This window comes from Caulobacter sp. GW821-FHT10F06 (genome assembly GCF_058809215.1).
In genome coordinates, this window is sequence record NZ_JBXASK010000002.1 from 55,038 (window position 1) to 109,937 (window position 54,900).

Here is a 54,900-nt window from a genome sequence, read left to right on the forward strand (position 1 = left end):
GTCCCGACCAACTTCAACGCCCCGGCTTCGATCTGTCGGGCGGCGGCGTTGTACGTCTTCCGCACGCTGGTCGATGACGAGATCCCGATGAACGACGGCTGCCTGCGGCCGGTCGAGCTGGTCATTCCCGAGGGCTCGATGCTGCGGCCGCGTTATCCGGCGGCGGTGGTGGCCGGCAATGTCGAGACCAGCCAGGTGGTGGTCGATGCGCTGTATGGCGCTCTTGGCGTCATGGCCGGCGCGCAGGGCACGATGAACAACTTCACCTTCGGCGACGAGCGGCGGCAGTACTACGAGACGATCTGCGGCGGCTCGGGCGCTGGACCGACCTTCGACGGGACCGACGCCGTCCAGACCCACATGACCAACAGCCGTCTGACCGACCCGGAAGTGCTGGAGACCCGCTATCCAGTGTTGGTCGAGGCCTTTTCGATCCGGTGCGGCTCGGGCGGGGCTGGCGCGCATCCGGGCGGCGACGGCGTGGTGCGCAGGATCGGCTTCCGCGAGCCGATGACAGCGACTCTGCTCTCCAACCGCCGCCGCGTGCCGCCGTTCGGGCTGGCCGGCGGCGACGCCGGGGCCTTGGGCCAGGCGCGGGTCGAGCGGGCCGATGGCTCCGTCCAGACGATGGCGGCCACCGACCTCGTCGAAGTCGCGGCCGGCGACAGCATCGTCATCGAGACGCCAGGCGGCGGCGGTTGGGGGAAGCCATGACCAGGCCATCGGTGCTGTTCGTCTGCATGGGCAACATCTGTCGCTCGCCCCTGGCCGAGGGCGCCTTCCGGGCCGAGGCCGAGCGGCTGGGCCTGGACGTCGAGGTCGACAGCGCCGGCACCGGCGGCTGGCACGCGGGCCAGAAGCCCGATCGCCGCGCCATCGCCGCCGCCCGTCGCCAAGGCGTCGACATCAGCGGCCTGCGGGCCCGGCAGGTGACGGTGGGCGATTTCCGCCGCTTCACCCACATCCTGGCCCTGGACCACGACAATCTCAGCGACTTGCAGGACCTGCGCCCGGTCGACGCCACGGCGACCCTAGGGTTGCTGCTCGATCATGTCGAAGGGCGTAGAGGGCAGGGCGTGGCCGATCCCTACTACGGCGACGACGCTGGGTTCGACGTGACGTGGGACGAGGTGGCGGCGGCGGCCAAGGGGTTGGCGCGGGTGTTGGCGGACTCGCCCCCTCGGCGCTGACGCGCTCCTTCCCCATAGGGGGAAGATGAGATCGCAAGCGATCCGTAGGGGGCAAGGGGTCTAGGACGCCTTAGTCGCCCGCTTCTCCAGCAGCAACAACGTCAGCGTCACCAGGAACCCGAACGCCAGCAGCCCGCCGGCCAGTTCATGGGCCTTGCCCCATTCGAGTGACTCCACCAGCCGGTAGATCTCGATCGATAGCACCTGGGTCTCGCCCGGAATGCCGCCGCCCAGCATCATCACCACGCCGAACTCGCCGATGGTGTGGGCGAAGGCCAGCAGGGCCGCGACGGCGTAGCCGGGCAGAGCCAGGGGCAAGGCCACGCGCGTGAAGCTCTCCCAGCGCGACGCGCCCAAGGTGGCGGCGGCCTCCAGCGGCTCGTCGCCGACGCCCACGAAGGCGTTGCGCAGCGGCTGGACGGCGAAGGGTAGGGAGTAGATCAGCGAGCCGATCACCAGCCCCTGGAAGGTGAAGGCCAGGGTTCGGATCCCGAACAGCGCCTGCAGAGGCGCCATCAGCACGCTATGCGGTCCCAGGGCGATCAGCAGGTAGAAGCCCAGCACCGTCGGCGGCAGCACGATCGGCAAGGCCACGACGGCGCCCACCACCGGCCTCCAGCTCGAGCGCCCGCGCGCCAGCCACCAGGCCAGGGGCGTGGCCACGACCAGCAGCAGGGCGGTGGTGATCCCCGCCAGCTTGATCGTCAGCCACGCGACTTCCAGCATGTGTGTCAGCGAACCTCGTAGCCGTAGCGCTTGATGATGGCCTTGGCCTCCTTGCCCTTCAAGAACAGAAGGAAGGCCTTGGCCGCGTCATTGCCGGCGCCGGTCTTCAGCAGCACGGCTTGCTGATCGATGGGCATGTGGTCGGCGGCGGGAACGACCCAGCGCGAACCACCGTGTTCGTTGATCACCTGCGACAGCGCCACGAAGCCGACCTCGGCCGCGCCGGTCTGCACATATTGGAACGCCTGGGTGATCGACGCGCCCTGCACGATCTTGGGCTTCAGCGCATCGTAGAGCTTCAGCTTGGTCAGGGTTTCGACAGCGGCCTGGCCGTAAGGCGCGGCCTTGGGATCGGCGATCGACAGCTTCTCGAACTTGCCCTTGGTCAGCACCGAGCCCTTGCCGTCGACCAGGCCAGGGGTCTTGCTCCACAGGACGAGGCGGCCGGTGGCGTAGGTGAAGCGCGTGTCGGCCACCGCCAAGCCGTCGGTCTCGGCCTTGGTCGGGCGCTCGGCGTCGGCCGACAGGAACACCTCGTACGGCGCGCCATTGGCGATCTGTGTGTAGAACTGGCCCGACGACCCGAAGCTCAAGGTCGCCTTATGGCCGGTCTTGGCCTCGAACTTGGCGGCGATCTCCTTGGCCGGTTCGGTGAAGTTGGCGGCCACCGCCACCTTGGTTTCGGCGGCCAGGGCCGAAGCTCCCAGCATCAGCGACATCGCACCCGCGAAAGCGGCGACGAGCAGAGGGCGACGGTTCAGCATGCGAGGTTCCCAAGGCGCGGCATGGCGAGCGCCGTGCCGTTCGGTTATGTAGTGAGTCTACATAACGAGGTTTTCCATGCCGTTCAGGTCCTTTTTGCTCGTCGCGGCTTGTTTGTCTCCGTTGGCGGCCACGGCTCAGGAGGCTCTGACCGCCGCGACGCCCTGCGCGTCGCAGGACGCCAATCTTCCTGTCGAGCTGACCGGATGGACGTCCAAGGCCTCGCTGACCGCCGCTTCGAACGCGGCGGAGTTGCCGGCAGCGACACTGAAGCTGGGCCAAGCCTATCTCGCGACCCTGCCGGCCACCTCGACGGCGACCTATCTCTCGGCGCTCCAAAAGCCCGGCGAACCGACTCAGCACGGCGGCCTATTCGCGCTTACCGTCCCGACGGCGGGAACCTATGTCGTCGCCCTGGGCGCGGGGGCCTGGATCGATGTGTTGCGTGACGGCGCGCCGGTTCGATCAAGCTCGCACGGCCATGGTCCGGCCTGCTCGACGCTACGTAAGATAGTGGCCTTCGATCTGGAGCCCGGCATGTATGTGGCGCAGATCTCGGGAAGCGCGACGGCGACGCTGTCGATCATGGTCGCCAAGCGGCCCTAGCGGCTGGCGATCCGACGCGGGGACGCTATGAACGGATGATCCGTTCGTGAGGTGTGTCCGATGTCCGAAGGCGATCTCAGCGCCAGCCTGATCCTGCGGCGCGGCGCCTTTGCGCGCGTGGGGCTGGAGCGCATCGCCCTGGTCGAGGCCGTGGGCGAGCTGGGCTCGATCACCGCCGCCGCCAAGCGTCTGGGCCTGTCCTACAAGGGCGCCTGGGACGCGATCCAGGCGCTGAACAACCTGTTCGACGCGCCGCTGATCGCCGCCAGCGCCGGCGGCAAGGCGGGCGGCGCGGCGGTGGTCACCCCGCGCGGCCATGCGGTGATCAAGGCTTTCCGCGAGGTCGAGCGCGAGATCGGCGCGGCTCTGACGCGGCTGGAGGCGGGTTTGGCGAACGCGCCCGACCAGGGTCTGGGCGACCTCTTCTGGAGCTTGGGCCTGCGCACCAGCGCCCGCAACGCCTTGCGGGGCGCGGTGGTCGGGATCGGCGAGGGCGCGGTGACTGTCGAGGTCGTGCTGTCGCTCGGCGACGGTGTCGAGATCGCCTCGGTGATCACCCGCCGCAGCGCCGAGGAGCTGGGCCTGGCGGTCGGCAAGCCGGCCATCGCCCTGATCAAGTCCAGCTTCGTGTCGCTGGCCGTAGACGGAAAGGGCGCGAACCGTCTGGCCGGCGTCATCTCCGACCTTGAAACCGGCGAGACCGCCAGTGAGGTCCGCCTGACCCTGGCGGCCGGCAAGACCTTGGTCGCCACCGTCGCTCGCGAGGCGGCGGCGACCCTGTCGGTCGGCGACGCGGTGACGGCGGTCGTCGAGCCGTCCGACATCATCCTGGCGGTCGAATAGCCCTAGCCGAATACCGCGAGACGTTCGCCGCCTGGCGCCAGCACGACGCCCGTTGGGCGTTCCCCGGCGTCGGTGCGCGGCGTGAGCCCGATCCGCCTCGGCGCGCCGGGCGTCAGATCGAACCAGTCGTCCTGAGCGCGGAAGCCTTCGGTCTCGACGTGGAGCGCGCGGACCAGGCGATCGGTCTCCAGGGTCAGCGTCCAGGCGCCATCGTCGCCCTTCGTCAGGCTGGCCTGGACCTTGGTCGGGCCAGCGGGCCGGGCTCCGGCGGGATAGTGGACGGCCTCGGCGCGCACGTGATCCTCGCCCGCCCTGCGCAGGCGAACCACGGTCGCGTCATGAGCCGGCGGCCCGAAGCGGTAGGCGTAGGTGATGTCGAAGAACGCCCCGATCAGCTCGAAGGCCGACAGGGTCAGAGACGCGCGGGCGGACAGCTCGACCACGCGCCGCGCTGAGACCACGGGCGTGGCGCCGTCGCGCAGGCAGACCAGTTCCAGCTCCAGCGACTGGTCTCGCGGCGTCTCGTTGACCAAGTGGATGGCCAGCCCGTTGCAGCCCTCATCGGTCAGTCCCAGGTGGATCGGCCGAAACGCGCGCTTGAGGGCGTAGAAGGCGGCCTTGGGTTCGCCCAGGCTGTCGATCAGACCCCACCCCGCGCCGGCCCACAGGTCCTGCAACGTCCAGACCAGTGCGCCCTGGCACGATGATCCCGCGCGCCGCCATTCGGCATAGGTCGCCGCCATGACCTCGCCAGTCACCGCCCGGGAAAGGTCGAGATAGAGCGCCGGATCTTCCTGCCGCAGCGCGCCTGGATCGACGCCGTGCAGCAGACCCAGATAGTGGTCGCGGACGTCCTCGAAATCCCAGTCCGCGCCGGCGTCGCGGGGCGTGCGGGCCTTCCACGCCGGATCGCCGACGACCGCGTCGGGCAGGGCGCGGGCCAGGGTCGAATACTGCGGGATATTGGCGAAGGCCAGGCACTCGGCGGCGAACTTCACGTCGGCGCGGCGTGCGTCCTCCAACGGTCGGCGATAGGCCCCGACGCCGAAATAGTGGGTGACGCCGATATCGGTGACGAAGGGCAGAGCGCCGCCGCTAGGCGAATTGGCGACATAGATCGTGTCCGGTCGCCAGCGCTGGACGGCCGCCGGCAGGATCTCGTCGTAGAGCGGGCTGGTCGCCGCGTGAGGCTTCAGTCCCATCATCGTCGCCTGCTGATGCGCCTCGCTGCCGCCGCACAGCACGGCCAACGAAGGCGACAGCTGGACGGCGTCGAGCAGGGCGTCGGCCTCGGCCGCGATCTGGGCGGCGATGTCCGGATCGGCGATCGGATAGTCGAAATTGGCCAGCATGAAATCCTGCCAGACCAGGATGCCGAGCTCGTCGCAGAGCTCGAAAAAGGCCGGGCTCTCATAGGCGCCGGTCCCGCTCATCCGCAGCATGTTCATGCCGGCCTCGCGGGCCAGGTTCAGCCAGGGTGCGTAGGCTTCGCGGGTCGAGGGCAGGTCGACGATGTCAGCGGTGGTCCAGCAGGCGCCGCGGCAGAAGACCGGCTGGCCGTTGATCCTCAGCCCAAAGCCGGCGCCGTCCGGACCGTCGTCGCGTTCGATCCGACGAAAGCCCGTCCGGCCCAGGTCGATCACCGTGTCGCCGACCGACAGGGTGACGGCGTGTAAGGCCGGCTCGCCATGGGTGTGCGGCCACCAGGGCGTGACGTCCGGCAGGTCGAGCACGCCGGTGAACGCGCCGTCTGGACCGGCCGTGAGCGCCGTCGCGCGTCCGGCGCAATGCAGAATGGGCGCGGCGTTGCCGCCCTCGATCCGAACCGAGGCTGACAGCCGGCCGGTTCCGTCGGCGTCGAGGTTGGCCTGAAGACGCGCGTGCGAGACCCGTACCGCTCCGGGGGTCACCTGATGGATCGGCCGCCACGGTCCGACCGCGTCGACGCTCGGCATCCAGCCCGACGCCTGGCCCAGCAACGTCGTGCGCACACCGCGCAGGCCCTGGCGCGGGATCATTCGAGGCCGCCAGCGCGCGCGGGGGAGCTTGCGCTCCAGCGCCGACGTCAGGGCGCGGAAGCAGAGCCACAGGGTCGAGGTCGGCGTCAGCTCGACCGTCATCTCATGGGGCGTGAACATCGACTCCGAGCGCAGGATCAGTCGCCCGTCGAGCCAGACCTCCGTCAGGGTCGCCAGGCCGTCGAACGCCAGGATGTGCGAGCCCTCGCCCGGCAGGTCGCGACGTTGCCAGACGTCCTGGTCGTGCAACGGCCTCAGGTTATCCAGGTCGAAACGACCGGCGTCGCGCAGCGCGCCCGCCGCCGTGCCGGGAACCCGGGCCGGGACCCAGTCGATCAGGCGAGCCGCCTCGGCGGGCGTCGCGTAGGCTCCGGATGGCGACAGGGCCAGGGTCCAGCCATCGAACAGAGCCTGTCGGGTTTCTCCGTCGATCGAGACGATGCGCGCCATCGCCTAGCGCCGGCGATCGAGACGGTCGAACAGGGCGTCGTAGGCCTCGACCGCCGGGGCGATGGCGGCGGGCAGGGCGTCGAAGCGCTTGCGGGCGCAGGCCCGGGCCAGCTGGAACTGCGCGGCCTTGGCGACCTCGGCGATGCGCAGGGACAGGACGCTGCCCTCGCCGGTCGCGCCGTCCAGCCAGGCCAGGTGATCGGCCAGCAGTTCGAAATTGGCCCCCAACTGACGCAACGTGTTGAAGGCGTATTTGTGGAAATAGGCCGGCTCGCGCGCTGCCACCGCTTCGGCCTGTTCAGCGAACACGGCCTGGAAGGCGGCCACCGGATTGTCCCTCGGGCGTTGGGCCAGGCGCTTGACCAGCAGCGGCGCGGCGATGTCGCGCAGGTCGCCGGCCGGACGCGAGCCGAACTTGACGAACTCGGCATAGGGCAGGAACGGCGTGTCGCCATGGGCGTAGCCCGTGAACAGGCCCTCGAAGTCCGCGCCGTCCAGGGCGAAATAGCCGCCGTTGTGAAAGTACTCCAGGCGGCGCGCGTCCAGGTCCAGGCGGTTGACGCCGATCGTCGTCTTGCCGTGCTCCAGCTGGTAGGAGACCGCGCGGGTGTCGGGCAGGAAGAAGCTGTCCACCTCGACCAGGCTCAACCGGCCGCGCGCCACCTGGACCGCGGCGTGGCGTTCGATGGCGTCATAGACCGCCAGCTCCTGCACCGTGACGCCATACAGCGCCTCCAGGTCCTCGACCGGGGCCTTGAAGAAGGTGAAGTGGTCGCCCTCGAAATCCAGCGCGACGGTGAAGCCCAGCATGGCCTCGGGCGGCGCGCCCATGGCGGCGATCACCTCGATCCACAGGTCGACCGAGCAGTTGGTCTGCGGCCACAGCCGGTCGGGATCGTGCAGCCGGTGCGGCGCGTGACGCGCCGGGTTCAGCGCGAGGAAGCAGGCCGGACCGCTCACCCCCACAGGGCCTCGCGGACCGGCGCGGGCCAGGTCGCGACGTCGAGGCCGTGGTGCTTGAACAGGGCCAGCGCTATGCGCTCCAGGCCAAAGCCGACGCAGGCGGTGTGGGCCGTCTGGCCGTCGACCGTGACGATGTCCCAGGTCTGGCCAAAGTGGTCCTGATGATAGTTGAAGCTCAGGCAGGCGGTCGGGTGGGTCTCGCTGGCGATCGGCGTCAGCAGCTCGAACTTCAGCTGCTGCTGGCGCTGGGCGACGGCCATCAGCTTGCCGCCGCGGCCGAAGAACGGGTCGTTGGCGATGTCCAGCTGGTAGGGCAGGGCCAGGCGGTTGATCAGATTCTGGCCGCGCTCCAGCCACTGGCTGCGGAAGGCCAGCACCTGCTCGGCGCTGCCGATGCGGACATATTCGCGCTGGCGGAACATCTGCATGCGGGCCGGATCGGCCGAGGGCTCGTGCCGGAAACAGTACGACTGCAGGTCGGCCAGCACGCCCTCGGGCGGCAAGGGGCCGCGCCCGGCGACGATGGGATACAGCGGGTAGCAGGTGGCCGGGGTCAGGGCGACCTCGGTGCTGGCCAGGCCCGCGCTCCAGTCCTGGCCGCCGTCCAGCGCGCGCAGCAGATCGTTGTGGGCGTGGCTGTCGCCGCAGAAGCTGTGCACCGTGCCGGCCAGCTGCGGGAAGCTCTTCATGTAGCCGCTGCGGGCCAAGTGGGCCTGGTTCATGCCCGGTGGGAAGCGGATCACCTCGGCCTCGCCGCCGACCGCCGTGACCAGGGCCTCGAAGCGGGTGATGACGTCCTCGAACGCGCCGCTCCGGCCGTAGAGCCCCGGCACGCCGGTGTCGATCAGCAGTCCCGCGCCCAACAGCTGGTCGAGGAAGGAGGCCTGGGCGTGCATGCCTGAATCCCGCGCGACGGTCAGGCGGCGGGCGCCGGCGCGAGCTGGCGGACCGCGGCCTGGATGGCGCTGAGGCTGGAGAAGGTCTTGGGGCTGAGCATGGACTCGGGGAACTCGATGTCGAAGGTCTCTTCCAGGGCCAGCATCAGCTGAACCGAGGCGAACGAGCTCATGCCGGCCCGATAGAGGTCGGCGTCCTCGGCCAGGGTGGCGACATCGACCGCCAAGCCGCCATGGTCTGCCACCAGTTCCCGAACTTGCTCGATCATGCCCCGCCTTCTTCGCAACCCGCCATCGTCAGTGTCTCACTGCGCCTGAAGGCGTAAAATTGTACTTTTGCAGTATAGTGATGAAAAACCTAATCGTGTTTTTTTAACAAGGTTAACTGGCGCAAAGCAACGTGACCTGGGGATTTCCCGATATGCGCTTCGTGTCATGACGGTGAAACCTAGGCGCCGGTCATTGTTCCAAAAACTCTAGTCCGACGCGAAAGCCTCTGCATTCGCACGCCTGATACGCTAAGAAACGAGGGTTATTTGAACCAGGTCGAAACGGGGATGGCATGCAGACGTCGGCGCTGACGACGACGCCGAGCCAGGACGAGGCCGCCGCAGGGCGTCCGTTGCCTGAGTCCGTGCGGCTGGCCGCCCAGGCCGCGGCGGACGCCGTCGACGCCGATGGACGGTTCCCGATCGAGGCCTTCGACGCCCTGCGCCAGACCGGCCTGCTGGGGGAGCTGGCGACGAGCAAGCCCTCTCTGCTGCGCGTCGCGGTTCAGTGCGCCAGCCTGGCGGGCGCCTGCGGCAGCGCCGGCATGGTGCTGGCCATGCATCACATCCAGGTCGCCTGCCTGGCGCGCCACGCGTCCGGCGATCCCTGGCAGGCGGCTTTCCTGCGTCGCGTCGCCGAGGGCCGGCTGCTGCTGGCTTCGTCGACCTCGGAGGTCGGCATCGGCGGCAATCTGCGCGCCAGCCATTGCGCCGTGCTGGCCGACGGCGATCGCTTCAGCCTGACCAAGCAGGCCAGCGCCATCTCTTACGGCGCCCACGCCGACGCGGTGCTGGTCACCGCCCGCGCCCACGCCGACGCCGCGCCGGGCGACCAGGTTCTGGTGGTGCTGGAAGGCGACGACTTCACGCTGGAACCCGGCGCGGCCTGGGACGCCATGGGCATGCGCGGCACCGGCAGCGGGGCCTTTACCCTGACCGGCTCGGGCGTCCTGGCGCAGGTCGTCTCGACGCCGTTCGCGCAGATCGCCGGGGCGACCATGGCCCCGATCTCGCACATCCTGTGGGGCGCGGTGTGGACCGGCATCGCCGGCGGCGCCGTGGGCCGGGCCCGCGCCGCCGTGCGCGCGCGCCGCAAGCCAGGATCGAGCGAACTGCCGGCCGGCGCCCTGCCTCTGGCCGAGGCGGTTGAGAAGCTGCAGATGGCCGAGGCCCGGGTGCGCAAGGCCATCGACGACTTCGACTGGAACGATCCCCAGGCGCCGGGCTTCGCGGCCGTGGCCGCCGACAGCGGGCTGAAGACCAGCGTCGCCGAGGTCTGCCTGGAGGTGGTCCAGATCGCCCTGTCGGTCTGCGGCTTCGCCGGCTATGCCCGCCAGGGCCCATTCAGCGTCTCGCGCCATCTGCGCGACCTGCATTCGGCGCCGCTGATGATCGCCAACGACCGGATGCGCGACGGCGCCGCGCGGCTTCTGCTCGCGCAGCAACCGCGCTTGGGCCTGGATCATGATCGATCCGCTGACTGAGCAACGCCCCGACGCGGTCGATACGTTCGGTCCGACGGCGATGTCGCCGCTGGTCTTCGACGGCCTTGCCGGTTGGCTGCATGCGCCGACGTCCGGGACCGCCCGCGCGGTCGGGGTGGTGATCTGCGCGCCGCTGGGCCGCGACGCCCGCTGCGCCCACCTGCCGATGAGGCTCCTGGCCGAGCGCCTGGCCGCCGCCGGCGTTCCGACTGTGCGCTACGATCATCGCGGGACGGGCGACTCCCTGGATCTCGACGACGATGGCGACAGCCTGCCGACCTGGATCGCGGGCGTGCGCGCGGCGATCGCGGCCTTGCGCGCCCAGGCCGATGTCGATCGCGTCGTGCTGATCGGCGTGCGGTTCGGCGCGACCCTGGCGGCGCTGTGCGCGGACATGGCCGACGGCGTGGCGATGCTGGCGCCGGTGGTGCGCGGCGGGTCGTGGTTGCGCGAGCTGAAACTGGCCACGGCGGTGCTGGCCCCCACCACGACCGGCGCCAGCGGACTCGACGCCGACGGCCTGGTCCTCACCGCCGAGACAGCCGCCGGCGTGGCGAAGATCGACCTGCGCGAGACCCGGTTTGGCCAGCGCCCGATGCTGCTGGCGGCCCAGAGCGCGACGGTGACCGCCTTCGGCCAGGCCATGGCCCTGACCGGCGCGCGCATCCTGATCGAGCCGTTTCCGGGCTTCGAGGCGATGTTCGATGACGCCCACAGCAATCGTCCGCCCGAGGTAGTGTTCGACCAGGTGGTCGACTGGGTGCTGGCCGCCTTCGCGCGGTCGGCGGCCCAGAGGATCGCGATCGCGACGCCGGACGCCGAGGGCCTGGCGCTCCATCCGCCCGGCGCGATCGAGCGGCCGGTCGCGTTCGGCGAAGGCCTGCGCGGGGTCTTGTGCGGGCCCTCCGACGGGGCGGCGAGCGGCCGAGCGGTCCTGCTGTGCAACACCGGCGGCGACCCGCGCGCGGGCATCGGCGGCTTCTCGACCGCGACGGCTCGGGCGCTGGCGCGCGAGGGCGTGACGTCGCTGCGGTTCGACTTCGCGGGCCTGGGCGACAGTCCCATGGCCGACGGCCAGCCGCGCAGTCACGTCTATGAGACCCCGCGCCGGGCCGACTTCGACGCGGCGCTGTCGTTGCTGCTCGAGCACGGTGCGCGGGAGATCGTCATCGCCGGGGTCTGCGCCGGCGGCTACCACGCGCTGCATGCCGCGCTGGAAGATCCGCGCGTGACGGGCGTGTTCACGATCAACACCGTGATCCTGGCCTGGCGACCGGGGACCTCACTGGCGGCGGGCGACCGCGACGAGGGGCGCTCCACAAGGGCTTATATGGATAGGCTGGGCGACGCGGCGACCTGGAAGCGGCTGATCGCCGGCGGGGTCGATGTGCGCGCCATCGGCCGCACGCTACTGTTGCGCCTGAAGGCTCGGCTGGCCGCTCGCAAGGCGACGACGCCCGAGGCGGCGGTCAAGGCGCGGCTGGCGGACCTGTCGGCGCGCGGCGGCCGGGTGCGGTTCCTGGTCGGCGCCGAGGACCCGTCTCTGGACATGGTCGAGGCGCATTTCGGTCCGGGCGGCCGGCGGTTCACGGCGCTGCCCGGCATGTCGCTGCGCCTGGAGGCCGGCCTGGACCACGGCCTGGCCCTGGCCGCCAGCCGCGAAAAGGCCCGCCGCCAGCTGCTGGCCTTTGTCGCCGAACTCTAGCGGGCCGGCGCGGCGCGGAAGGCGTCGATCATCGCCTGGGCGGCCAGCTTGGGCTGGAAGGCCGTGTCGAAAGGCAGAGGCCGCACGCCCTGGCCATCGTCGCGCGGGAACATGCCGGACTTCGAGGTGTAGCGGTCCGACAGTCCCCAGGTGGTGACCATCTTCACCGCCGGCTCGTCCAGCACCACATCCAGGAAGCTGCGATAGACATTGGCCACGACCACGTCGCGCCGCGCCGCCGAGCCGGGGACCTTCTGGTCGTCGACGTCCAGCTCGGTGACATAGATTTCCAGCCCCAGGTCGGCGACCTCGGCCAGGAACCGGCGCAGGCCGTCGCCGAACGCGGCGCGGCGCGAGCCGTCCAGGTGGCCTTGCAGGGCCAGGGCGTGGATCGGAACATTGGCGGCCTTCAGGCTGCGCAGCAGGGCCAGCATCGTGCCGCGCTTTTCCACCATCCAGCTCTGGTCGTCATATTCCAGGCCGTAGTCGGCCAGCGCCAGGCGGGCGCGGGGATCGGCGGCGTGGGCCGCATGGAAGGCCACGCCGATATAGCCGGGGCCCAAGGCCTTGAACCAGGGCGACAGGCGCAGGCCGTCGGGGCGACGGTCGTTGCGCTCGACCCCCTCGTTGACGACGTCCCAAGAGCGGATCCTGCCGGCGTAGCGGCCGACGACCTGGCGGATGTGGTCGGTCAGCAGCGCGCGGCCGGTTTGCGGAGTCAGCGCGCCCTGGACCCAGTCGGGCAGGGCCTCGTGCCAGACCAGGCAATGGCCGTGGACCAGTTCGCCCTGGTCGCGGGCGAGGCCCATGAACCGATCGGCGCGGCCGAAGTCGAACGCGTCGCGCGACGGGCGCAGGGCGTTCCACTTCATGACGTTCTCGGGCGTCAGCGAAGCGCACTGGCGGCGCAGCAGGCTCTCGAAACCAGCATCGCGGGCGACGGCTTCCGGCTCGATCGCCACGCCGTAGATCAGGCCCTTTTCGGCGGCCAGGCGGCGCAGGGCGGTTTCGGCGGCCAGGACGGGCGCGGCGGCCAGCGACAGGCCGGTGGCGAGGAGGGCGCGGCGGGAAGGTCCAAGCCGCATGTCGCGGTCCTCTAAAGCCAGGAGTAGATCAGGCGAGGAATATAGAAGGCGCGCTTGTTGAGGATAGCCCCGATCACCTCGCCGCCGGCGGCGTCGATGCGTTCGATCAGGTTGCGGGCGACGGCTGCGCGGGTGGCCTCGGCCTCGACGACGATCAAGGTCATATCGACCAGCGGAGCGACGATCAGACCGGCGGCCGAGCGGGCCATGGCCGGCGTGTCGATCAGCACGATGTCGTAGTCGCGGCGCGCCTCGAGGATCAGCTTCTCCCACTGCGCCTCGGCCACCGCCAGGTCGCGGGCGCCGACGGGCAGGGTGACATGCAGCGAGCCTTCGTTGACCTGCAGGCGGTTCTGGCCGGGCACCTGGCGCAGCACCGCGCCGCTCTGGGCCAGGATGGTGGCGGCGGCGCGATCTTCCGGCGGCTCGATGTCGATCAGCAGCACCCGGCGGGCGCTCTCGCTGGAGGCCAGCAGGGCCAGGTCCAGCATCAGGCTGGAGACGCCTTCCTCGCCATTGGCGGCGACCATCTGCATCACGCGGCCAGGACCCGGAGCGACGCTGCTGAGCAGCCGCAGCAGCAGCTTGCTATCGTCATAGGTCAGGTGCGAGGTGCGCGGCCGGCCCATGGCGCCGCGACGGCGGGTGGGGGCGTCGGGGTCGAGATTGACGGCCAGGATGATGGGCACGTCCAGCTTCTGTTCGACGTCGCGCGGCGTGATCATCACGTCCGAGAAGGCGGCCGAGACCAGGATCACCGCGACGGCGGCGAAGCAGCCGACAGCCAGGCCGCCGATCAGCAGGATCAGCCGGCCGCTCTTGCCCTTGACCGGCGGATCGGCGGCCTGGACGACGCGGACATTGGCTTTCGAGCGCGACAGGATGTCGGCCAGCTGGGTGTCTTCCGAACGCTTGGCGATGTCGGAGAAGGTGGTCTCCAGCATGGTGCGCTTGCGGACCAGCTCGCGATATTCGGGACCGATGCGGACCAGCTCGGTCAGGCGCACGGTGGCGGCCTCGAGGTCGCGGGCGGCCTGGCCGCGCGCCAAGCGCAGGCCGGCGACGTCGCTCTCGGAATCGGCCAGGTCGGTGTCCAGCGCCTGGCGCACGGGATTGACCCCGCGCCGGACGGTGGTGACCTGCTGGGCGGGGGCCGAGCGGATCTGCTCCTGCACCTCGGCGATCTTGCGATCCAGGTCCGCCACCAGAGGATAGCCGTCGACATAGCGCGCGGCGGCCTGCCGGCGCTGGTTCTGCAAGTCCAGCAGGCTGGCCGTCAGGTTCTCGATCTGTTGCGAGCGGCCGCGATCGCTGGACAGCTCCAGCTCGGCCGGCGCAGCCTGGAGACGGCGGGCCAGCACCGAGGCGCGGCCCGTGCGGGTGGCCAGCTGCTGGTCCAGCGACTGCACCTGGCTGGTCAGCGACGCCTGCTGGGTCTGGATGGTGGCGAACTCGGACGGATAGTCGCCAAAGCCGTGGTCGATCGAGAACTTGGACAGCTGGTCCTCGATCTCGGCCAAGCGGGTGTTGAGCTGGTCGCGCTGGCCGTTGACCGACTGCAGGTCCGACTGCTGGAAGATCGAGCGACGGCGTTCGATATAGAGCGCCACGAGCTTGTTGAGGACGTCGGCGGCGACGTGCGGGTCGCGGTTGCGCAGGCTCAGCTCGATGACGTTCGACTGCGGAACGTTCTCGATCGTCAAGTCCTTGCTCAGCTGCTCGGCGGCCTTCTCCAGACCCTGCGGCTGGGCGGCCAAGGCGGGATAGACGCGCGACAGGCCGATCTCCTGGATGGCCTTGGTGCGCAGGTCCTTGGCGGTCAGGATCTCCATTTCCGCGTGGACGATCTGGGCGCGGTCGAAGCTGAGGCCGGGCGTCGCGCCATTGACGTCGGTGCGGAAGACGTAGTCGTCGCCCAGCAGGATCAGCAGCCGCGACTGGGCCACGAAGATCGGCTGGGCCATGAAGATGGCGATGACCGCGATGATCACCGGGACCAGGAAGGCCAGCAGGGCTTCCTGCCGATAGTAGAAGGCCGGGGTCAGCAGTTCGCGAATGGTCAGGGGGGATCGAATACGGCCGACGGGGCCGTCCTGGGCATAGGACCCTTGATCGATCACCGCGGCAGTCATCTGGGTGGGGACACTCGATCGAACGAAACGCCGCCTGCGCATGGGCGGTTAACCATTCGATACGGTCGCAATCTTAATAAAGGCTAACGTTTGGGAGCCTCGAGCCCTTGTCGGGGAAGGGTTTGTGGCCCGAGCCTTGGAATCCTTGGCCTTGGGACCGCCGTGCGCGGAACGATGCTGCTTTTTGACGCGGACGCACCGGGCGTTAACAACGAATTTCTAACCGACGTGGCCGCACCCTGATCTATGAGAACCCGACGCCCCGGCGTCGATGGAGGTCTGCAAGTGTTGTCATGGGCTCGGTTCGCGGCGCTGGCCGCCGTGACGCTGGTCGCCGCGTGCGCTTCCGCGCAGCCGGCGCGCCGGGACTATGGGGCCCCTTCCTACGCACAGCCCGCCTATGACCAGGCCGTCGATCCCGGGGTCGGCTTCGCTCAGTGGTCCGCTGACGACTATCGTTATCGAATCGGTCCGGGCGACGAGCTGGCCGTGCGCTTCCTGTTGAACCCGGACCTCAACGCCTCAGTGCTGGTGGGCCCCGACGGTCGGGGCGTGTTCCCGCTGGTCAGCGGCCAGGGCGTGGCGGGCATGACCGTCGAGCAGGCCAACCTGGCGCTCAGCCGGGCCTATGGCTCGGTGCTGCGCAACCCGCAGGTCGAGACCCTGATCACCACCTATGGCGCGGCGCAGATCTTCGTCGGCGGCGAGGTCAAGGAGGCGGGCGTCAAGCCGATCAAGGGGCAGCTGACCGTGGCCCAGGCCGTGGTGGCGGCGGGCGGCTTCCTGGAGACGGCCAGGACCGGCAAGGTGGTGGTGCTGCGCCAGCGTCCGGGCGATCCGCGCCTGTTGATGCGGACGGTCGACGTGCGCGCGGCGATGAACGGCGGCGACGGCGGCGATTTCGCTGTCCTGCCAGGCGACCTGATCTTCGTGCCGCGCAAGGCGATCGCCGAGGTCAACCTGTTCATCCGCCAGTACATCACCGGCGCCTTGCCCTTCACCTTCAACTACAGCATCAACCGCGGATCCCGTTACTAGGCGGGCGGGGCCACGGCCGGGGGACGGATGTCGCGCTATCTGATCTCCGCCGTCGAGCAGGCGATCTGGTCGGTGCTGAATTTCGGCGTCAACCTGCTGTTGATCCGCTTCGTCGCGCCCGACCAGTACGGCGGGTTCGTGTTCTGGGCCTCGTGCGGCTTCGTGCTCTCCAGTTTCCAGAACGCCCTGACGGTCTGCCACCTCCAGGTGCTGGCCCCCGGCGACGGACGCGCGCCGGACAGGCTGCCGGTCGAGCGGCTGATGCACGCGGTCAACCTGGTGTTCCTGGTCGTGGTGGCCCTGGCCAGCCTGGCCGGAGCCCTGGCCTATCGCCACTCCGGCAGTCCCTACGGCGCGATCGCCGCCTGCCTGTTCGTGCCGGCCTATCTGCTGCAGCAATATGTGCGGGCCCTGACCTTCTCGCGCGGCCGGCCGGCCGCGGCGGCGATCCAGACCGGCGCGGTGTTCGGGCTGGTGGTCTTGGCGCTGGGCGGAGCGATGGTCCTGCGCCTGCCGCTGGACGCCAATCTGATCCTGCTGTGCCTGGGTGGAGCCTATGCGCTGTGCGGCGTCGTCGGCATGGCCTGGGCCGGAGCGGGGCAGGGGCGCCCGGCGGGCCTGCATGAGCTGGCCGGCTACGGCGCCTACGCCAAGCAGTCGGGCTGGATCTTCCTGGGCGTGTCGAGCACCGAGCTGCTGACGCGATTCTACGTCTTCGTGGTGGCCGGCTGGTACGGCGCGGCGATCCTGGCCTCGCTGGCGGCGACCCAGCAGTTGCTGCGGCCGATCCCGCTGCTGGCCTCGTCCTGGGGGATGGTGGCGCGGGCCGATCTGGCCAAGCGGCGCGAGGCCGAGGACTGGCGCGCTTTTGCCGGCACGGTGGTCCTGGCCCTGGTCGGCGGGCTGGTGGTGGCGGTGCTGTGGACCCTGCTGGTTTTCCGCGCCTGGCCCGTGTTCACCACCCATCTCTTCGGCGGCAAGTACGGCGAGGACGGCTGGATGGTGCTGCTGTGGGGCGTCGGCGCGGCGATCGGCTTTGGCCAGGTCGTGGTCAGCGCGGCCTTGCAGGTGCTGAAGATGTTCAAGGCCCTGGCGTTGGCCAACGCCGCCGCGTCGCTGGTCGCGGCCGCGGCGATCCTGCTGATCATGCGCGGCTTCGGCTATGGCGGCGCGATCGTCGGCACAGCGGCCGGTCAGCTGCTGGAGCTGGTCGTCATGGGGTCCATGTTGGCGGCAGCAGTCGCGTCTCGGACTCGGCCAGCGCCCGCAGCGCCCTAGGCGTTGCTGCCCGGGGCTTGGGCGCATAGCGCATGTCGATGTCGATCCCGGCCAGCAGGATCATCACCCCAAACATCGAGTTGGCCGCGAACAGGCTGCTTTCCATCCAGTTGTGGACGAACAGCACCAGCGGGAACACGCCCAGATAGACGCTGTAGGGCAGGGCGGTGTTGTCCTCGCCGGGACGCGCCATCAGGCCCTGGCGGATCAGGGCCATGCCGCGCAGGATCCAGCGTCCCAGCAGGAACAGCGACCCGAGCAGGCCGGCGACGCCGGTGGTGACCAGGAGGTCGATGTAACCATTGTGGGACTCGTTGGTGTAGGAGTCCGGCTGGGCGAACCACAGGTCGGTCTGCAGGCTGGGCTGCACCTTCGGGTCCACGTCCCAGAACGAGGCGAAGCCCACGCCCTTGAAGGGATGATGGGCGAACTCGCCCAGCACGAAAGCCCACACCTCGGTGCGCTGGGTGAAGGTCACGTCGCGCAGCGGGGCCAGGGGATCGGCGCCGATCACCCGGCTCCAGGCCAACCAGCCGAAGCCCATTGCCAGCAGACCCAGCACCCCGACCGCGACCAGGGCCCGCAGCGCGCCGGCCCGCAGGCGCAGGATCATCAGCAGGCCTGGGATCACCAGGATGGCGGCGGCCAGGATGCCCATGCTGGTCTTGGACTTGCTGCCGATCAGCAAGGCCACGCAGCCCAGGAACATCGCGCTCCAGAACAGTCGACCGCTCAGGCGCGGGTGGAACAGGATGTAGGGGCTGATCACCAGGCCCGACAGCAGCATCACCGAGCCCAGGGTGTTCTTGTGGTTGTGGATCGCCGCCAGGCCCAGCACGGTCATCGAGGCGCTCGGCGCGACGATCCACGACACCAGGTCGATGATGATGACGATGGCGCAGGCCGTGGCCAGGGCCGCGTGGATGCGCCGGGCGTCGCGCAGTCCCGCCACCAGGGCCACGCAGATAATCAGGTTGAGCATGTAGAGAAAGAAGCGGCGGTTGGACGCCGCCGGATCGATGGCCCAGCGCGTGGTCGCCGCGAACCAGGCGAACACCAGCAGAAGCGGCCACAACCGCTTGAACAGCTCGACCGTCTCGCCGCGCCGGAACCACAGGATCGGCGCGGCCAGCCCCGCCAGGCCCAGCCAGATCAACCGGTTCAGCGGTGAGACCACGGCGGCGCCGGTCAGGGGGTCCAGCTCGACTTGGTGCTTGTACGGCGACTGGCCGATCATCAGGTACAGCACCATCAGGATCAGCACGAAGGCCGACCACAGGGCGATCAGCCCGTCCTGCTGCCCGGCCTCCGCGCGGCGATCGGCGTCGAGGCCGGCCCGCCACTCGTCCAGGACGCGTCGGCGGGGGGAGAGACTAGGCATTGACGGTCGCGCGCTTGAGGCCCAGCCGGATCGCCAGCACGTCGCGCAGCGCCAGACCCACGGCATAGAAGCCGCGCAGATAGCGCCGCCACAGCCGCTTGGGCTCCTTGGCCAGGCGGTACAGCCAAACGAAGCCGCTGTGCTCCAGCAGGTCCGGGGCGGGATTGGAATCGCCGGTCAGCACCGACAGCGAGCTGCCGATGCACAAGCCCACTCCGGTCGAACGGCCGTCCTGGATCACGCGATGGCAGAACAGCTCCGACTGCGGCGGGCCCATGGCCACGAATACGAAGCGAGCCGGGTGGGCGGCGACGAAGTCGATGGCCACGGCCACGGCGGCGGGATCGCGGATGAAACCCATCGGCGGATTGTGATGGGCGAGGTTGGTGAGGCCGTATTGCTTGCGCAGCTTGTCGATCAGTTCGGGCGCGCCGCCCACCACGGTCAGCGGAGTGTCGGCGACGATGACCTCGTCGAACATCTTGCGGACGACATAGGCTCCCGGGGCGAAGCGTAGGCGCAGGCCCGCCAGCACGGCGGTGCGGCCGATCACCCGGCTGTCGTTGGTGCTGATCCAGCACGCCTCGCTGGCGGCGCGGAACTCCTCGTCGTGGCGACGCAGATAGGCATGCTCGGCGTTGGGCGTGACGAACGTCGTGAACGGCGCGGCGGCCGGGCGCTCGGCCAGGGCCGTCACCGTCTGGTCGACGGTCAGCGGCGTGAACCTCAAGCCGGCGAACCAGATTTGCTGAAAGTCCTGCCCTGATTGGGGTTCCAGCGAACGGAGCATTAAGGGAACCTGTTGCAAGCTAGGGGTCGGCAAGACGACGCACCGCCGCGTCATCCTTAATATTCGCCCAACATCCCTTTACGTCCGGTTCCCGTCGAGAGGCCAGGTTTGAGATTTGCGCACGCCATGAAGCGGGTGATGGACATCGCGATATCCGCGACGCTCCTCGTCGTGCTCGCGCCCCTCCTGGCGCTCATCGCCCTGGCGGTGAAGGCGACCTCGCGTGGGCCGCTCTTCTATGCGTGCCACTGGGTGGGGATGCAGGCGCGGCCGTTCACCGGTTTCAAGTTCCGCACCATGGTCGACAAGGCCGAAGCGATGGAGGCCGGTCTCCAGGATCGCAACGAGATGAGCGGTCCGGCCTTCAAGCTGACCAACGATCCGCGCATTACGCCGCTGGGCAAGGTGCTGCGCAAGTACAGCCTGGACGAGTTACCCCAGCTGTGGAGCGTGCTGATCGGCGATCTCAGCCTGGTCGGCCCCCGGCCGCCGCGCGAGCACGAATACGCTCGCTTCACCGAGTTCCAGAAGCAGAAGCTGGCCGTGAAGCCCGGCATCACCTGCCTGTGGCAGGTCGAGGGCCGCCACCGCATCAGCGACTATGACGACTGGGTCGAGCGCGACCTGGATTACATCCGCCGCTGGTCGCTGTGGCTGGACGTCCAGATCCTGTTCCGCACGGCCTTGGTGGTGCTGAAGGGAACCGGCGCATGAGCCAGGCTCCCGATATCAGCGTCGTGGTGCTTAGCTATGACCGCGTCCACCTGCTGGAGCGCACCCTGGTCGCCTGCCTGCGCGATGACGTCGCCAACGGCGTGCCGTTCGAGATCATCGTCGTCGACAACCATCCCGACCGTCTGGCCCAAGGCCTGGTCGAGCGCCTGGACGCGAGCAGCCCAGTGTCGCTGACCTATCTGAGCGACGCGCGCCGCAACGTCTCGATCGTGCGCAACATCGGCATCCACGCCGCGCGCGGGCGCTATGTGGCCTTTATCGACGACGACGAGGCGCCCGACGCCGACTGGCTGTCGGAGCTGCACGCGTGCCTGGAGCGCACCGACGCCGACGCGGCCTTCGGGCCCAAGCACCCGGTGTTCGAGGCCGGCGTCGCGCCCGACTGGGACCCCGAGGGCTGGCGCTACACCCTGGACTACCAGGAGCCTGCCGACGCGCCGATCCACCTGTTCGGGCGGCTGCGCAAGAAGGGCAAGGGCCTGGGCAGCGGCAACGCCGCCTTCCGCGTGGCCACCTGCTTTGACACCGCCGAGCCGTTCAGCGTCGCGTTCGGCGACGGCAACGGCGAGGACACCCACCTGCTGTTCCGCCTCGCCCTGGCCGGCAAGCGCTTCGTCTGGTGCCCGACCGCCATGGTGCGCGAGTTCATCGAGACCGACCGCACCAAGCCCAGCTACATGGTCACCCGCATGAAGCGCGGCTCGCAGCACTATGCGGCCTCGCGCATCGCCACCAGCGACAGTCCGGGCCTGACCCGCATCAAGGTCACGCTGTTGGGTGTGGCCCAGTTCTGCGTCCATGCCGGCCTCTACCTCGTATCTGGGGAATGGGCGCGGACGGGGCGGTTCAATCATCGGATCGGCATGGCCAAGGGGCTTGGCAAGCTGACCTGGCGCGCCCCGATCGGTTTCATCGACGAGAAGGCGGCATGACCGACCTGTCGATCGTCGTCGCCACATATGACCGTCCGGTCTCGCTGGAGGCGACGCTGGCGTCGTGCCTGGCGCAAACCAACGCTCTGGGCCTGACCATCGAGATCGTCGTGGTCGACAACCATCCCAGCGGCAATGGCCGCGCGGTGGTGGAGCGACTGGCGACCACGACGGCCTGGCCGATGCGGTACGTCACCGACCTGACCCGCAACATGTCGACCCTGCGCAACCGCGGCTTCGCCGAGGCGGCGGGCAAGCTAGTGGCTTTCATCGACGACGACGAGGTCGCCTTGCCCAACTGGCTGGACCAGCTGGTCGGCGCGCTTCGCACGGCCGACGCCGACATCGCCGTCGGGCCGCGCCTGGCGACCTTCCCGAACGGTCCGCCGGCCTATGATCCGACCGGCGCGCAGTTCGCCCGTGACCTTCACCTCCCGGACGGCGCGCTGGTCGACCTGACCGCGCCGTCGGGCAAGCCGCGCTATGGCCTGGGCACCGGCAATTCCCTGTTCGTCGTCGCGCGCTGCTTCTCAAGGGGGCAGGCGGCCATGCGCGAGGAATTTGGCGACGCCGGCGGCGAGGATGCCGAGCTCTTCGTGCGCCTGCACCGCGAGGGTCGCCGCATCGTCTGGGCCGCGCGCGCCTTCGTCACCGAGGCCGTCGCGCCGCACCGCACCGACATCGCCTACCGCCTGCTGCGCACCCGCCGCGAAACCCAGCACTACGTCTCGATCTATCTCGACGCCGCCCCGCGACCCCGCCTGGTCTGGGCCAGCCTGATGGCCAAGGGCGTGCTGCAACTGCTTGTCGGCGCGGCGCTGGCGGCGATCACGGGCGAGTTCTGGTCGCGACGCAGGCTGAAGGGCCGGCTCTTGATGGCGCACGGCGCCGGCAAGCTCAGCTGGAAACAGCCGGTCGGATACATTGTCGAACCCGTTTCGGGTTCTCCCGGCGGAGCAGGCGCCTAGCCTGGCCATCGGCTTGCAACAAACGCCACCGAAGGGTGGGGGCAACCTCGTTTTGGGTCAGATTTGGCCCAAAACGGCTGACTGAAAGCGAAGACCCATGCTGCAACGTCTCGATGTGACACAAGTGCTGACCGCCAATCTGGCCAACCAGATCAAGCTGTTCGCCGACGGCGCCAGCATGGCGGATTTCACACGGCTGCATGCCGAGGGCCAGGTGGCGGGCTTCACCACCAACCCGACTTTGATGCGCCGCGCGCAGATCACCGACTACGAGGCCTTTGCCAAGGAGCTGCTTCAGCACATTCCCGACGCGCCGATCTCGTTCGAGGTGTTCTCCGACGAGTTCGAGGACATGAAGCGTCAGGCCCGCAAGATCGCGCGCTGGGGCGACAACGTCTACGTCAAGATCCCCATCACCAACACTAAGCGCGAGAGCAGCTTGCCGATGGTGCGTGAGCTGGCCGCCGAGGGCGTGAAGCTGAACGTCACGGCGATCCTGACGCTGGAGCAGGTGGCCGGCACGGTCGATGCGCTGGAAGCCGACGTGCCCGCCGTGGTCTCGGTGTTCGCCGGCCGCATCGCGGACACGGGCGTGGACCCGATGCCGATCATGCGCGCCGCCGTGGCCATGGCCGCCCGCAAGCCCAAGGCCGAGGTGCTGTGGGCCAGCGTCCGCGAGGTGCTCAACATCTACCAGGCCGCCGATTGCGGCTGCCACATCATCACCTCCACGCCTGACGTGCTGAAGAAGCTGTCGATGGCCGGCAAGAACCTGGATGACCTCTCGCAGGAGACGGTGGCCATGTTCTACGACGACGCCGTCGCCGCGGGCTTCCAGCTCTAGGCCGCTGTCGTGGCCGCCTCGATCGCTAGAGCGCTGGTGCTGGCGGCCGGCATGGGCAGCCGGATCCGCACGATCGCCGGCGATCTGCCCAAGCCGCTGATGCCGTTCGGCGACGACACCATCCTGGCGCACAACCTGCGCTGGCTGGCGGCCGGCGGCGTGCGCGAGGTCTGGATCAACCTGCATTTCGCCGCCGACGCCATCCGCGAGGCCATCGGCGACGGCTCGGCCTTCGGCCTGACCGTGACCTATGTCTACGAGCCCGCGCTGCTGGGCACCGCCGGGGCCCTGGCCAATATCGCCTCGGTCGTCGATCGGCCGATGCTGGTGGTCTATGGCGACAACATCGTTCGTTGCGACCTGGACGCCCTGGCCGCGCGCCATGCGGCGACCGGCGCGGAAGCGACCCTGGCGCTTTTCGACCAGCAGAGCCATCCGCACACCGGCATCGCCGGCGGCCGGGTCGAGCTCCACGCAGACGGCCGCGTCAGCGCCTTCGTCGAGGGCGCGGCCTCGGCCTCGACCCTGGTCAACGCCGGCGTCTATGTAGTCGAGCCCAGACTGCTGGATCTGATCCCGAGCGGGACGAGCGTGGATTTCGGCCGCGACGTCTTTCCGGCCATGCTCGATAGCGGTCGCGCGCTGCAGGGCTATGTGATCGACGCCGCCGGCTTCTGCCTGGGTCTCGACACGCCCGAGAGCCACGCCGAGGGGCAACGTCTGCTGGCCGAGGGGAGGATCGCGCTGTGAGCGTTCCCGCCGTCTTCCTCGACCGCGACGGCGTGCTCAACCGCATCGTCTGGCGCGACGGCAAGGCCGCCTCGCCGCGCGCCGTCGAGGAACTCGAGATCGAGGACGAGGCGCCCGCCGCCCTGGCCGCGCTGAAGGCCGCCGGCTTCAAGCTGCTGGTCGTCACCAACCAGCCCGACGTCAGCCGTGGCCTCATGACCGCCGAGACCTTGAACGCCATCCATCGCCGCGTGTCAGAGGCCTTGCCGGTCGACGACATCGCCGCCTGCACGCACGACAACGCCGATAACTGCGCCTGCCGCAAGCCCAAGCCGGGCCTGGTTCTGGATCTCGCCGCCCGCCACGGCGTCGACCTGGAGCGATCCTGGCTGATCGGCGACCAGGAACGCGACATCGTCTGCGGCAAGGCCGCCGGCTGCCGGACCGTGCTGTTGGCGCGCTCGTATAATTCAGGTCGGGAATCCGACGCCGATCACGTCGTGGAAACCTTGTCGCAAGCCCTCGCGGTCATGATGCGGCCAACTACGCTCGCCCAGGCCGGATAAGGAACACAGCTCATGTTCGCGGATCATTTCTTCGACGCCGCCGCCCGCGCGATGGCGGCCATCGATCGCAACGCCGTCGAGGCGATGGCGGTGAAGCTGGCGGCGGTGCGCGACGGGGGCGGGCGACTGTTCCTGCTCGGCGTCGGCGGCAGCGCCGGTCACGCCAGCCACGCCACCAACGACTTCCGCAAGATCTGCGGCTTCGAGGCCTATTGCCCGACCGACAACGTCTCGGAACTGACGGCCCGCATCAATGACGAAGGTTGGGAAGGCACTTTTTCGACTTGGCTGGAAAGCAGCCGGCTGAAGCCGGAAGACGGCCTGCTGATCTTCTCGGTCGGCGGCGGCAGCCTGGAGCCGCCGGTCAGCGCCAACCTGGTGCGCGCCATGCAGCTGGCCAAGCAACGCGGCGCGACGGTCACCGGCATCGTGGGCCGCAACGGCGGCTACACCGCTCAGATCGCCGACGCCTGCGTGGTGGTGCCCACGGTCGATCCGCAGCTGATCACGCCCCTGGTCGAAGGCCTGGCGGCGGTGGTCTGGCACCTGCTGGTCTCGCACCCGGCCCTGGCCCAGAGCAAGGGTCACTGGGAGCAGATCGCGCCTGTCGCGGCGACGGCTTGACCCCATGATCTCCACTCGCACCCCGTTGCGCGTCACCCTGGGGGGCGGTGGCACCGACTTGCAGAGCTATTACCAGCACGATGGCGGCTTCATCTTCGCCATGGCGCTGGACAAGTACATCCACATCTCGGCCCATCGGCCGGCGTTCCATGACCATGTGGCGCTGATGGGCCCCGATCCCGAAACGGTCGCCCGCTCGACCGATCTCAAGCACGAGCTGGTCCGCGCCGCGCTGCTCAGCCACGGGATCGAGACGGGCTTCGAAGCCGCCTCGATCGGCGATATCGTCGGCGGCACCGGCCTGGGTTCGTCCAGCTGCTTCCTGGTCGGCTTCCTGCGGGCGCTGCACGCGCTGAAGGGCCACACGCCCGACCGTCAGGCCTTGGCCGAAGAGGCCTGCGATCTCGAGATCAACGTCCTGGCCAAGGGCATCGGCAAGCAGGACCAGTACATGGCCGCGTTCGGCGGCCTGACGACCCTGGACATCGCGCCGGACGGACAGGTGAAGGTCGGCGCCGTCGCCATCGATCCCGAGGTCGAGGCCGCCTTCGTCGCCCACACCCACATCTACTATACCGGCCTGCGCCGCGACGCGGCAGTGATCCTGGACGACCAGAACAGCGCCATGCTGGCCGCCGGCGCGCAGCACGACCAGGTCGCCCAGAGCCTGGGGGCGATCAAGGACCTGGGCTACCGCATCCGCGACGCGTGGGTCGCCGGCGACCTCGAGGGCTGGGGCCTGATGCTGCACGAGCACTGGCTGAGCAAGAAACGCCTGTCGTCCAAGATCAGCTGGCCGCACATCGACCAGCTTTACGACCATGTCCGCGCCAACCATGGCGTGACGGGCGGCAAGGTGATCGGCGCCGGCGGCGGCGGCTTCCTGATGCTGTTCACGCCGGGTCCGGGCGACGCGCTGGAGGCCTACATGGCCTCGCAGAACATGCCGCGCCTGCATTACGGCATCGATCGCGGCGGCGCGCAGGTGCTGCTGGGCGACGAGCGATAGGGCGGGACCATGGGGCTGGGCCGCGCTGTTCATCCATTCGACGTCAGGGCGCGCGCGCCGCTGCGCCTGGGCCTGGCCGGCGGCGGCACTGACCTGTCGCCCTATTGCGACCAGTTCGGCGGCGCGGTGCTGAACGCCACCATCGACCGCTTCGCCTTCGCCCATATCGCCCCCAATCCCGACGGCGCCCTGGTGTTCCGGGCCCGCGACCTGGGCGCCGACGAGGTGTTGATCCCCGGCGCGCCGCTGGCGCTGGACCAGGAGCTGATCCTGCACAAGGCGGTCTACGCCCATGTGGTCGAGACCTATCTGGACGGCCGCGCGCCGGCCCTGACGGTGTCGACGACCATCGACGCGCCGGCGGGTTCCGGCCTAGGCTCGTCCTCGGCCCTGGTCGTGGCCCTGGTCGAGGCCTTCCGCGTGGCGCTGGAGCTGCCGCTGGGCCCCCACGAGGTGGCGCGGCTGGCCTTCGACATCGAACGCGTCAAGCTGGGCCTGGCCGGCGGTCGGCAGGACCAGTACGCCGCCGCGTTCGGCGGGGTGAACTATATCGAGTTCCTGGCCCAGGAAAGGGTGCTGGTCAGCCCGCTGCGGGTGCCGCGCGCCTATCTCAACGAGTTCGAATCCTCGCTGGTGATCTGCTTCACCGGCCAGTCGCGACGCTCGGAAGGCATCATCCAGGAACAGATCGACGGCCTGCGCGGCATGAACGCCGAGACGATCGACAGCATGCATCAGCTGAAGGCCGACGCCGCCTCGATGCGCGAGGCCCTCCTGCGCGGCGACATGCGCGACCTGGCCGACATTCTGATGCGCTCGTGGGCGGCCAAGAAGCGCACCGCCAAGGGCGTGGCCACCGATGTCGTCGACCAACTGTTCGACCTGGCCATCGCCAACGGCGCGTGGGGCGGAAAGGTGTCAGGCGCGGGCGGCGGCGGCTTTCTGATGTTCTGCACCGACCCGGAAAACCGCTACCACCTGATCTCGGCGCTGAACGCCGCCGGCGGCCAGGCCAGCTCTGTGAAGATCACCTTCGACGGAGCCGAGGCCTGGAGCGTGCCGCGATGAGCGGTCACGTGCGGCAGGTCGCGATCCTGATCGGCGGCGCCGGCTCGCGCCTGGGCGCCCTGACCCGCGACGTCCCCAAGCCGATGCTCGACGTCGGTGGCCGGCCCTTCCTGGAGCATCTGCTGGAGAAGGCGAGAGGACACGGTCTCAGCCATGTCCTGTTGCTGGCTGGCCACCGCGCCGACGTCGTCAGCGACTATCTGGTCGCCAGCGGCGTGGCCGAGCGCCTTGGTCTGCACATAGAGCTTTCGGTGGAGCCAGCGCCCCTGGGCACCGGTGGAGCCCTGTCGCATGCTCGTGCGCATCTCGAAGACGCCTTCCTGCTGGTCAATGGCGACACCTGGTTCGACTTCGACTGGCGGGTTCTGGCGGAGGGCTCAGCCCATCTCGCCACCATCGCCTTGCGGTCCATTGAGATCGCCGACCGCTATGAGACCATCGTCCTCGATGGCGACCGCGTCGCGGCCTTCAAGCCCCGCACAGGGGAGCCGACGCCCGGCCTGATCAATGGCGGGGCCTATCAGTTGTCGAAGGCGGTGATCCCCGTTGGCGGGGCCGTGTCGTCGCTGGAGCAGGATTTGCTGCCGGCGCTGTGCGCACGGGGCGACCTGGGCGGCAGGGTGTTCGAGGGGCCGTTCATCGACATCGGCCTGCCAGAAAGCCTGGCGGCGGCCCAGCGCATGTTCCGCGCCTAGGAGCGCGGGGCCGTCGCGACGGGATCGAGAGTCCCGCCGCGACGGCGCGACGGATCAGGCGTCGCCGTCGGCGAGATCGGCGATCAGGCCGTTGATCGGCTCGTCGAACGCGGTGGTGACGTTGTGACCGGTGTCGATGACGCCGACCTTGGCGACATGCGGGGTTTCCACTTCGGGCGGGGTGTCTTCGGACGGCGTGGTCATCGGGCTGCCTTTGAATACGAGGGGCGCCGGGCGACTTTCGCCCCACAGGCCCCGGAGCCGAGGCTGCCATGGCGCCGCTTGGTTGTCAGCCCAACTTCGCCTTGGATGCGCGCCCATGAACGGTCGCCCATGTCGAAGGCCGAGCAACCGATCGCGCGCCGACAATTTGGGCGCTCGGCGCCCCGCCGCGAAAATCCCGTGACGGCATGCTATGGGGAGCCATGACCGAGATCGAAGACCGCCTCGCCGCCGCCGCCTTTCGCCGCCTGGTCGAGCACCTGCGGATGCGGACCGACGCCCAGAACGTCGACCTGATGGGCCTGGCCGGCTTCTGCCGCAACTGTCTGGCCGACTGGGTCGAGGAGGCCTCGGACGGCGCCCTGGATCGAAATCAGGCGCGCGAGGCGATCTACGGCATGCCTCAGTCGGAATGGAAGGCGCGTCACCAACAGGCCGCGACGCCCGAGCAGTTGGCCCGCATGGACGCCAGCGTGGCCCTGAACGCCAAGCTTCGCGCCGAGCGAGGCTAGGACCGCTTTGCGTCAGTGCGTCAGCACGACGCCGGCCGCGACCGCCACGAAGTGCAGGCCCGCGCCGGCGCAGACGAAGCCATGCCAGACGGCGCGGCGATAGGGCAGGCGGGGATTGAGGAACAGCAGGCTGCCGCCGGTATAGACCAGCCCGCCCGCGATCAGCAGGGCGAAGGCCGCGAAAGGCAGGCTGTGGCGCAGCGGCTCCAGCACCAGCAGCGCCACCCATCCGAAGACGACATAAAGCGCCGTCCAGACCCGCTCGGAAATCCTCGGCAGGGCCAGCTTGCCGACGATTCCGGCGGCGGCGAGGGTCCAGACCAGGCTGGTCATGCCGATCGCCCAGGCGCCGTCGAGGCGCTGGGTGGTGAAGGGCGTGTAGGAGCCGGCGATCATCAGGAAGATCCCCGCCTCGTCGAGGCGTCGCAGGGCCGGACGCGCTGCCGAGACGTGGCTCAGATTGTAGACTGCCGAAAACGCCAGCATGCAGATCAGGGCCGCGCCGTAGAGGCCGGCGGCCAGGACCATGCCGGGCCGGCCGGTGATCAGCGCGCGCTCGACCAGCCAGACCGCGCCGACGGCGGCCAGGGCGATGGCGACGAGGTGGATCCATCGATCCGCCGCCCGCTCCCCGGCATTGGGATAGTGATCGACCAGATATTCGTCGGGGATGGCGCGCATGAAGGCATAAGGCCGGCCGTCGGATGTTGTTCCGCGAACCGCCCCGCGAGCGACCGTCTGGACCGAGACGACTAGGCGCTGTTGGCGAGCCGTAGCAACAACTGCTCGACCAGGGCGCGGCGGCCTACGTCGTCGGCGGTCGGCGTGGCCACCACGACTCGGCCGTCGCCGACGGAGAGATCGCCGGCCCATCGGGACAACGCCTTTTCGGCGGCCTTGAGCGCACCGGGCGTCAGGGTCAGGGCCACGCCCTTGGGACCGGCGCGGACCTGACGGACTCCGGCCGCCTTGGCCAGGCTCTGCAGGCGGGCCTGCCCCAGCAGGGCGTCCAGAGCGTCGGGAAGGGCGCCGAAGCGGTCCTCCAGCTCCTCCTCGAAGGCGTCGATTTCGGCCAGCGCCTCGATCCGCGCTAGGCGCGCATAGAGGCCGATGCGAGTGACCGCGTCGGGCACATAGTCCTCGGGGATCGCGCCCGGATCGCCCAGACCGATATCCGGTATCCATTCGCCAGCCTCGACCTCGCCGCGCGCCACCCGCACGGCGCGCTCAAGCAGCCGTTGATAGAGCGCAGCCCCGATCATCCGGATGTGGCCGGCCTGGTCCTCGCCGACCAGGTCGCCGCCGCCTCGCAGGTCCAGGTCCCGGGCGCTGATCGCCAGGCCCGAGCCCAGCCGGTCAAAGGCCTCCAGGGTCGACAACCGCGCCCGGGTGGCGTCGGAGAGGTCGTCCTGCGGATCCGACAGCAGATAGGCGACGCCCTGGGCACGGCCCCGGCCAACGCGCCCGCGCAGCTGGTGCAGCTGCGACAGCCCGAAGCGGTCGGGCCGCCAGACGATCATGGTGTTGGCGCGCGGCACGTCGAGACCGCTCTCGATGATGTTGGTGGCCAGCAGCACGTCGCCCTCGCCGTCGGCGAACCCGACCATCACAGCGTCGGCCTCGTCGGCGGGCAGGCCGCCATGGGCGACGCGCACCGACAGTTCAGGGACGAGCTCGGCCAGCTGGCTTTGCAAGGGCCCGATGTCCTCGATGCGCGGGGCGACGAAGAAGCTCTGGCCGCCGCGCCGCTTCTCCCGCAACAGGGCGGTGCGCAGGCTGGCCGCGTCGAACGGCGCCAGGAAGGTGCGGATCGGCCGCCGGCGCGCGGGCGGGCTGGCGATTACGCTGACGTCCTGGATGCCGACCATGGCCGCCTGCAAGGTGCGCGGGATCGGGGTGGCGGTCAGGGTCAGGAGGTGGCCGTCGGCGGCCAGGTCGCGCAGTTGCGCCTTCAGGGCCGCGCCGAACTTCTGCTCCTCGTCGATGATCATCAGGCCCAGATTGTCGAAGGCGACGTCCTTGCCGCCCAGGGCCTGGGTGCCGATGACGATGCGGATTTCGCCGCTCTCCAGCCCCTGCTTGACGGCTCGCGCCTCGGCCGGCGTCACTAGGCGCGAGAGATGGGCCACGCCCACGCCTGTGCCGGAGAATCGGCGCTTGAAGGTCTCCACATGCTGTCGGGCCAGCACCGTGGTCGGTGCGGCCAGGGCCACCTGCCGGCCGCTCAGCGCCACGGCGGCGGCGGCCCGCAAGGCGACCTCGGTCTTGCCGAAGCCGACATCGCCGCAGACCAGCCGGTCCATCGGCCGGCCCGAGGCCAGGTCGGCAAGCACGGCCTCGATGGCGGCGGACTGGTCTGGCGTCTCCGGGTAGGCGAAGCGCGCGGCGAACCTGGCATAGGCGGCCTTCGGCGCGGTGATCGGCTCGCAGCGCCGGGCCTCGCGAGCCTTGGCCAGGGCGACCAACTGCGCGGCGGCCTCGTCGACATGGCGGCTGACCTCGGCCCGGCGCTTGATCCAGCCGTCGCCCTTCAGGCGGTCCAGCGTGACGGCGGCGGCCTCGGCGCCATAGCGCCAGATGCGGCCGATCTCCTCGATCGGGGCCAGAAGACTGGCGCCGCCGTGATAGTCCAGCTGCAGGGTGTCGCGTGACACGCCGTCGATTTCGATGGTCTTCAGGTCGCGCAGCACGCCGACGCCATGATCCTCGTGCAAGACGACGTCGCCGGGGCGCAGATCGGGTTCGGCGACCAAGTCCTGCAGGCCCGAGGTCGGTCGCGCGGCCATGCGCCCGCCGACCACGTCGCTGGCGGCGATCACCGCCAAGCCCGCGGCGGCGTCGACGAAGCCGGTGTCGAAGTCGATCTGCAGGCTGACGACCTGGCCCAGGTCCGCCGCCATCGCCGTGTCCCAGTCGGCGACCGGATCGGGCTTCAGGTCCAGCCCGCGCGACAGGGCCTTGGCCAGCGGCCGCTGTTCCTGCTTGAGGCCGGTCAGCACGACCCGGCGGTGGGCGTCACGGTGTGTCTGCACCAGATCGCAGAAGGCCCGTCCCGGATTGCGCTGGGCGGCCAGGTTGGGGATCGGCTCCAGGCCTTCCAGGTCCAGCGCCGTGGTCTTCCAATCGGCGAGGGCGGCCTGCAGGTCCTCGCCCAGCAGGTAGAGCGCGGCGGGCGGCGAGGCGACCGGGCCGTCGGCGCCGCCCAGGCTGCGGCGAGCCTCGTAGGCCTCGATGACGTGGTCTTCGACATCGGCCAGGCGGGCCAGCGACTTGGCGTCGGTCGACAGCCGCGCCTTGGGCAAGAGGTCGAACACGCTCTGCAGCGGGCCATAGTGCTCGGCCAGGGCGTGCTCCGCGCCGCCGTTTCTGGACGCTTCCGCCTCGGCCTCCGCCAGGATGAGTTCGCTGGCGGGACCCAGTGACAGGTTGTCGATCTCGCCTTCGGATCTCTGGCTGAGCGGGTCGTAGGTGCGGATCTCGCCGATGGTCTCGTCGCTGACGACGATCCGCACCGGGCGAGCCGCGTCGGCGGGAAAGATGTCGATGACCTCGCCGTGGAAGGCGATCTCGCCGGGCTCGTCTATGCGGTCGTCGAGGACGTAGCCGGCGCGAGCGGCGAAGGCCGCCAGGGCGTCGCGGTCCAGCGCCTGTCCGGGCTCCAACGTCAGGAAGGCTCCGTCCAGCGCCGCGCGCGGCGGCAGCTTCTGCACCAGCGCCTCGGGCGAAGTGACGACGACGTGGCCCGCCGGGTTCTCCGCCAGCCTCTGCAGCACGCGCATGCGCCGGCCCATCACGTCGCGCGATGGCGAGGCGCGGTCGTAGGGCAGGCAGTCCCATGGCGGCAGGACCAGTACGTCCAGGCTCGGCGCCAGGCCCGCCAGGGCGCGGCCGATCTCCTCGGCCCGCCGTTCGCTGGAGGCCACGTGGACCAGGCTGGCCCCGCGCAGGGTCGCCGCCTGGCGGGCCAGGGCGACGGCGGTGGCCGAGGCCGGCGCCTGCGACGCCACGCGTGCGGGTTCCTGTTGCGGCCGCGCGCCGGGCGTCAGGGTCTCGCCGACGGAAGGCGTGTGAGGATCGGCCGGGGCCATGCGCAACTCTGGTCAAAAAAGGGAGGCCCGACGGGATCGCGAGCAGGGCCACAACACCGGGTGATCGAGGAAGTTGCAGCAGTGCGAACGGCGGCGAGGCCAAAATCGCTCCACAGGCGTTTGCTCTCCGTAACGATAGGAGCCGCCATGTCAGACGCCGCCATCTCCCCGACCGCCGACACCTATCCCGAAGGCGCCGATCTGTTGGTCTCCTCCGGCCCGCATGACGCGTCGTTCTGGGATCGCCACCCCGACGTCGAGCGCTATCGGATCGTGGTGCGCACGCAGCAGGACGGCGAGCCGTCCGACGTGCTGGTCTGGCTGAAGGACGGCGTGCGGCTGGACGCCGAGCAAACCTTCGAGGTCGATGCGCCGCCGCCGCCTGAGCGGCCGGCAGACCTGGACTTTACCTTCGACACCGCCCACGACCCGGGCTTCTTCGAGCGCCATCCCGACGTCGTCGCGCGGCAGTGGGACCTGCAACTGAACGACCATGCCGACGGCGCCAGGCGGCGACTGCGCCTGTGGCTCCGACCCCGGGCGGAGGGGCTGGCCTAAAGCCTGGCGCTCATGGCGGCCAGCAGCGCCTGGGCCGCGAGGCGCGACGTCACGGCTTGGTCGCCGATGATCAACAGGCCGTCCCCGGCGCCGTCCGGTTCGATATCGAGGCGGCTCGGGGTCACGGCGACGGGCTTTCCCGCCGCCAGGATCTGGCCGATCATGCCGCCGGCCGGGTTCTCCACACGCGGCGGCCAGACGCCGCCCGACACCCCGATGCAATAGGCGCCGTCGAAGTCCTCGGGCTCGACCTGGTCGATGGCCAGGGTGTCGACCAGGGCGTCGCGCGCGAGCGGGTCGGCCTGGAAGCGGCGCATCAGAGGCGTCGTATCCATGCGTCCGCCGTCGGCGGTGCGCATGCCGGGATCGCCGCCGGACATCGAGGCCAGCACAATCTCGGCGCCCGCATCGCGAAACAGATAGTAGGGCTCAAGAAAGCGCTCGAACCGCAGGATGGGCGGCGGGGCGGACTGCCGGCTGTCGACGTCCGCGATCAAGATCATCAGAATCCGCATCACATTCCCCCCGCCGCATGAAGGCCGTGGGCCTCGTCGACCGTCGCGGCGGACATCGCGCGGGACGAGTTATCGGTTGTGAAAAGGTGTGAAGCCGGCGGTCCGTACCGCTCTTCCGGTCCGGTTTCAGGAGAACGTGGGCGCAGCGCGGCGCAGCTTTCGCCATTGCGCGGGAGACGCGCCGGCGACGCGGCGAAACAGCCTCGACATGTGCGCCTGGTCGCTGAACCCGCAGGTCAGGGCGACGCTGCAGAGGGGCTCCTCGCTGGTCAGCATCACGCGCTGCGCCTGGGCGACGCGCCGGCTCAGGATGTACTGCTGGGGCGTCACGCCGAAGGTGGTCTTGAACGCCCGCGAGAAGTAGGAGGCGCTCAACCGGACCCGGGCGGCGAGGTCGCCGATCCTGATCTGAGAGGTCAGGTTGTCGTCGATGTGGGCGACGGCCTTCTTGCTTTGCCAGGGCGCGAGCCCGGCCTGATCGCTCGACGCGCGCTTGGCGGGCTGTTCGGACCGTTCGCCCTCCAGCAGGGCGACCGCCCGTGACAGCGAGGCCCTGGCGACTTCCCGGTCGCTGTCCAGCGCATCGAAAGCGTCGGCCAGCAGGCGGCTGAGCAGCGCGACGGAGCGGCCGCTCTCGGCCTCGCGGGGGGCGAACGACCGCGACGGTTCGCGAACCCGCAGAACCGAAGCAAACGGATCGGCGCGGTTGGACGTTGTGGCGAGGGCTGCTGTCGTCATGACCTGGCTCCTTGATCGTCGCCCCGCCCGGCGGGCGGCGGCGTGAAGTGGTGAGCGCAGGGTGGGTCTCGGGGACGGTCGTCGCCAGTTATAGGCTGTGAAGAAGTGTAGGCCCGTGTTGCGGCCGCCTTTACACGCCTCGCGGCGCCGCCTGGACGATCGTTTCGCCGCGGGGACTGTTCGCATCGCGACGAACCGCGACATCGCTGTCACCAAGGCGCGGCCAAGGCTGGCTCTGAATCGCACCATCACATAACGTGGATATCGGGCGTTCGCAGTCAGGTTTCCCATGGTCCTCGTTACGCGCGCCGAGGGCCAGCACCGCCTCGCCTTCGGCGCCTTCCAGCTTGTTCCGGCCGAGCGCAAGCTGCTGCGCGCGGGCGCCCCCGTGCCTGTCGGCAGCCGGGGTCTCGACATCCTGATGGCCCTGATCGCCAGACCGGGCGAGGTTCTGAGCAAGGACGAGCTGATCGCCGCCGTCTGGCCCGACACCTTCGTCGAGGAGAGCGCCCTGCGGGTGCACATCTCGACGCTTCGCAAGGCCCTGGGCGACGGCCAGGACGATGTCCGATTGATCGCCAACGTGCCGGGGCGCGGCTACTGCTTCGTCGCGCCGGTCTCGGTCAGCGAGGCGGCTCCGGCGGAGCGCGCGCCGGTCGGTCCCGCGCCGCTGCCGCGTCGCCTTCCGACGCCGGTGACCAAGGTGGTCGGGCGCGATCTGGTCATCCGCGATCTGGCGAACCTGCTGACCCAGCAGCGTCTGCTGACGATCGTCGGCCCGGGCGGCATGGGCAAGACCACGGTGGCGGTCGCGGTCGCCGAACGGGTCGCGGACGCGCAGGACCGCGAGGCGGTCTTCGTCGACCTTGCCTCCCTGGCCGATCCCGCCCTCGCGCCGGGCGCGGCGGCCGCCGCCCTGGGGCTGGCGGTCCGCTCCGCCGATCCCGTGCAGGAGATCGCCAACGCGCTCCAGGGACGCCGCGTGCTGATCGTGCTCGACAGCTGCGAGCACCTGATCGACGCCGCCGCCGTCCTGGCCGAAACCCTGCTGGGTCTCGCGCCGGGCGTGACCATCCTGGCCACCAGCCGCGAGGCGCTGCGCGCGAGCGGAGAATGGGTTCACCGGCTCCAGCCGCTTGACGCCCCGCCCGTGTCGCCCGTGCTGACCGCGGCCGAGGCGCTTCGCTATCCGGCGGTTCAGATGTTCGTCGAGCGGGCCTCCGCCGTGCTGGGCGGCTACCAGTTGGACGATGGCCAGGCGCCCCTGGTGGCCGAGATCTGCCGCCGCCTGGACGGCGTCGCCCTGGCGATCGAGCTGGCCACCGGCCGCCTGGACGCCATGAGCCTTCCGGCGCTGGCCAGCTCCCTGGAGAACTGCTTCCAGGTGCTGACCCGAGGCCGACGCACCGCCTTGCCGCGCCACCAGACCCTTCGCGGCGCGATCGACTGGAGCTATGGCGGCCTCACGCCCGGCGAGCAGTCGACCTTCCTGCGCCTGGGCGCCTTCAACGGGCCGTTCACGCTGCAGGCCGCCCAGGCGATCACCGGCGAAGGCCAGGCCTCGACCGGCGTGGCGGAGGACCATCTGCTCAACCTGGTCGCCAAGTCGCTGGTGGTCGCCGACCTGGAAAGCGGGCAGGCGCAATATCGGCTTCTGGAGACGACGCGGACCTATGCCCAGGAGAAGGCCGAGGCGGCGGGCGAGGGGCCGGCCCTGCGCCGTCGCCACGCGCTCTACTACCGGGACCTGTTCGTGCACGCGGGCGCCGAATGGGAGACGCGGGCGACCAGCGAGTGGCTGACCGATTACGCCGGCCTGCTGGGCAACCTGCGCGCCGCCCTGGACTGGTCGTTCTCCGAGGAGGGCGAAGGGGCCATCGGCGTGGCGCTGACCGTGGCGGCCGTCCCCCTGTGGTTCCACCTGTCCCTGGTCGACGAATGCATCGGTCGGGTGCAGCGCGCCCTGGCGTGCCTGGAAGCCGCGTCGCAGCCGGACCTGCGCGCCCGGATGCGCCTCTACGCCGTGCTCGGTTTCCCGCAGATGCGCGCGATCACCGGCTTTCCCAGCGGCGTGGAAGCCTGGCGCTCCACCCTGGCGATCGCCGAGGAGATCGGCGACACCGACTATCAGGCGCGGGCGCTGTGGGCGCTGTGGATCGACCGCATCAACAATGGCGAAGCCGTCGAGGCGCTGGTGTTCGCCGATCGCTTCGCGGCCCTGGCCCAGGCCCAGCCCGAGGCCGCCGACCGGCTGGTCGCCCAGCGGATCCGCGGTTGGTCGCTGCTGATGCTGGGCGCGCTGGACGAGGCCCACGCCAATATCAGCGACATGTTGCGGCGCTACGCCCCGCCGCCCCAGCGCTCGCACGTGGCGCGCTTCCACTACGACCAGCGCAGCACGGCGCGGATCACCCTGGCGCGATCGTTGTGGCTGAAGGGCCTGGCCGATCAGGCCCTGGAGGACGTCGAGGACAACCTGGCCCAGGTGACGGCCTCGGGCCACACGCTGTCGGTGGCGCACGTGCTGTCGGACGCGGCCTGTTTCCTGGCCCTGTGGCGCGGCGACCTGGACCTGGCCGAGCGTTACGCGGGGATGCTGCGCCTCTACACCGCCGCCCAGGCCCTGGATGTCTGGAACACCTATGGCGACTGCTTCGAAGGCGAGATCCTGCTGCGACGGGGCAAGATCGCGCCGGGCCTCGTCCAGCTGCGCGCGGGGATCGACAAGCTCGAGCAGGCGGGTTTCATCTGCTACCAGACCGCCTTCCTGGGCGTTCTCGCCGACGGCCTGCGTGGCGCCGGCCAGTTGGCCGAGGCCATGGCGACGATCGATGAGGCCCTGGGGCGCTGCGCGCGGACGGGCGAGGCCTGGTGCCTGCCGGAGCTGCTGCGGCTGCGTGGCGAGATCCTGGCCGACCAGGGGCGAGGCGACGAGGCCGAGGAGATTTTCCTGCGCGCGCTGGAGATCGCCGCCGGCCAGGGGGCCCTGGCCTGGGAGCTGCGCGCCGCCATGTCCTTGGCCAGGGCCTGGAGCGGCGGCGATCGCGCGCCAGACGCCAAGGCGCGTCTGGTCTCAGTGCTCGACCGGTTCAGCGAGGGGTTCGGAACCGCCGACTACCGCGCCGGCCAGCGCCTGCTCGTCGGCCTGGCGTGACGTCGCTGCGATCGTCCGCTCGCTGATCGCGGTGACGGCGATGTCGCCGGTGACGTTGGTCACGGTGCGGAAGGCGTCCGGGATCGTGTCGACCGCCATCAGCAACACCAGGGCCTCGAGCGGCGCGCCGATCGCCAGGCAGATGGGGCTGAGGATCGTCACGAAGGTGGCCTGGCTGGGCAGGCCCACGGCCGCGATGCTGACGACGGCCGACATCCCCGCCGCGACGGCCATCTGCATCGGGTCCAGGACGTGCCCGGACAGCCTGGCGACATAGAGCGCGATGGCGCCCGCCGATGCGGCGCTGCCCAGGCGAAACAGCGACACGGCCAGCGGCAGCACCATGTTGGCGACCGGCTCGCGCACGCCCATCACGCGCGCCGCTTCCAGCATGGCCGGCAGGGTCGCGACCGACGATTGGCTGCTGAAGGCGACCGCCTGCGCGGGCGCCGCCGCCCGCGCGAAGCGGCTCAGGTCCATGCCGCTCCACAGCGTGGCCAGCGGATAGAGCACGGCGGTGGTCACGATGCAGAACAGCGACCCGGTCGCCACATAGTGGAACAGCGCGCCCGCCGCGCCCAGGCCGGTCTGGGCGGCCGCCACGAAGGCCAGGGCGAGGACGCCGACGGGCGCGGCCTTCAGCACCCAGTCCACGATCGTCAGCAAGGTCTTAAGGACGGCGTCCAGCCCGTCCAGCAGCCGCGTGCGCGACTCGGCCGCGAGCCGGGTGGCGGCGAAGCCGAAGGCCAGGCTGAACACCACCAGCGGCGCGATGGCGCCGTCGGCGGCCGCGGCGACGGGGTTGACCGGGATCAGGCCGGCGATCCAGTCGGTCGCCGCGGGCGGCATCGGAGCCGTCGCGCCGCCGGCCGCGAGGGCGTCGTGCATCGCGCGGCTGGCCGAGCCCGGGATCGGCGCGATCATCAGGATCAGATGCATCAGCATCACGCCGAAGACGGCCGCGCCGAGCAGCAGGCCGACGAACAGTACGAGGGTTCGGGCGGTCATGCCGCCGGCCGAGGCGGTGTTCAGGGTCTGGCCCACACCGGTGACGATCAGCACGAAGATCATCGGCACGATCGTCATACGCAGGGCCGCCAGCCACAGGCCGCCGGCCGCCTTGGCGATCGCCAGGGAGGTGGCCAGGGCTCCGGGCGACAGGGCCGCCATCGCCGCGCCGGCCGCCAGGCCCATGGCCAGGGCGATCAGGATCCTGATCGTGGAAGACATGGCCGCTCCCCGCTAGGCCGACACGTCGCGTCCCCGGGTTGCCCGATTTGGCGCCGCCCGTCTTGGATTTATTGGTCCTGGCCGCCCCGCGCGCAATGTCTGGCCAGGGCGGGGCAGGGCGCGGCGGATCGAGACAGAGCGGTCATCGGATCGTTCAAGCGCCGACCCCGTCCGTCGGCCGAACCTCGGGCTCAAATCCAGATCCCTTCCGGAGGCGCAACCATGAGCCAGTCCCTGACAATCCACACGCCCGACGGCGACTTCCAGGCCTATGTCGCGCGTCCCGCCGCGGCGGTCGCTCCTGTCGTCGTGGTTCTGCACGAGGTCTTCGGCGTCAACGACGACATGCGCGCGACCTGCGACGAACTCGCGGCCAAGGGCTTCATCGCCATCGCGCCCGACCTCTTCTGGCGTCAGGAGCCCGGCGTGGACCTCAACGCCTGGTCGGAAGAGGAGTGGCAGAAGGGCCTGGCCCTCTACATGGCCCACGACCGCGATCAGAGCGTGAAGGACATCCTGACCGTGGTCGAGACGGCGCGAGCGCTTTACGGCGCTTCGGGCAAGGTCGCCGTGATGGGCTTCTGTCTCGGCGCCCTGATGGCGTTCCTGGTCGCCGCGCGGGGCGAGGTCGACGCCGTCGTCGCATATCACGGCTCGGAGACGGAAAAGTATCTGGCCGAGACCCCGGCGATCGCCGCGCCGCTGATCATGCACCTGGCGGAGGAGGACGAGTTCATCTCCAAGGACGCCCAGGCCCAGATCAAGGCCGCGTTCGCCGGCAAGCCCAAGGCCGAGATCTTCAGCTATCCCGACCGCAGCCACGCCTTCGCGCGCCACACGGGCCTGCACTACCACGCCGCCGACGCCGCCCTGGCCAACGGCCGGACGTGGACCTTCCTGGCGCAAGCCCTGGCCTGAACGTTGTCGGCCTCGGCCTCAAGGTCAGCATGGGCGGCTACAAGAGCTACGTTATGCAGTATCGGCGCGAAGACCGAGCGCCGATCGGGCCTGACTGTCGCGGAGTTGTGCGACCTGTGTGTCACCATCGGTCTGGTGACGAAGAAGCCGACCTCCATCGCAGCGGCGCGGTCGGCCTTCGACAATCACGTCAAGCCGCTTGTCGGAAGGCTGAAGCCGTGACGCGGTCCGACGTCGAGCGATTGCGGCTTGATGTTTCCAGAGGGCGACGGCCAGGAATGCTCGGTAGGGCGATCAGCGCGGACCGTGGGCAAGTAATGTGGTGGTCAGGTGGATGTCACCATTGACGCCGATCCTCGGTCTCCTCCTGGCGCGACCGCGGCAGGGTGATACGAGCTGACCAAGTCGGGCATGGCGTTTGCGACTTCACGCAAGGTGTCGAGAAAGCGCTCGGCCAGGGGGCTCAGTTCGGTGTTCTGGCGGCGACGCACACCGATGCGGCGCGCGCCGGCCTCAGGGGCGCGAATGGCTTGGATCGAGGTGTTCCAGCCCGACAGCGCCAGCATGCTGATCAGGCCGATCGCGTCCGACTGGGCGATCAGCCGCTTGGTGAGCACCGAAGAGTTTGTGGTGATCAGATCGCTGGGAAAGGGCGCGCCAGCGTGCAGGAACGCCGCCTCGACATGCGCGTGGGCCGATCCGCCGACCCGTGGCGCCACCCAGAGATAGTCGGAGGTTTCCGCCAGGCTGACCGTCTGGCGTCCCGCCAACGGATGGTCTGAACCCACGCCCAGGACGAACGGGTCGTCCAGCAAAAGTTCCTCCATTATCCCTTCGGAGTGCTTGGGCTGCTGGACCGCGCCTATCACCAGATCGAGATCCCCGTCGAGCAAGCCCGACTCCAGCGGACCATCCAGTCCCTCCACGACCGTGATCGCCAGCGAGGCGTCCCGGCGCAAGCGGCGCAGGACCTCGGGCATCAGATATTCGACGATGGTCGGCGTCACCCCGACCGTGAGCGGCCCCCACACACCGCGGCGCTTGAGGCTGATTTCGGCCTGGGCGCCAAGGAGCATGCTGCGCAGTTCGCGCGCCCGCCGCACCAGCAGCCGGCCGTAGTCGTTGATCGTCGCGCCACGGCCCGTCCGGTTGAGCACCTGCACGCCAAGCCGACGTTCCAATTGCGCGATGCTGTTGGAGAGCGCCGGCTGAGAGACCTGCAGAACCTCGGCCGCGCGCATCAGGGATCCATGCTCGTGAATGGCCAGCAGATGCGCGAGATGGCGAGGGTCGATAGAGGACGCAGCAGCCACTAGACATCACTCTAGATGATGGAATTAGCAAAACCGGGCGGGCGGGCGTCGAGGCCTTCACAGAACTGCGCTGGATCACCCTTGAGACCCAGCCGGGCCATTTCCCGATCTAGGCGCCGATGCTCCTTCACGTCCGAGCGCCTGGATTGTCAGTCATGGTCGACTGCCCTGAGGGATGGCCTAAGCTCGAGCCTCCGCCATTGGCGCAGTGAAGGCTCCGCTTTGCGGTTTCACGCCTAAGCCGCCGCTACGGTGGCTGCGGCGAAACGCCGTCCTTGGTCAAAAGCCGCCACCGTGATCAAGCCTGACAGGTGCGTCCTGGAGGCTGAGCGACAGCGCCAACCGTGGAAGAATACCTTGGCTGCTAGCGCGCTCCAGAGCGTCGCGCCCTGCCCAATGGGCGCCTCAAACAGCCGTTTGCTTGCTGCGCGCCGCTTGCGCCGTCGTTCTCTTCGCAATGTCTAGGGAATGGTCGGGACCCAAAGCTTGGAGCTTTGGGTCCCGATGGTGCCACGACAGGGACTCGAACCCTGGACCTCAGCCTTACCAAGCAATATCAAAGACTTACGAGAATATTCTCATGTAGTCCTATCTATTGTTTTAGATAGCGTTTTGTCAAGTCAGGCTTTTCGCAACTTTCCCATTTTTTCCCGCCAATTCCTTCCTGTCGCTTACCCCTCGCTTACTGGCGACAAGCCGTCTGACCGATGGCCCAATGATGCCCGCGCGGGCGCTTCCTCCATCGGAGGGGCATAATCATGCGCGGACGCAAGCTCACGCTGCGACTCGTCACCGCCCTCGGCGCACGCAAGTCAGACTACTTTGTCTGGGATAGCGAGGTTATCGGCTTTGGTCTGAAGGTCACGCCAACCGGCCATAAGACGTATGTTCTGCAGTACCGGCACGATGGTCGAAGCCGCCGATACGCCATTGGACCCAATGGCTCTCCTTGGACCGTGGAAACAGCGCGCAACGAGGCGCGTCGCCTGCTGGGTCAGGTGGTGACGAAGGTCGATGTGCAGACCGAGAAGATCGAGCGGCGGTCTGATCCGACCGTCGCCGAGCTCTGTGATCTCTATCTCGAACTTGGGTTGGCAACGCGGAAGGCAAGTTCGCGAGAGGCCGCGCGCTCGGATTTCGAAAATCACGTCAAACCCCGGCTCGGTAGTCGCAAGGCCACGAGCATTGTTCGGGCGGATATCGAGAAGCTCCTAGTGGACATCGCCAATGGCGAGACGGCCCGAAGGAGCAAGGGCGCCAAGAAACGAAGCCTCTCGCGTGTCCGAGGCGGGAAGGGCGCGGCCAACAGCGTCGTGCGAACCCTATCGGCGGCGTTTGGCTACGGCGTCGCCAACGGCGTGCGCGCCGACAATCCCTGCGCCGGCGTGACCAAGTACACCGAGCGTAAGCTCAATCGCTTCCTGTCGCCGGACGAACTGGTGCGGCTGGGCGAAGCGTTGCAGGCGGCCGAGGCCGTCGGTGTCGAGAACCCCTATGCCATCGCCGCCATTCGGCTCCTGGTGATGACCGGCTGTCGGCGCAACGAGATCCTGGAACTCGAGCGCCGGTGCATCGACTACCCCAATCGATGCCTGCGCCTGCTCGACAGCAAGACGGGTGCGAAGGTTGTCCATGTTGGGCCGGCGGTGATGAGCTTGCTTCGTGACATCCCCGCGGTCGAGGGCAACCCTTACGTACTGCCTGGGCCGGGGCGAGAAGGGCGGCTGGTCAATATTCAGAAGCCTTGGGATCGTCTGCGAAAGGCCGCAGGCCTGGAGGACGTTCGCATCCACGACCTACGTCACTCGTTCGCCAGCTTCGGCGCCAATGCCGGCGATAGCCTCTTGGTCATCGGAGCGCTGCTCGGGCACCGCAGCGCCAAGTCGACCGAACGCTACGCGCACCTTGCGGCAGGGCCGGTGCAGGACGCCGCCCAACGCATATCCGGGGAGATCGCCGACCTCTTGGGACGCCCGCCAGTTTGCTCGGAGGAGATCACCGATTTCGCCGCGTTGTCGAAGGCGGAGGTCGAGCCGGTGCGAACGCTGTTAGGCGAGGTGGTCAAGGCTCGCTGGCTGGACACTATCGCTGTTTCGGCTCGGCTTGGGCTGACGGTGAAGACCTTACAGACCTATCGCTGGTTAGGTGTTGGGCCGCCGTTCCAGAAGATTGGCAAGCGGGTGGTCTATTCGGAGGATCTGGTCGATCGTTGGAGAACTACGCCTGCTGCCAAGGCGCTCGCAACCGCAGAGCCGTGACGCGACGGCGGCTTTCAAAGCCGCCATCGGGGCGAGGTCAGTTTCGTCTGCCATTGCCGCCCAGACCTCGCCCCAGAGGCCCGGCGGATTGTTTCTCGCTGGCGTCGATTTTCGCGAGAGACCAACGCGGGCCAACCGTCCGGAACGTCACCGAATATCGCATCGCCTCGACCTCCGGAATGCTGTGCTGCCAGTGGGTGCGGGCCGGCCCGCTCATCAGATAGGCCGAGCGCGGCGCGGCCGTGATCGAGGCGCGTTCCCAGGCGTCATTGGATTTGCGGCGCAGACGGAACGTGCACGGCGACAGCAGCGAGACGCCGGCGATCTCAATGGCCGGCGGCCGGTCACGATGCCAACCGATGCCAGCGCCGGGCGCATACTCCGTGACCAGGGCATGGCGGAATGTTTCCCGGGCTAAGCCCGCAAAGGCCGCCACCTTGTCCAGCAGCGGGAGCAGGACGTCCGGAATGGGCTCGCCCGTCTCGATCATCTGGCCGCCGTCGTCCTGTCGCCAGCCAAAGCCAGCGATCCGCCGATGGCCGATATAGCCCAGGTGCTCATAGGGCTTGAACGGCAGGTCCTGGAAACGGGCCACGAGATCGCGCTCCTCTTCCGGCGTGATCAAGTTTTCCTGGTAACGAAAACCTTCGGGCAGGGGGCGCCGGGGCGCCAGCGGCAGGTCAAACAAAGACGGCTGCAGGTCCATCGATCGTCCTCAACAGAAATTGCGCGCGCGGGCGGCCCAAGCCATGTCGGCCGGATCGCCGACGCGGTCTTCCAGACCCGTCAGCACCTCGGCCAGGTCGTGAAGCTTGTAGGCGACCAGGTGGACGACCTCGCCCTCGCGCTGAATCCGGCCATCGACGCCGAGCAGGTGCGCGCCCAGCGCGATCCGGCGCTGCTTGTCATAGAGATCCTTCCAGACCACGAGGTTGGCCACGCCGGTCTCGTCCTCGATGGTCATGAACAAGACGCCCTTGGCGCTGCCCGGCATCTGGCGCACCAGCACCAGGCCGGCGGTCTGGATGAACCGGCCGTCCTTGCCTTGGGCCACGTCGCGGCAGGGGGCGCGGCGACGCTGGGTCAGGTCGGGGCGTAGCAGAGCCAGCGGATGGCGGCGTAGGGACAGGCCGACATGGCCGTAGTCCTCGACGATTTCCCGGCCCTCGGTCATGGCTTTCAGCGCCACGGCGGGCTCGTTCAGTTCGCAAGCGTCAGGCTGGTCGAAGAGGGGCAGGGCGTCGTCGCGTAAGGCCTTGATCGCCCACGCCGCCTCGCGCCGTTGGAGCTTGAGGCCTGGCAGAAAGGCGTCGGCCTCGGCCAGCCGCGAAAGGGCGCCGGTCTTGGTCCCCGAGCGTCGCCAGACCTCTTCGACTGAGCGATAGGGTTGCTCGCCCCGGGCCAACACCAGCGGGGCGGCGTCGGCGTCGGCCAGGCCCTTGACCATCCGCAGGCCCAGGCGCACGGCCAGCCGTCCGGTCCCATCGACCGGCTCGAGCGTGCAGTCCCAGCGCGAGGCGTTGACGCAGACCGGCCGGACCTCGACGCCGTGTTCCAGGGCGTCGCGCACGATCTGGGCCGGCTGATAGAAGCCCATCGGCTGGCTGTTGAGCAGGGCCGCGCAGAAGACGTCGGGGTGGTGGCATTTGAGCCAGGACGATGCGTAGGCCAGCAGCGCGAAACTGGCCGCGTGGCTTTCGGGAAAGCCGTAGGAGCCGAACCCCTCCAGCTGGCTGAAGGTTCTTTCGGCGAAGTCCTGGGCGTAGCCGCGCGCCACCATGCCGCCGACGAGCTTCGTTTTGAAATGGCTGACGCCGCCGGTCATCTTGAAGGTGGCCATGGACCGGCGCAGCTGGTCCGCCTCGCCGGGCGTGAAGCCGGCGCATTCGATCGCCACGCGCATGGCCTGCTCCTGGAAGAGCGGCACGCCGAGGGTCTTGCCCAGCACCTTCTCCAGCTCGGGCTTGGGAAAGACGACCGCCTCCTTGCCCTCGCGACGACGCAGGTAAGGGTGGACCATGTCGCCCTGGATCGGGCCGGGACGAACGATCGCCACCTCGATGACCAGGTCGTAGAAGCTGCGCGGCTTTAGCCGCGGCAGCATGGCCATCTGGGCCCGGCTCTCGATCTGGAAGACGCCCAGGGTGTCGGCCCGCCGGATCATCGCATAGGTGCGCGGATCCTCCGGCGGGATGGTCGCCAGGTCATGATGGACGCCCTTGTGCTCGGCCAGGAGATCCAGGCCGCGCTTGAGGCAGGTCAGCATGCCGAGCGCCAGCACATCGACCTTCATGAACTTCAGTTCGTCGATGTCGTCCTTGTCCCACTCGATGATCTGGCGATCTTCCATCCGCGCCGGCTCGATGGGGACCAGCTCATCGAGCCGGTCCTGGGTGAGCACAAAGCCGCCCGGGTGCTGGGAGAAATGGCGCGGGGTCAGCAGCAGCTGCGAGGCCAGCTCCAGGGTCAGCCGCAGGCGGCGATCCGAGAGGTCCAGCCCGACATCGGCGGCGTGTTTGGCCTGGATCTGCTCGCGCGAGAAGCTCCAGATCTGGCTCGACAGGGCCTTGGTCATGTCCTCGGGCAGGCCCAGCACCTTGCCGACGTCGCGCACGGCGCCGCGCGGCTGGAAGCGCTGGACGACGGCGACCAGGGCGCTGCGATGGCGGCCATAGGTCTCAAAGATCCATTGCATCACGGTCTCGCGCCGCGCGTGCTCGAAATCGACGTCGATATCGGGCGGCTCGTTGCGCTCCTGGGAGACGAAGCGCTCGAAGAGGAGGTCGTTGCGTTCGGGATCGATCGAGGTGATGCCCAGCACATAGCAGACCGCCGAATTGGCGGCCGAGCCGCGGCCCTGGCACAGGATGTCCTGGCTGCGCGCATAGCGGACGATGGCGTTGACGGTCAGGAAATAGGGCGCATAGCCCATGGCGCCGATCAGCTTCAGCTCATGGGCCAGGGTGGCGCGCACCTCTGGGGGCGCGCCGTCGGGATAGCGTTCGTCCGCGCTTTCCCAGGTCAGGCGCTCCAACGTCTCCTGCGGCGTGCGGCCCGGCTCGCTGACCTCGTTGGGATACTGGTAGGAGAGCTCATCCAGGCTGAACCGGCAGCGCTGCGCGACATGGCGCGAGGCCGCCACGGCCTGCGGATGCTTGGCGAACAGGCGCAGGATCTCCTCGGGAGCCTTGAGATGGCGATCAGCGTGACGGTCGCGCTTGAAGCCCACCTCGTCGATCGTCGTGCCCTCGCGGATGCAGGTGACCACATCCTGTAGCAGTCGCCGGCCACGCTCGTGGAACAGCACCCGGTTGGTGACGACCGGCGTCACGTTGGCGGCGCGCGCCAAGCGCTCCAGCTCATAGAGGCGCAGGGCGTCGCCGGGGCGCCGACGCAAGGTCAGGGCCAGGTGCGCGTCGGCGCCGAAGATCGCCGCGACCTTCTTCAGCTGCAGAGCGCAGGTGTCGTCCGCCAGATCCGGGACCAGGATGGCGATCTGGCCTTCGGCGTAGGCGGCGACATCCTCCAGGGTAAGATCGCATTCCCCCTTGCCGGCCCGGGCCTTGCCCAGGGACAGCAGGCGGCAGAGGCGGGCATAGGCCCGGCGATCGGTGGGCAAAACCACGAGGGTCAGGCCGTCGCGCAGCACCAGCTCGCAGCCGATGATCAACCGCACGCCCGTGGCCTTGGCGGCGACATGGGCGCGGACGATCCCGGCGACGCTGTTGCGGTCGCAGATCGCCAGAGCCTCATAGCCCAGACGCGCAGCCTCCTCGAACAGCTCCCCGGGCGAGGACGCGCCACGGAGCAGCGAGAAGTGCGAGGCGCATTGCAGCTCGACATAGGGGGGCGGGTCCCGCGGTTCGGGATTGGGGCTCATCCGAAGATCCCCGCCATGTACCAGCGTTGGCTGCCGGTGGCGGGATCCTCACCGTCGCCATCCCGAAACAGCCAATAGCGCTCGCCGCCCTCGTCCTCGACCTGGAAGTAGTCGCGCGAGCGCGCGAGCTCCGCGTCGGCCTTCCACCATTCGCCAAACACCCGCTCAGGGCCGTCGGCGCAGCGCACCCGATAACGGTTGCCACGCCAGGTGAAGGCGGCGGGCGGGGCGTCGGGCAGCAGGGCCACCGTCTCGATCGGCTCGGGATGGGCAAAGAGCCGGGTGGGGCGAGGCCAATCGGCCGGCCACGAGAAAGCCGCAGGCGGATCAAGGGCCGGGGCGCGCTTGACCGACCTTTCAGGCAAGTCGCTGTCCGCGGAGGCCAGCCGATAGACGTGTTCGGCGCCCAGCCGATTGGACAGGGTGTCGATCAGGCCCGACAGGTCGGCGACCGGGTCCGCACCCAGCGCCTGGGTCTGCCTAGAGGGGAGGGGTTCGGCGCAGGGCGCGGCCAGGACGATGGTTTCGACGCCAAAGCCGGGATCGACCGTTTCCAGTTTCTCGCACAGCAGCCTGGCCAGGCGCTTGGGCTCGCGCGAGGGCGTGGCCATGCCGATGCGCGCGGCCTCGATGCGGTTGTCGACGCGGGTGAACCAAGCGTCGATCTGCCTGGCGCCAAGGCCGGCCGCCTCCAGCGTCGCGCAGAGATCATGGGTCAGCAGGGTCACGTAGCGCGCCAGGGTCTCGGGCGCGCCGATCGGCTCGGCGAACGCTCGCCGGACGAGAACGGTCTCTGGAGCCATGACCGGCTCGATCGGTTCGGCCTGGCGGCCATGGGCCTGGTCGAGACGACGCACAGCCTCAAGGCCAACGCGATGGGCCAAGGGGCCCTTGGGCGTGGCGTCCAGTTCGGCGATCGTGTCGAAGCCGAGCCGCCCGAGGTTCTCCGTTAGCGAGCCGGGCAGGCGGAGGGCGGCGACGGGCAGGTCCCGGAGCTCGCGCCCCGTCGCCCCGGGCGTACACACGAAGATCGCTCGCCGGCCATAGCGCGCCAGGGCATGGGCGCCGCCCCAGCTGTCGGCGATGGCCAGCTGACTGGAAAGCCCGGCCTTGGTCAGGCGGGCGCGCAGATCGATCAGCATCTTCTCCTCGCCGCCGAAGAGATGGGCCGCGCCGGTGGCGTCGATGACCAGGCCGTCCGTTCCGTCGGAAGCGACGATCGGCGAATAGAGACGCTGGGCCCACAGGGCCAGGCGATGCAGGGCCGCGGCGTCGCCCGCCGCATCCAGCTCATGCAGCACCAAACCGGGGATGAGCGCCGTGGCGTGGGCGATCGCCTGGCCCAGGCGCAGACCAGCTTCGCTGGCCGCCAGGTTCAGGGCCGCGACGGCCCGCCGCCGACCGACCCGCCCGACCATGGCCACGGGCGTTTCAGGCGGCGGCGCGGCCTTGCCCTGGCTGCGCGCCAACCGATCGGTCGGCCAGCGGGGCAGGAAGACGGAGATGACCCTTGGCGTCACAGGCTTCTATCTCGAGATCAAAGGCTTCACCGGCGCGGCATCGGAAGAGTTCGAGCAGCCAGCGGGGACGACCGACGCCGGCGGTGGGAAGCGGAGAAGAGGGCAGGGCCGAGACCCGCCAGCGTGTGGCCGCCGCTGTCGGCTGGCCAAGATCGGCGGCGTCGGCGACCCTGCGCCATCTTCGAATGGCGATGGCCATCTGGCCGTTCTGTTCGGCGGCCAGCTGCAACCGGCGGGAGGCGACCATGGAAAGCTTGGCGACCTCGCCGACCACACCGGCCAGGCCCTTCCAGCGCAGACCTTCCTCCATCGAGGCCAGCACAGACGCTTCGTCGCCGCATTCGGCGAAGATCACCCGATCGGGCGGCAGGCCGACCTGGGCCAGAAACGGGGCGAAGAGATCGCGCTGGCGCAGGCACCACAGCACCTGGCCTTCCGATCGCGCGAGGATCCCGGCGGCGAACCGCGCGGCCGCCGCGCCATGCAGCGCGCCGTTGGCGCCGCCGGCCACCTCGTGCAGGGCCCCAACCGCCAGACCGCCGCCGGGCAGGCGATCGTCAATCGCCGGCACGCCGAACGGCAGCACGGCGCGCACGGCCTGGTCGGCGGTTTCGATGGCCCGCACCTGACGGCGAAGCGCGTCGAGCGCGGTGGGGGAGCAACCCGGGTTTGGATCTGGGGACATGGTCATGAAATGGATTTGTTCCATCTTTGTTCTCTCTCCGGCGCGAGAGTCAACGCAGGCCGGCGCGCGGCGACGAGGCCCCACCGTCATCAAGACCAAGCGGCACAAGGGTTTGGGAGGACTCGGGATTCTTTTGTCGCAGCCAAGCTACGACCGAAGGCGACGTAGGCCGCCGTGCGATCAGCCTATGGGACGCTTGCGCCGCGGACCGCATGGCCGTCTGGCGTCAAGCGTCCGCCTCGAAGAGTTGGCGCCATCCTTTCAGACTAGCGTGCTGGTCGGCCGACGCCGTACCAGCGCAGGATCGTCCAACTGGCGGCGGCGGCGCAAAGCGACCCAACCGCCACCGATCGGAGGTTGGCGAAAAACCGGCCGGGCTCGACCTGGAGAAAGGCCGGGTAACCGCCGATCACGACGACCAGCCAGATCACGCCGACAGCGACCATGGTCACGGCGGCGCTCATGAGCGCAATGCGAGCCACCCAGCGGGTCAACGACTCGATCAATCGGGCGTCCTTTCGTTGCAGCTTCCGTCTCGGCGTCGCCAGGCTCGCCGACTATGCCCTTCGCGTCCGAAAGGCACAAACCCGCGACCACGGCTCAGCGCCTTGACCGCTGTCGGCGCGCTATCCCTGGTGCGGTGAGGCGAGCGCCAGCAGACGTGGCCCTGGGTCGTCGCCGGCCGCTCGCCGCACGACGCGCGCCAGCTCCAGACGGTAGCGATCCAGCAGGCCGGCCGTCGCGATCTTCAGGTCGTGGCTCGGCGTTGTCGCCGACATCGCCTGCAGCAGCGTCCGGCGCAGCTGAACGGCCGTGCCCGCATAGGGATCGGCCAGATCGAAGGCGACCAACTTGTCGATCTCGATCGCGGCATGGGCGGCGGTCAGCACATTGGGGTTCAGGCTCCGGGCTCCGACCTCAAGGGCGAGCAAGCCGCCGTCCGCACCCGTCACGCGCCGAAAATCCAGCGCCGCCACGCCGTCTTCGATGATGGTGTCCCACAGGTCGATCGGATCTGTCATCGCCGCGCGAACCTCAATGGCGTTGTGGCCCCCGCCCGGCCAGGCTTCCCAGCAGCCTTTCGGTTTCCGCGTTGCAAAGGCGGATGACCTCTTGCGCGCTTTGCTCGGCCGGCTTGGCGTCGGGCGCAAAGCCCAGGCCCCACTTGGTGGTGTAGGCCTTGCCGCGCGGCCCCTCATCCATCAGCACCACCGTCAGCTCGCCTGGCTCAACGATGGGCAGCGTAAACTGCAGCACCGCCACCGTGTTCAGGACCGCGAGCGGCGTGGTCATGGGAACGCGATGCAGGAAATGCGGCGCCTTGAGCCGAACGCTGGCTGGCCCCGATCGACCGTCCACATCCATGTGCAAGAATAGCGAGGCTCTGAGATAGGCCGGGTTCTGGGCATAGGTCAGGTGGCTGGTGTAGAGGCCGTCCAGGCTGATCACGTCGTCGTCGGTCTTTGACGTGCTCTTGCACAGCAGAGCGGCGCGCAGGGCGGTGATCAAAGCAGCGATCCTGTCTTGGTGACCTTCGTGGCGGTCAGCGCGCCCGCCGGCGCCGGCGCCAGCAGTTCAGCTTGGGGGCGCGATAGATTGAGCCAGGCCAAGCCATCCTCGGGTCGCAACAGAACGACCTGCCGGTCATGGTAGGGCGCGATGTCCGGTCCGGGGCTGGTCGTCAGCATTGTGAAACAGTCTTCCTTGACGATGCCGGCGATCCAGAAGAGCGGGGCGTTGTTCATCGTGAACCGCCACTTGGTCTTCAGCTTCTGGCCGGGCTCCGGATCGGTGAACTCGTAGAAGGCGTCGGCCGGGATCAGCACCCGGTCGCTGTTGCTGAAGTCGCGGCCTTCGGTCACGAAGTTGAACACCGGCTTGCCCTTTGGACTCTTCCAAGCCCAGCGGGTCATGGTCACGCGAGCCTCGTCAGCCGAGGCGCGAAGGATCGGGGCGGTGTCGGTGATCTTGATCTCCGACACCGGCTGGAAGTTCGACGCCTGACCTTGCCAGACCACAGGCAGGCGCAGGACCTTGGCCCAGGTCTCGAAGAGGTCGCCCGTCTCGAGGCTGTAGAGATTGCACATCGGCTCAGTCTCGCGCCTTCAGCCAAATCTTCGCGGTCCAAGTGTCCAGGAACGGGCCGTCCCCGTCGCACCACATATAGGCCAACGCCTCGACATCGGGATGGATGGCGAAGTTGTTGGCGCCCGCGTCGAGATAGCCGTGAAGCAGCAGATCATGCGGACGCTCCAGCCGATCGGGCAGGTCCGGAATCTCGACGTCGTCGGGCGGCGCATAGTCGCTGAGCCAGACCCGCGTGGCGCGGGTTCTGTCGGCCTGGATCTCCTGCGCCTCACGCACGAAATACGGATGCCGACGGAAGAAATCGCCCGGATCGCGGTCGTGTGCGGCCAGGAAGGTCGAACCGTCGGGCCAGGCCAGTTCGCCCGAACTGTGCGGATTTCCAGGAGCGTGCTGGCGCCAGGCCAGGAGGGTTCGGTCGGGTTGGGGCATCGTCACGCCATGCGCAGTGTTAGTCCGCCCGACCTTAAGGGAACAAAGGCGGTACGCAACCCCGGCCCGCCCTTTCCCTTTGAGCGCGGCTAGTCGGCCGCGCCTCGACCGTCGCGCAGGCGCTGCTCGACCGCATCGGCGCTGACGCCGACCTCGGCGACTACGTTGCGCAGCGCGTCGGCCGAGACACCGAACTTTTCGGTCCAGTAGGCGACCTCGTGGTCTTCGTTGATGTTGATGCGCGAGCGGTCTTGTTCGCCGCGATTGTTCAGGTCGTCGGACATCGTCGTCTCCAGGTTTGGAGCCAATCAGCGCGTCTTTTGCGTTGAGGTTCCCCGGGATCGCCATAGCGCTCCACGCGCTAGTTTCGAAGCGCCGCAGAGGCCCGAGTTGTTGGTGAGAACCCTGGTCGATCCCGCGACCGGCACGCCCGACCCAAGCCCGAAATAGACCGACAGGAGATCGACATGAGCAAGCTGACCGAGAAGGCCCGCGACAAGCTGCCGGCCAAGGATTTCGCCGAACCTGACAAGCGCGCCTTCCCGATCGAGGACAAGTCGCACGCGCGCAACGCCAAGGCGCGGGCCAGCCAGGCGGTGAAGGCTGGGCGCATGTCAAAGGCGGAGGAAGCCAGGATCGACAAGAAGGCCGACGCCGTCCTGAAAAAGTAGACCGGAAGGTCGGCGCGCACTTGAGGCTTGGTGCGCGTCGATCATCATTTGAGGTCCCGCGACATGGGCTCTCATCCCCAAACTGCGGGCCTTGGAAGACGATCGAGCGTCGTCGGAGGCGCCAGTCGGCGGCGAGACGTTGATCTGGCTCTTCCATCCGACGGCGGCCGCCTTCCGGCCGATCGCGGATCTTGCTGATCGGAGCCGTCTTGTCCCGCACCCACGCCGCCGTCGTCACCCTGTTCCTCGCCGCCGTTCTGGCCGGCGGTTGCTCCAGACCCGTTCCGCCGCCGACGCCCGAGAGCAGCGCCGACAAAGGGGCGGCGTCCGCGCCCAACGGCGTGGGCGCCACGCGCGAGACGCTTCCCGACCCCGTCAATGACGGCAAGCCGACCGCCAGGACCGCGCCGGCCGATGTGACGCGACCGCCCAGCAGTTGACGGCTCGAGCCTCGACCTAGTCGATCTGCTCCATCCGGCACTGGCTCGGCGCCTTGTCGGGCCGAAAGCGGATCAATCGCGTGCCATGCCGAAAACGCTGGGCCGAGACGTGGTCGAAAGACACCTCGACCACCATCTCCGGCTTGAGCGGCGTCCATTGGCTGGACCGTTCGTCCGACCAGCGGCTGGGTCCGCCCGGCGCGTCGCCGGTGAAGCCGCTGCCGCCCGCCAGCGCTTCCAACTGCCCGGTCAGGGCCGGCTTGTCGGCGGCGGCCAGGCCAGAGGTGAAGCCGACATGATTCAGCAGCCCCTGATCGTCATAAAGGCCCAGCAGCAGCGAGCCGACCAGCTTGCCGTCCTTGCCATAGCGAAAGCCGCCGACCACACAGTCGGCCGTGCGCTGGCGCTTGACCTTGATCATCGCGCGCTGACCCTCGGCATAGGGCCCGTCCAGGCGCTTGGCCACGACGCCTTCCAGCTTTCCCTCATCGAGCCAGGCCTGCGCCAGGTCGATGTCCTCGGTCCCGGGCGTCAGCGACAGACGTGGCCCGCCGTGGCGGTCGAGAAAGGCTTCGAGGGCGGCATGACGCCGGCTTAGCGGCTCGCCGCGCAGGTCCGCGCCGTCGGCGCCCTGCAGCATGTCGAAGACCGCCAGCACGGCCGGCGTCTCGGCCGCCAGGCGTTGGATCCGGCTCTGGGCGGGATGCAGCCGCATCTGCAGAGCCTCGAACGAGAAGGCGCCGTCGACCGGGATCAGCAGCTCGCTGTCGATAACGAGGCGAGGCTCCGGTATGGCGGCGAGGAGGGCGACGACCTCGGGGAAATAGCGGGTCAGCGGCTTGCCGGACTTGGCCTGCAGGACCACGTCCCGATCGCGGCGAAAGGCCAGGCAGCGGAAACCATCCCACTTGGGCTCGTACCACCAGCCGGGATCGGTCGGCAGGCGATCGGCCGACTGCGCCTCCATGGCGCTTGCCGAGGTGAAGGTGGCCACCGGCGCGGCGCGCGTCAGCCGGCCTTCCGCGCCTTGGGCTTGGCGGCCGGCGCGTCCTTGGCCTTGGCGGTCTTGCCGCCCTTCGGGGCCGAAGGCTTCTGGGCCTTGTCCGCGGCCTTGCTTGACGCCTTGGCCGTGGACGCCTTGCCGGCGGCCTTGGCTTTGCCTGCTAGGCTGGCGCGCAGGGCCGACATCAGATCGATGACGTTGGTGTCCTCGGGCTCTTCGACCTTGGCGACCTTGTGACCCTTCTGCTTCTCGGCGATCAGCGCCTTGAGCGCTTCTTCGTAACGATCGACAAACTTGCTGGGATCGAACGGACCTTCCTGCTGAGAGATGATCTTCTCGGCGATAGCGATCATTTGAGGGGCGGGCGCCTTTTCGCTGATGCCCCCGAACACCTCGTCGGCCTTGCGCACTTCAGCATCGGTCCGCAGCGTGTAAGCCAGAATGCCCTTGCCGCGCGGCTCCAGGGCCAGCAGGCGTTCGCGGGTGGCCATGACCACGCGACCCAGCGCGATCTGACCCGACCGCTCCATGGCTTCGCGGATCACGCCGAACGCCTCCTGGGCCAGCTTGCCGTCGGGGGCCAGATAGTAGGGGTTGTCCCAATAGATGCGGTCGATGTCCTCGGCCGGCACGAAGCGCTCGATGTCGATCGTCTTGGTGCTCTCCAGCTTGACCGACTTGATCTCTTCGTCGGTCAGCAGGATGTAGGAGCCCTTCGAGACTTCGTAGCCCTTGACCAGATCGGACCGCTCCACCGGCCCGGTGTCCGGGTCGGTGGTGATCATCTTGATCCGGTTGTTGGTCTTGGGATTGATCAGATTGAAGTGGACGTCGCCGGCCTTGTCGGTGGCTGTGTACATGGCGACCGGGCAGGTCACGAGCGACAGCCGAA

The 54,900-nt window shown here is 69.0% G+C and carries 54 protein-coding genes and 1 pseudogene (2 of these 55 running past the window's edge); 26 read left to right on the forward strand and 29 right to left on the reverse strand.

Annotation, left to right across the window (positions count from 1 at the left end):
• A protein-coding gene (locus AC1RUS_RS03495) for a hydantoinase B/oxoprolinase family protein (protein ID WP_492913085.1) crosses the window boundary here: on the forward strand, positions 1–714 show its end. It extends 2,883 nt beyond the left edge of the window; only the last 714 of its 3,597 coding nucleotides appear in the window; its start codon lies beyond the left edge, outside the window; it ends in the stop codon at positions 712–714.
• Positions 711–1,190 (forward strand): low molecular weight protein-tyrosine-phosphatase, encoded by a 480-nt coding sequence (locus AC1RUS_RS03500; protein ID WP_492913087.1) that lies wholly within the window; start codon positions 711–713, stop codon positions 1,188–1,190. Before AC1RUS_RS03495 ends, AC1RUS_RS03500 begins: the two co-directional genes overlap by 4 nt.
• 60 nt (positions 1,191–1,250) lie before the next feature.
• On the opposite strand, the gene modB is transcribed toward AC1RUS_RS03500, so the two are convergent.
• The gene (modB, locus tag AC1RUS_RS03505; RefSeq protein ID WP_492913089.1) at positions 1,251–1,916 is read right to left on the reverse strand and encodes a molybdate ABC transporter permease subunit; all 666 of its coding nucleotides are present in this window, start codon (positions 1,914–1,916) and stop codon (positions 1,251–1,253) included.
• Positions 1,917–1,921: 5 nt separating this feature from the next.
• On the reverse strand, positions 1,922–2,680 hold the full coding sequence (modA, locus tag AC1RUS_RS03510) for a molybdate ABC transporter substrate-binding protein (RefSeq protein ID WP_492913091.1): 759 nt from the start codon (positions 2,678–2,680) through the stop codon (positions 1,922–1,924).
• A gap of 121 nt (positions 2,681–2,801) precedes the next feature.
• Between modA and AC1RUS_RS03515 the strand changes: the two genes are divergently transcribed.
• Positions 2,802–3,284, forward strand: coding sequence for a homogentisate 1,2-dioxygenase (locus AC1RUS_RS03515; RefSeq protein WP_492913093.1), 483 nt, complete (start codon positions 2,802–2,804; stop codon positions 3,282–3,284).
• A 60-nt stretch (positions 3,285–3,344) separates the two neighbouring features.
• Positions 3,345–4,127, forward strand: a complete 783-nt coding sequence (locus tag AC1RUS_RS03520) for a TOBE domain-containing protein (protein ID WP_492913095.1) — start codon at positions 3,345–3,347, stop codon at positions 4,125–4,127.
• 2 nt (positions 4,128–4,129) lie between these two features.
• Here the strand turns inward: AC1RUS_RS03520 and AC1RUS_RS03525 are convergent, their stop codons facing one another.
• Genes AC1RUS_RS03525 through AC1RUS_RS03540 form a run of 4 tightly spaced genes read right to left on the reverse strand, consistent with a single transcriptional unit; the run spans position 4,130 to position 8,723 of the window.
• A complete protein-coding gene (locus AC1RUS_RS03525) occupies positions 4,130–6,595 on the reverse strand; it encodes a glycoside hydrolase family 2 protein (protein WP_492913097.1) in 2,466 nt (821 codons plus the stop codon).
• Positions 6,596–6,598: 3 nt separating this feature from the next.
• The gene (locus tag AC1RUS_RS03530) at positions 6,599–7,555 is read right to left on the reverse strand and encodes a DUF1839 family protein (protein ID WP_492913099.1); all 957 of its coding nucleotides are present in this window, start codon (positions 7,553–7,555) and stop codon (positions 6,599–6,601) included.
• Complete coding sequence (locus AC1RUS_RS03535; protein WP_492913101.1) at positions 7,552–8,454, reverse strand: amino acid--[acyl-carrier-protein] ligase; 903 nt, start codon at positions 8,452–8,454, stop codon at positions 7,552–7,554. Before AC1RUS_RS03535 ends, AC1RUS_RS03530 begins: the two co-directional genes overlap by 4 nt.
• 20 nt (positions 8,455–8,474) lie before the next feature.
• A complete protein-coding gene (locus tag AC1RUS_RS03540; protein ID WP_492913103.1) occupies positions 8,475–8,723 on the reverse strand; it encodes an acyl carrier protein in 249 nt (82 codons plus the stop codon).
• Positions 8,724–9,016: 293 nt separating this feature from the next.
• Here AC1RUS_RS03540 and AC1RUS_RS03545 point away from each other — a divergent pair, with 293 nt between their 5' ends.
• Positions 9,017–10,207, forward strand: a complete 1,191-nt coding sequence (locus AC1RUS_RS03545; RefSeq protein ID WP_492913105.1) for an acyl-CoA dehydrogenase family protein — start codon at positions 9,017–9,019, stop codon at positions 10,205–10,207.
• The gene (locus AC1RUS_RS03550; RefSeq protein WP_492913107.1) at positions 10,188–11,912 is read left to right on the forward strand and encodes an alpha/beta hydrolase; all 1,725 of its coding nucleotides are present in this window, start codon (positions 10,188–10,190) and stop codon (positions 11,910–11,912) included. The genes AC1RUS_RS03545 and AC1RUS_RS03550 overlap by 20 nt, the downstream gene beginning before the upstream one ends.
• Here AC1RUS_RS03550 and AC1RUS_RS03555 read toward each other — a convergent pair.
• Both AC1RUS_RS03555 and AC1RUS_RS03560 read right to left on the reverse strand, forming a co-directional pair.
• Positions 11,909–12,997 (reverse strand): endo-1,4-beta-xylanase, encoded by a 1,089-nt coding sequence (locus tag AC1RUS_RS03555; protein WP_492913109.1) that lies wholly within the window; start codon positions 12,995–12,997, stop codon positions 11,909–11,911. The genes AC1RUS_RS03550 and AC1RUS_RS03555 overlap by 4 nt on opposite strands.
• Positions 12,998–13,008: 11 nt before the next feature.
• Complete coding sequence (locus AC1RUS_RS03560; RefSeq protein ID WP_492913111.1) at positions 13,009–15,129, reverse strand: GumC family protein; 2,121 nt, start codon at positions 15,127–15,129, stop codon at positions 13,009–13,011.
• Positions 15,130–15,414: 285 nt separating this feature from the next.
• On the opposite strand from AC1RUS_RS03560, the gene AC1RUS_RS03565 reads away from it, so the two are divergent.
• Together AC1RUS_RS03565 and AC1RUS_RS03570 are read left to right on the forward strand one after the other, a co-directional pair.
• On the forward strand, positions 15,415–16,167 hold the full coding sequence (locus AC1RUS_RS03565) for a polysaccharide biosynthesis/export family protein (RefSeq protein WP_492913113.1): 753 nt from the start codon (positions 15,415–15,417) through the stop codon (positions 16,165–16,167).
• A 27-nt stretch (positions 16,168–16,194) separates the two neighbouring features.
• Positions 16,195–17,445 carry a lipopolysaccharide biosynthesis protein gene (locus AC1RUS_RS03570; RefSeq protein WP_492913115.1) on the forward strand — a complete coding sequence of 417 codons (1,251 nt, stop codon included), beginning with the start codon at positions 16,195–16,197 and terminating at the stop codon, positions 17,443–17,445.
• Here the strand turns inward: AC1RUS_RS03570 and AC1RUS_RS03575 are convergent.
• Positions 17,381–18,826 (reverse strand): O-antigen ligase family protein, encoded by a 1,446-nt coding sequence (locus AC1RUS_RS03575; RefSeq protein ID WP_492913117.1) that lies wholly within the window; start codon positions 18,824–18,826, stop codon positions 17,381–17,383. The genes AC1RUS_RS03570 and AC1RUS_RS03575 overlap by 65 nt on opposite strands.
• A complete protein-coding gene (locus AC1RUS_RS03580; RefSeq protein WP_492913119.1) occupies positions 18,819–19,616 on the reverse strand; it encodes a WecB/TagA/CpsF family glycosyltransferase in 798 nt (265 codons plus the stop codon). Before AC1RUS_RS03580 ends, AC1RUS_RS03575 begins: the two co-directional genes overlap by 8 nt.
• A gap of 126 nt (positions 19,617–19,742) precedes the next feature.
• On the opposite strand from AC1RUS_RS03580, the gene AC1RUS_RS03585 reads away from it, so the two are divergent.
• The 10 genes from AC1RUS_RS03585 to AC1RUS_RS03630 all read left to right on the forward strand — a co-directional run bounded on the left by AC1RUS_RS03585 (position 19,743) and on the right by AC1RUS_RS03630 (position 27,786).
• Positions 19,743–20,330, forward strand: coding sequence for a sugar transferase (locus AC1RUS_RS03585; protein ID WP_492914131.1), 588 nt, complete (start codon positions 19,743–19,745; stop codon positions 20,328–20,330).
• Positions 20,327–21,283 (forward strand): glycosyltransferase family 2 protein, encoded by a 957-nt coding sequence (locus tag AC1RUS_RS03590; protein WP_492913121.1) that lies wholly within the window; start codon positions 20,327–20,329, stop codon positions 21,281–21,283. Before AC1RUS_RS03585 ends, AC1RUS_RS03590 begins: the two co-directional genes overlap by 4 nt.
• A complete protein-coding gene (locus tag AC1RUS_RS03595) occupies positions 21,280–22,251 on the forward strand; it encodes a glycosyltransferase family 2 protein (protein WP_492913123.1) in 972 nt (323 codons plus the stop codon). The genes AC1RUS_RS03590 and AC1RUS_RS03595 overlap by 4 nt, the downstream gene beginning before the upstream one ends.
• A 97-nt stretch (positions 22,252–22,348) precedes the next feature.
• Positions 22,349–23,095: a transaldolase gene (locus tag AC1RUS_RS03600; RefSeq protein WP_492913125.1), complete on the forward strand. Its 747-nt coding sequence runs from the start codon at positions 22,349–22,351 to the stop codon at positions 23,093–23,095.
• Positions 23,096–23,104: 9 nt separating this feature from the next.
• Positions 23,105–23,845 (forward strand): nucleotidyltransferase family protein, encoded by a 741-nt coding sequence (locus AC1RUS_RS03605; RefSeq protein ID WP_492913127.1) that lies wholly within the window; start codon positions 23,105–23,107, stop codon positions 23,843–23,845.
• Complete coding sequence (locus AC1RUS_RS03610; RefSeq protein WP_492913129.1) at positions 23,842–24,390, forward strand: D-glycero-alpha-D-manno-heptose-1,7-bisphosphate 7-phosphatase; 549 nt, start codon at positions 23,842–23,844, stop codon at positions 24,388–24,390. The genes AC1RUS_RS03605 and AC1RUS_RS03610 overlap by 4 nt, the downstream gene beginning before the upstream one ends.
• A gap of 12 nt (positions 24,391–24,402) precedes the next feature.
• Positions 24,403–25,014 (forward strand): SIS domain-containing protein, encoded by a 612-nt coding sequence (locus AC1RUS_RS03615; RefSeq protein ID WP_492913131.1) that lies wholly within the window; start codon positions 24,403–24,405, stop codon positions 25,012–25,014.
• A 4-nt stretch (positions 25,015–25,018) separates the two neighbouring features.
• The gene (locus tag AC1RUS_RS03620) at positions 25,019–26,023 is read left to right on the forward strand and encodes a GHMP family kinase ATP-binding protein (RefSeq protein WP_492913133.1); all 1,005 of its coding nucleotides are present in this window, start codon (positions 25,019–25,021) and stop codon (positions 26,021–26,023) included.
• A 9-nt stretch (positions 26,024–26,032) separates the two neighbouring features.
• Entirely contained in the window at positions 26,033–27,091 is a 1,059-nt protein-coding gene (locus AC1RUS_RS03625; RefSeq protein WP_492913135.1) for a GHMP family kinase ATP-binding protein, read from the forward strand.
• Positions 27,088–27,786, forward strand: coding sequence for a sugar phosphate nucleotidyltransferase (locus AC1RUS_RS03630; protein WP_492913137.1), 699 nt, complete (start codon positions 27,088–27,090; stop codon positions 27,784–27,786). Before AC1RUS_RS03625 ends, AC1RUS_RS03630 begins: the two co-directional genes overlap by 4 nt.
• A 54-nt stretch (positions 27,787–27,840) precedes the next feature.
• Here AC1RUS_RS03630 and AC1RUS_RS03635 read toward each other — a convergent pair whose 3' ends face one another.
• Positions 27,841–27,990, reverse strand: a complete 150-nt coding sequence (locus AC1RUS_RS03635; RefSeq protein WP_492913139.1) for a hypothetical protein — start codon at positions 27,988–27,990, stop codon at positions 27,841–27,843.
• Positions 27,991–28,211: 221 nt separating this feature from the next.
• Here AC1RUS_RS03635 and AC1RUS_RS03640 point away from each other — a divergent pair, with 221 nt between their 5' ends.
• Positions 28,212–28,520, forward strand: a complete 309-nt coding sequence (locus AC1RUS_RS03640; protein ID WP_492913141.1) for a DUF1244 domain-containing protein — start codon at positions 28,212–28,214, stop codon at positions 28,518–28,520.
• 12 nt (positions 28,521–28,532) lie between these two features.
• Here the strand turns inward: AC1RUS_RS03640 and trhA are convergent, their stop codons facing one another.
• Both trhA and AC1RUS_RS03650 read right to left on the reverse strand, forming a co-directional pair.
• Entirely contained in the window at positions 28,533–29,201 is a 669-nt protein-coding gene (gene trhA, locus AC1RUS_RS03645) for a PAQR family membrane homeostasis protein TrhA (RefSeq protein ID WP_492913143.1), read from the reverse strand.
• 71 nt (positions 29,202–29,272) lie between these two features.
• Positions 29,273–32,608, reverse strand: coding sequence for a TRCF domain-containing protein (locus AC1RUS_RS03650; RefSeq protein WP_492913145.1), 3,336 nt, complete (start codon positions 32,606–32,608; stop codon positions 29,273–29,275).
• A 147-nt stretch (positions 32,609–32,755) separates the two neighbouring features.
• On the opposite strand from AC1RUS_RS03650, the gene AC1RUS_RS03655 reads away from it, so the two are divergent.
• On the forward strand, positions 32,756–33,166 hold the full coding sequence (locus AC1RUS_RS03655; RefSeq protein WP_492913147.1) for a hypothetical protein: 411 nt from the start codon (positions 32,756–32,758) through the stop codon (positions 33,164–33,166).
• Here the strand turns inward: AC1RUS_RS03655 and AC1RUS_RS03660 are convergent.
• Together AC1RUS_RS03660 and AC1RUS_RS03665 are read right to left on the reverse strand one after the other, a co-directional pair.
• The gene (locus tag AC1RUS_RS03660) at positions 33,163–33,669 is read right to left on the reverse strand and encodes a type 1 glutamine amidotransferase family protein (RefSeq protein WP_492913149.1); all 507 of its coding nucleotides are present in this window, start codon (positions 33,667–33,669) and stop codon (positions 33,163–33,165) included. The genes AC1RUS_RS03655 and AC1RUS_RS03660 overlap by 4 nt on opposite strands.
• Positions 33,670–33,807: 138 nt before the next feature.
• Entirely contained in the window at positions 33,808–34,419 is a 612-nt protein-coding gene (locus tag AC1RUS_RS03665; RefSeq protein ID WP_492913151.1) for a helix-turn-helix domain-containing protein, read from the reverse strand.
• A gap of 289 nt (positions 34,420–34,708) precedes the next feature.
• On the opposite strand from AC1RUS_RS03665, the gene AC1RUS_RS03670 reads away from it, so the two are divergent.
• The gene (locus AC1RUS_RS03670) at positions 34,709–37,573 is read left to right on the forward strand and encodes an ATP-binding protein (protein ID WP_492913153.1); all 2,865 of its coding nucleotides are present in this window, start codon (positions 34,709–34,711) and stop codon (positions 37,571–37,573) included.
• Here AC1RUS_RS03670 and AC1RUS_RS03675 read toward each other — a convergent pair.
• Positions 37,493–38,803 carry a dicarboxylate/amino acid:cation symporter gene (locus AC1RUS_RS03675; RefSeq protein WP_492913155.1) on the reverse strand — a complete coding sequence of 437 codons (1,311 nt, stop codon included), beginning with the start codon at positions 38,801–38,803 and terminating at the stop codon, positions 37,493–37,495. The two genes, AC1RUS_RS03670 and AC1RUS_RS03675, sit on opposite strands and share 81 nt — an antisense overlap.
• A 222-nt stretch (positions 38,804–39,025) precedes the next feature.
• Between AC1RUS_RS03675 and AC1RUS_RS03680 the strand changes: the two genes are divergently transcribed.
• Positions 39,026–39,721 (forward strand): dienelactone hydrolase family protein, encoded by a 696-nt coding sequence (locus tag AC1RUS_RS03680; protein WP_492913157.1) that lies wholly within the window; start codon positions 39,026–39,028, stop codon positions 39,719–39,721.
• Positions 39,722–40,047: 326 nt separating this feature from the next.
• On the opposite strand, the gene AC1RUS_RS03685 is transcribed toward AC1RUS_RS03680, so the two are convergent.
• Positions 40,048–41,034, reverse strand: coding sequence for a LysR family transcriptional regulator (locus tag AC1RUS_RS03685; RefSeq protein WP_492913159.1), 987 nt, complete (start codon positions 41,032–41,034; stop codon positions 40,048–40,050).
• A gap of 35 nt (positions 41,035–41,069) precedes the next feature.
• Between AC1RUS_RS03685 and AC1RUS_RS03690 the strand changes: the two are divergent.
• Together AC1RUS_RS03690 and AC1RUS_RS03695 are read left to right on the forward strand one after the other, a co-directional pair.
• Positions 41,070–41,147: pseudogene (locus tag AC1RUS_RS03690) on the forward strand (hypothetical protein); the annotation flags it as partial.
• Positions 41,148–41,792: 645 nt separating this feature from the next.
• Complete coding sequence (locus tag AC1RUS_RS03695) at positions 41,793–43,292, forward strand: tyrosine-type recombinase/integrase (RefSeq protein WP_492913161.1); 1,500 nt, start codon at positions 41,793–41,795, stop codon at positions 43,290–43,292.
• 37 nt (positions 43,293–43,329) lie between these two features.
• On the opposite strand, the gene AC1RUS_RS03700 is transcribed toward AC1RUS_RS03695, so the two are convergent.
• The 10 genes from AC1RUS_RS03700 to AC1RUS_RS03745 all read right to left on the reverse strand — a co-directional run bounded on the left by AC1RUS_RS03700 (position 43,330) and on the right by AC1RUS_RS03745 (position 52,178).
• Positions 43,330–43,998 (reverse strand): alpha-ketoglutarate-dependent dioxygenase AlkB, encoded by a 669-nt coding sequence (locus AC1RUS_RS03700; protein ID WP_492913163.1) that lies wholly within the window; start codon positions 43,996–43,998, stop codon positions 43,330–43,332.
• A 9-nt stretch (positions 43,999–44,007) separates the two neighbouring features.
• Positions 44,008–47,172: an error-prone DNA polymerase gene (locus AC1RUS_RS03705; protein ID WP_492913165.1), complete on the reverse strand. Its 3,165-nt coding sequence runs from the start codon at positions 47,170–47,172 to the stop codon at positions 44,008–44,010.
• On the reverse strand, positions 47,169–48,641 hold the full coding sequence (locus AC1RUS_RS03710; RefSeq protein ID WP_492913167.1) for a DUF6504 family protein: 1,473 nt from the start codon (positions 48,639–48,641) through the stop codon (positions 47,169–47,171). Before AC1RUS_RS03710 ends, AC1RUS_RS03705 begins: the two co-directional genes overlap by 4 nt.
• Positions 48,604–49,383 (reverse strand): ImuA family protein, encoded by a 780-nt coding sequence (locus AC1RUS_RS03715; RefSeq protein WP_492913169.1) that lies wholly within the window; start codon positions 49,381–49,383, stop codon positions 48,604–48,606. The genes AC1RUS_RS03710 and AC1RUS_RS03715 overlap by 38 nt, the downstream gene beginning before the upstream one ends.
• Positions 49,384–49,643: 260 nt before the next feature.
• Positions 49,644–49,829 (reverse strand): hypothetical protein, encoded by a 186-nt coding sequence (locus AC1RUS_RS03720; protein WP_492913171.1) that lies wholly within the window; start codon positions 49,827–49,829, stop codon positions 49,644–49,646.
• Positions 49,830–50,003: 174 nt separating this feature from the next.
• Complete coding sequence (locus tag AC1RUS_RS03725) at positions 50,004–50,399, reverse strand: hypothetical protein (RefSeq protein WP_492913172.1); 396 nt, start codon at positions 50,397–50,399, stop codon at positions 50,004–50,006.
• Positions 50,400–50,412: 13 nt separating this feature from the next.
• Positions 50,413–50,886, reverse strand: coding sequence for a hypothetical protein (locus tag AC1RUS_RS03730; RefSeq protein WP_492913174.1), 474 nt, complete (start codon positions 50,884–50,886; stop codon positions 50,413–50,415).
• Positions 50,883–51,464: an SOS response-associated peptidase family protein gene (locus AC1RUS_RS03735; protein WP_492913176.1), complete on the reverse strand. Its 582-nt coding sequence runs from the start codon at positions 51,462–51,464 to the stop codon at positions 50,883–50,885. Before AC1RUS_RS03735 ends, AC1RUS_RS03730 begins: the two co-directional genes overlap by 4 nt.
• A 4-nt stretch (positions 51,465–51,468) precedes the next feature.
• Positions 51,469–51,894, reverse strand: coding sequence for a hypothetical protein (locus AC1RUS_RS03740; protein ID WP_492913178.1), 426 nt, complete (start codon positions 51,892–51,894; stop codon positions 51,469–51,471).
• A gap of 89 nt (positions 51,895–51,983) precedes the next feature.
• Entirely contained in the window at positions 51,984–52,178 is a 195-nt protein-coding gene (locus AC1RUS_RS03745) for a DUF3606 domain-containing protein (protein WP_492913180.1), read from the reverse strand.
• A gap of 183 nt (positions 52,179–52,361) precedes the next feature.
• Between AC1RUS_RS03745 and AC1RUS_RS03750 the strand changes: the two genes are divergently transcribed.
• Both AC1RUS_RS03750 and AC1RUS_RS03755 read left to right on the forward strand, forming a co-directional pair.
• Positions 52,362–52,565 (forward strand): hypothetical protein, encoded by a 204-nt coding sequence (locus tag AC1RUS_RS03750; protein ID WP_492913182.1) that lies wholly within the window; start codon positions 52,362–52,364, stop codon positions 52,563–52,565.
• 209 nt (positions 52,566–52,774) lie between these two features.
• On the forward strand, positions 52,775–53,005 hold the full coding sequence (locus AC1RUS_RS03755; RefSeq protein WP_492913184.1) for a hypothetical protein: 231 nt from the start codon (positions 52,775–52,777) through the stop codon (positions 53,003–53,005).
• Between the two features lie 16 nt (positions 53,006–53,021).
• Here the strand turns inward: AC1RUS_RS03755 and AC1RUS_RS03760 are convergent, their stop codons facing one another.
• Both AC1RUS_RS03760 and ku read right to left on the reverse strand, forming a co-directional pair.
• Positions 53,022–53,999 (reverse strand): ATP-dependent DNA ligase, encoded by a 978-nt coding sequence (locus AC1RUS_RS03760; RefSeq protein ID WP_492913186.1) that lies wholly within the window; start codon positions 53,997–53,999, stop codon positions 53,022–53,024.
• A gap of 14 nt (positions 54,000–54,013) precedes the next feature.
• Positions 54,014–54,900 carry the 3' portion of a non-homologous end joining protein Ku gene (gene ku, locus AC1RUS_RS03765; protein WP_492913188.1) on the reverse strand. It continues 31 nt past the right edge of the window, so only the last 887 of its 918 coding nucleotides appear in the window; its start codon lies beyond the right edge, outside the window; its stop codon occupies positions 54,014–54,016.

What these genes read in the sequence shown, in the direction of transcription:
- AC1RUS_RS03500 (WP_492913087.1), top strand. Translation starts at nt 711, where the DNA reads ATGACCAGGCCATCGGTGCTGTTCGTCTGCATGGGCAACATCTGTCGC.
- modB (WP_492913089.1), bottom strand. Translation starts at nt 1,916, where the DNA reads ATGCTGGAAGTCGCGTGGCTGACGATCAAGCTGGCGGGGATCACCACC.
- modA (WP_492913091.1), bottom strand. Translation starts at nt 2,680, where the DNA reads ATGCTGAACCGTCGCCCTCTGCTCGTCGCCGCTTTCGCGGGTGCGATG.
- AC1RUS_RS03520 (WP_492913095.1), top strand. Translation starts at nt 3,345, where the DNA reads ATGTCCGAAGGCGATCTCAGCGCCAGCCTGATCCTGCGGCGCGGCGCC.
- AC1RUS_RS03525 (WP_492913097.1), bottom strand. Translation starts at nt 6,595, where the DNA reads ATGGCGCGCATCGTCTCGATCGACGGAGAAACCCGACAGGCTCTGTTC.
- AC1RUS_RS03535 (WP_492913101.1), bottom strand. Translation starts at nt 8,454, where the DNA reads ATGCACGCCCAGGCCTCCTTCCTCGACCAGCTGTTGGGCGCGGGACTG.
- AC1RUS_RS03540 (WP_492913103.1), bottom strand. Translation starts at nt 8,723, where the DNA reads ATGATCGAGCAAGTTCGGGAACTGGTGGCAGACCATGGCGGCTTGGCG.
- AC1RUS_RS03545 (WP_492913105.1), top strand. Translation starts at nt 9,017, where the DNA reads ATGCAGACGTCGGCGCTGACGACGACGCCGAGCCAGGACGAGGCCGCC.
- AC1RUS_RS03550 (WP_492913107.1), top strand. Translation starts at nt 10,188, where the DNA reads ATGATCGATCCGCTGACTGAGCAACGCCCCGACGCGGTCGATACGTTC.
- AC1RUS_RS03555 (WP_492913109.1), bottom strand. Translation starts at nt 12,997, where the DNA reads ATGCGGCTTGGACCTTCCCGCCGCGCCCTCCTCGCCACCGGCCTGTCG.
- AC1RUS_RS03560 (WP_492913111.1), bottom strand. Translation starts at nt 15,129, where the DNA reads ATGACTGCCGCGGTGATCGATCAAGGGTCCTATGCCCAGGACGGCCCC.
- AC1RUS_RS03570 (WP_492913115.1), top strand. Translation starts at nt 16,195, where the DNA reads ATGTCGCGCTATCTGATCTCCGCCGTCGAGCAGGCGATCTGGTCGGTG.
- AC1RUS_RS03575 (WP_492913117.1), bottom strand. Translation starts at nt 18,826, where the DNA reads ATGCCTAGTCTCTCCCCCCGCCGACGCGTCCTGGACGAGTGGCGGGCC.
- AC1RUS_RS03580 (WP_492913119.1), bottom strand. Translation starts at nt 19,616, where the DNA reads ATGCTCCGTTCGCTGGAACCCCAATCAGGGCAGGACTTTCAGCAAATC.
- AC1RUS_RS03585 (WP_492914131.1), top strand. Translation starts at nt 19,743, where the DNA reads ATGAAGCGGGTGATGGACATCGCGATATCCGCGACGCTCCTCGTCGTG.
- AC1RUS_RS03590 (WP_492913121.1), top strand. Translation starts at nt 20,327, where the DNA reads ATGAGCCAGGCTCCCGATATCAGCGTCGTGGTGCTTAGCTATGACCGC.
- AC1RUS_RS03595 (WP_492913123.1), top strand. Translation starts at nt 21,280, where the DNA reads ATGACCGACCTGTCGATCGTCGTCGCCACATATGACCGTCCGGTCTCG.
- AC1RUS_RS03600 (WP_492913125.1), top strand. Translation starts at nt 22,349, where the DNA reads ATGCTGCAACGTCTCGATGTGACACAAGTGCTGACCGCCAATCTGGCC.
- AC1RUS_RS03615 (WP_492913131.1), top strand. Translation starts at nt 24,403, where the DNA reads ATGTTCGCGGATCATTTCTTCGACGCCGCCGCCCGCGCGATGGCGGCC.
- AC1RUS_RS03620 (WP_492913133.1), top strand. Translation starts at nt 25,019, where the DNA reads ATGATCTCCACTCGCACCCCGTTGCGCGTCACCCTGGGGGGCGGTGGC.
- AC1RUS_RS03625 (WP_492913135.1), top strand. Translation starts at nt 26,033, where the DNA reads ATGGGGCTGGGCCGCGCTGTTCATCCATTCGACGTCAGGGCGCGCGCG.
- AC1RUS_RS03630 (WP_492913137.1), top strand. Translation starts at nt 27,088, where the DNA reads ATGAGCGGTCACGTGCGGCAGGTCGCGATCCTGATCGGCGGCGCCGGC.
- AC1RUS_RS03635 (WP_492913139.1), bottom strand. Translation starts at nt 27,990, where the DNA reads ATGACCACGCCGTCCGAAGACACCCCGCCCGAAGTGGAAACCCCGCAT.
- AC1RUS_RS03640 (WP_492913141.1), top strand. Translation starts at nt 28,212, where the DNA reads ATGACCGAGATCGAAGACCGCCTCGCCGCCGCCGCCTTTCGCCGCCTG.
- trhA (WP_492913143.1), bottom strand. Translation starts at nt 29,201, where the DNA reads ATGCGCGCCATCCCCGACGAATATCTGGTCGATCACTATCCCAATGCC.
- AC1RUS_RS03650 (WP_492913145.1), bottom strand. Translation starts at nt 32,608, where the DNA reads ATGGCCCCGGCCGATCCTCACACGCCTTCCGTCGGCGAGACCCTGACG.
- AC1RUS_RS03655 (WP_492913147.1), top strand. Translation starts at nt 32,756, where the DNA reads ATGTCAGACGCCGCCATCTCCCCGACCGCCGACACCTATCCCGAAGGC.
- AC1RUS_RS03660 (WP_492913149.1), bottom strand. Translation starts at nt 33,669, where the DNA reads ATGATCTTGATCGCGGACGTCGACAGCCGGCAGTCCGCCCCGCCGCCC.
- AC1RUS_RS03665 (WP_492913151.1), bottom strand. Translation starts at nt 34,419, where the DNA reads ATGACGACAGCAGCCCTCGCCACAACGTCCAACCGCGCCGATCCGTTT.
- AC1RUS_RS03670 (WP_492913153.1), top strand. Translation starts at nt 34,709, where the DNA reads ATGGTCCTCGTTACGCGCGCCGAGGGCCAGCACCGCCTCGCCTTCGGC.
- AC1RUS_RS03675 (WP_492913155.1), bottom strand. Translation starts at nt 38,803, where the DNA reads ATGTCTTCCACGATCAGGATCCTGATCGCCCTGGCCATGGGCCTGGCG.
- AC1RUS_RS03680 (WP_492913157.1), top strand. Translation starts at nt 39,026, where the DNA reads ATGAGCCAGTCCCTGACAATCCACACGCCCGACGGCGACTTCCAGGCC.
- AC1RUS_RS03695 (WP_492913161.1), top strand. Translation starts at nt 41,793, where the DNA reads ATGCGCGGACGCAAGCTCACGCTGCGACTCGTCACCGCCCTCGGCGCA.
- AC1RUS_RS03700 (WP_492913163.1), bottom strand. Translation starts at nt 43,998, where the DNA reads ATGGACCTGCAGCCGTCTTTGTTTGACCTGCCGCTGGCGCCCCGGCGC.
- AC1RUS_RS03705 (WP_492913165.1), bottom strand. Translation starts at nt 47,172, where the DNA reads ATGAGCCCCAATCCCGAACCGCGGGACCCGCCCCCCTATGTCGAGCTG.
- AC1RUS_RS03715 (WP_492913169.1), bottom strand. Translation starts at nt 49,383, where the DNA reads ATGACCATGTCCCCAGATCCAAACCCGGGTTGCTCCCCCACCGCGCTC.
- AC1RUS_RS03725 (WP_492913172.1), bottom strand. Translation starts at nt 50,399, where the DNA reads ATGACAGATCCGATCGACCTGTGGGACACCATCATCGAAGACGGCGTG.
- AC1RUS_RS03735 (WP_492913176.1), bottom strand. Translation starts at nt 51,464, where the DNA reads ATGTGCAATCTCTACAGCCTCGAGACGGGCGACCTCTTCGAGACCTGG.
- AC1RUS_RS03740 (WP_492913178.1), bottom strand. Translation starts at nt 51,894, where the DNA reads ATGCCCCAACCCGACCGAACCCTCCTGGCCTGGCGCCAGCACGCTCCT.
- AC1RUS_RS03745 (WP_492913180.1), bottom strand. Translation starts at nt 52,178, where the DNA reads ATGTCCGACGACCTGAACAATCGCGGCGAACAAGACCGCTCGCGCATC.
- AC1RUS_RS03750 (WP_492913182.1), top strand. Translation starts at nt 52,362, where the DNA reads ATGAGCAAGCTGACCGAGAAGGCCCGCGACAAGCTGCCGGCCAAGGAT.